Source organism: Bauldia litoralis (assembly GCF_900104485.1).
Taxonomy (GTDB): Bacteria; Pseudomonadota; Alphaproteobacteria; order Rhizobiales; family Kaistiaceae; genus Bauldia; species Bauldia litoralis.
In genome coordinates, this window is sequence record NZ_FMXQ01000005.1 from 230,687 (window position 1) to 288,357 (window position 57,671).

48 protein-coding genes (2 of these 48 running past the window's edge) are annotated in these 57,671 nt (G+C 67.4%); 17 read left to right on the forward strand and 31 right to left on the reverse strand.

What is annotated here, in order from left to right; genetic code table 11:
• The 3 genes from treS to BLT60_RS13490 form a co-directional block, all read right to left on the reverse strand.
• Nucleotides 1-3,119: the 5' portion of a maltose alpha-D-glucosyltransferase gene (treS, locus tag BLT60_RS13480; RefSeq protein ID WP_244521257.1), read on the reverse strand. The gene continues 241 nt to the left of window position 1, outside the view; only the first 3,119 of its 3,360 coding nucleotides appear in the window; the start codon lies at nucleotides 3,117-3,119; the stop codon falls past the left edge of the window.
• A complete protein-coding gene (locus tag BLT60_RS13485; protein ID WP_090876981.1) occupies nucleotides 3,116-5,095 on the reverse strand; it encodes an alpha-1,4-glucan--maltose-1-phosphate maltosyltransferase in 1,980 nt (659 codons plus the stop codon). The genes treS and BLT60_RS13485 overlap by 4 nt, the downstream gene beginning before the upstream one ends.
• 219 nt (nucleotides 5,096-5,314) lie before the next feature.
• Nucleotides 5,315-6,217: a hypothetical protein gene (locus BLT60_RS13490; RefSeq protein ID WP_139167833.1), complete on the reverse strand. Its 903-nt coding sequence runs from the start codon at nucleotides 6,215-6,217 to the stop codon at nucleotides 5,315-5,317.
• Between the two features lie 114 nt (nucleotides 6,218-6,331).
• Here BLT60_RS13490 and BLT60_RS13495 point away from each other — a divergent pair, with 114 nt between their 5' ends.
• The 7 genes from BLT60_RS13495 (at nucleotide 6,332) to BLT60_RS13525 (ending at nucleotide 13,174) form a co-directional block, all read left to right on the forward strand.
• Nucleotides 6,332-6,712, forward strand: coding sequence for a hypothetical protein (locus tag BLT60_RS13495; RefSeq protein ID WP_090876983.1), 381 nt, complete (start codon nucleotides 6,332-6,334; stop codon nucleotides 6,710-6,712).
• 155 nt (nucleotides 6,713-6,867) lie between these two features.
• The gene (locus BLT60_RS13500; RefSeq protein ID WP_244521258.1) at nucleotides 6,868-7,899 is read left to right on the forward strand and encodes an ABC transporter substrate-binding protein; all 1,032 of its coding nucleotides are present in this window, start codon (nucleotides 6,868-6,870) and stop codon (nucleotides 7,897-7,899) included.
• A gap of 315 nt (nucleotides 7,900-8,214) precedes the next feature.
• Nucleotides 8,215-8,997, forward strand: a complete 783-nt coding sequence (locus BLT60_RS13505; protein ID WP_090876984.1) for an ABC transporter ATP-binding protein — start codon at nucleotides 8,215-8,217, stop codon at nucleotides 8,995-8,997.
• Nucleotides 8,997-9,770 (forward strand): ABC transporter permease, encoded by a 774-nt coding sequence (locus BLT60_RS13510; RefSeq protein ID WP_090876985.1) that lies wholly within the window; start codon nucleotides 8,997-8,999, stop codon nucleotides 9,768-9,770. The genes BLT60_RS13505 and BLT60_RS13510 overlap by 1 nt, the downstream gene beginning before the upstream one ends.
• Nucleotides 9,771-9,816: 46 nt before the next feature.
• On the forward strand, nucleotides 9,817-10,341 hold the full coding sequence (locus tag BLT60_RS13515; protein ID WP_090876986.1) for a hypothetical protein: 525 nt from the start codon (nucleotides 9,817-9,819) through the stop codon (nucleotides 10,339-10,341).
• Between the two features lie 112 nt (nucleotides 10,342-10,453).
• Complete coding sequence (locus BLT60_RS13520) at nucleotides 10,454-12,118, forward strand: thiamine pyrophosphate-binding protein (protein WP_090876987.1); 1,665 nt, start codon at nucleotides 10,454-10,456, stop codon at nucleotides 12,116-12,118.
• 57 nt (nucleotides 12,119-12,175) lie between these two features.
• A complete protein-coding gene (locus BLT60_RS13525) occupies nucleotides 12,176-13,174 on the forward strand; it encodes a nucleoside hydrolase (RefSeq protein ID WP_090876988.1) in 999 nt (332 codons plus the stop codon).
• On the opposite strand, the gene BLT60_RS13530 is transcribed toward BLT60_RS13525, so the two are convergent.
• The 7 genes from BLT60_RS13530 to BLT60_RS13560 all read right to left on the reverse strand — a co-directional run bounded on the left by BLT60_RS13530 (nucleotide 13,150) and on the right by BLT60_RS13560 (nucleotide 20,438).
• On the reverse strand, nucleotides 13,150-15,324 hold the full coding sequence (locus BLT60_RS13530) for a hypothetical protein (RefSeq protein WP_090876989.1): 2,175 nt from the start codon (nucleotides 15,322-15,324) through the stop codon (nucleotides 13,150-13,152). The genes BLT60_RS13525 and BLT60_RS13530 overlap by 25 nt on opposite strands.
• Nucleotides 15,325-15,343: 19 nt before the next feature.
• Entirely contained in the window at nucleotides 15,344-16,051 is a 708-nt protein-coding gene (locus tag BLT60_RS13535; protein WP_090876990.1) for a nitroreductase family protein, read from the reverse strand.
• A gap of 19 nt (nucleotides 16,052-16,070) precedes the next feature.
• Nucleotides 16,071-17,387 (reverse strand): YcaO-like family protein, encoded by a 1,317-nt coding sequence (locus tag BLT60_RS13540; protein WP_090876991.1) that lies wholly within the window; start codon nucleotides 17,385-17,387, stop codon nucleotides 16,071-16,073.
• Nucleotides 17,387-18,487, reverse strand: a complete 1,101-nt coding sequence (locus BLT60_RS13545; protein WP_090876992.1) for a TOMM precursor leader peptide-binding protein — start codon at nucleotides 18,485-18,487, stop codon at nucleotides 17,387-17,389. Before BLT60_RS13545 ends, BLT60_RS13540 begins: the two co-directional genes overlap by 1 nt.
• A 115-nt stretch (nucleotides 18,488-18,602) precedes the next feature.
• Complete coding sequence (locus BLT60_RS13550; RefSeq protein ID WP_090876993.1) at nucleotides 18,603-19,175, reverse strand: hemerythrin domain-containing protein; 573 nt, start codon at nucleotides 19,173-19,175, stop codon at nucleotides 18,603-18,605.
• Entirely contained in the window at nucleotides 19,172-19,963 is a 792-nt protein-coding gene (locus BLT60_RS13555) for a glycosyltransferase family 2 protein (RefSeq protein ID WP_090876994.1), read from the reverse strand. The genes BLT60_RS13550 and BLT60_RS13555 overlap by 4 nt, the downstream gene beginning before the upstream one ends.
• A 160-nt stretch (nucleotides 19,964-20,123) precedes the next feature.
• Nucleotides 20,124-20,438 (reverse strand): c-type cytochrome, encoded by a 315-nt coding sequence (locus tag BLT60_RS13560; protein WP_090876995.1) that lies wholly within the window; start codon nucleotides 20,436-20,438, stop codon nucleotides 20,124-20,126.
• A 143-nt stretch (nucleotides 20,439-20,581) separates the two neighbouring features.
• Between BLT60_RS13560 and BLT60_RS13565 the strand changes: the two genes are divergently transcribed.
• The gene (locus BLT60_RS13565; protein WP_090876996.1) at nucleotides 20,582-21,778 is read left to right on the forward strand and encodes a mandelate racemase/muconate lactonizing enzyme family protein; all 1,197 of its coding nucleotides are present in this window, start codon (nucleotides 20,582-20,584) and stop codon (nucleotides 21,776-21,778) included.
• On the opposite strand, the gene BLT60_RS13570 is transcribed toward BLT60_RS13565, so the two are convergent.
• Nucleotides 21,742-22,593: an IclR family transcriptional regulator gene (locus tag BLT60_RS13570; RefSeq protein ID WP_090876997.1), complete on the reverse strand. Its 852-nt coding sequence runs from the start codon at nucleotides 22,591-22,593 to the stop codon at nucleotides 21,742-21,744. The genes BLT60_RS13565 and BLT60_RS13570 overlap by 37 nt on opposite strands.
• A gap of 397 nt (nucleotides 22,594-22,990) precedes the next feature.
• Between BLT60_RS13570 and BLT60_RS13575 the strand changes: the two genes are divergently transcribed.
• On the forward strand, nucleotides 22,991-24,061 hold the full coding sequence (locus tag BLT60_RS13575; protein ID WP_090876998.1) for an ABC transporter ATP-binding protein: 1,071 nt from the start codon (nucleotides 22,991-22,993) through the stop codon (nucleotides 24,059-24,061).
• A 222-nt stretch (nucleotides 24,062-24,283) separates the two neighbouring features.
• Here the strand turns inward: BLT60_RS13575 and BLT60_RS13580 are convergent, their stop codons facing one another.
• From BLT60_RS13580 to BLT60_RS13635, 12 genes are all read right to left on the reverse strand, one after another.
• Nucleotides 24,284-25,732, reverse strand: a complete 1,449-nt coding sequence (locus BLT60_RS13580) for an NAD-dependent succinate-semialdehyde dehydrogenase (protein ID WP_090876999.1) — start codon at nucleotides 25,730-25,732, stop codon at nucleotides 24,284-24,286.
• A 73-nt stretch (nucleotides 25,733-25,805) separates the two neighbouring features.
• Complete coding sequence (gene phnN / locus BLT60_RS13585) at nucleotides 25,806-26,387, reverse strand: phosphonate metabolism protein/1,5-bisphosphokinase (PRPP-forming) PhnN (RefSeq protein WP_244521259.1); 582 nt, start codon at nucleotides 26,385-26,387, stop codon at nucleotides 25,806-25,808.
• Nucleotides 26,377-27,516 (reverse strand): alpha-D-ribose 1-methylphosphonate 5-triphosphate diphosphatase, encoded by a 1,140-nt coding sequence (locus BLT60_RS13590; RefSeq protein WP_090877001.1) that lies wholly within the window; start codon nucleotides 27,514-27,516, stop codon nucleotides 26,377-26,379. The genes phnN and BLT60_RS13590 overlap by 11 nt, the downstream gene beginning before the upstream one ends.
• Nucleotides 27,513-28,223 (reverse strand): DUF1045 domain-containing protein, encoded by a 711-nt coding sequence (locus BLT60_RS13595; RefSeq protein WP_090877002.1) that lies wholly within the window; start codon nucleotides 28,221-28,223, stop codon nucleotides 27,513-27,515. Before BLT60_RS13595 ends, BLT60_RS13590 begins: the two co-directional genes overlap by 4 nt.
• Nucleotides 28,224-28,333: 110 nt before the next feature.
• Nucleotides 28,334-29,212, reverse strand: coding sequence for an SMP-30/gluconolactonase/LRE family protein (locus BLT60_RS13600; protein ID WP_090877003.1), 879 nt, complete (start codon nucleotides 29,210-29,212; stop codon nucleotides 28,334-28,336).
• Between the two features lie 35 nt (nucleotides 29,213-29,247).
• Complete coding sequence (locus tag BLT60_RS13605) at nucleotides 29,248-30,120, reverse strand: SMP-30/gluconolactonase/LRE family protein (protein WP_244521260.1); 873 nt, start codon at nucleotides 30,118-30,120, stop codon at nucleotides 29,248-29,250.
• A 12-nt stretch (nucleotides 30,121-30,132) separates the two neighbouring features.
• The gene (kce, locus tag BLT60_RS13610) at nucleotides 30,133-31,065 is read right to left on the reverse strand and encodes a 3,5-dioxohexanoate:acetyl-CoA acetone transferase (protein ID WP_090877004.1); all 933 of its coding nucleotides are present in this window, start codon (nucleotides 31,063-31,065) and stop codon (nucleotides 30,133-30,135) included.
• 14 nt (nucleotides 31,066-31,079) lie between these two features.
• The gene (locus BLT60_RS13615) at nucleotides 31,080-32,027 is read right to left on the reverse strand and encodes a 3-hydroxyacyl-CoA dehydrogenase (RefSeq protein WP_090877005.1); all 948 of its coding nucleotides are present in this window, start codon (nucleotides 32,025-32,027) and stop codon (nucleotides 31,080-31,082) included.
• Nucleotides 32,028-32,828 carry an SDR family oxidoreductase gene (locus tag BLT60_RS13620; RefSeq protein ID WP_090877006.1) on the reverse strand — a complete coding sequence of 267 codons (801 nt, stop codon included), beginning with the start codon at nucleotides 32,826-32,828 and terminating at the stop codon, nucleotides 32,028-32,030.
• A 17-nt stretch (nucleotides 32,829-32,845) separates the two neighbouring features.
• A complete protein-coding gene (locus tag BLT60_RS13625) occupies nucleotides 32,846-34,933 on the reverse strand; it encodes an ABC transporter permease (protein WP_090877007.1) in 2,088 nt (695 codons plus the stop codon).
• Nucleotides 34,930-36,471 carry a sugar ABC transporter ATP-binding protein gene (locus BLT60_RS13630; protein ID WP_090877008.1) on the reverse strand — a complete coding sequence of 514 codons (1,542 nt, stop codon included), beginning with the start codon at nucleotides 36,469-36,471 and terminating at the stop codon, nucleotides 34,930-34,932. Before BLT60_RS13630 ends, BLT60_RS13625 begins: the two co-directional genes overlap by 4 nt.
• Nucleotides 36,472-36,582: 111 nt before the next feature.
• Entirely contained in the window at nucleotides 36,583-37,641 is a 1,059-nt protein-coding gene (locus tag BLT60_RS13635) for a sugar ABC transporter substrate-binding protein (RefSeq protein ID WP_342028598.1), read from the reverse strand.
• Nucleotides 37,642-37,869: 228 nt separating this feature from the next.
• Between BLT60_RS13635 and BLT60_RS13640 the strand changes: the two genes are divergently transcribed.
• The 3 genes from BLT60_RS13640 to tdh all read left to right on the forward strand — a co-directional run bounded on the left by BLT60_RS13640 (nucleotide 37,870) and on the right by tdh (nucleotide 40,936).
• Entirely contained in the window at nucleotides 37,870-38,547 is a 678-nt protein-coding gene (locus BLT60_RS13640; RefSeq protein WP_090877010.1) for a GntR family transcriptional regulator, read from the forward strand.
• A gap of 152 nt (nucleotides 38,548-38,699) precedes the next feature.
• On the forward strand, nucleotides 38,700-39,902 hold the full coding sequence (locus tag BLT60_RS13645; protein ID WP_090877180.1) for a glycine C-acetyltransferase: 1,203 nt from the start codon (nucleotides 38,700-38,702) through the stop codon (nucleotides 39,900-39,902).
• Nucleotides 39,903-39,913: 11 nt separating this feature from the next.
• On the forward strand, nucleotides 39,914-40,936 hold the full coding sequence (gene tdh, locus BLT60_RS13650) for an L-threonine 3-dehydrogenase (RefSeq protein WP_090877011.1): 1,023 nt from the start codon (nucleotides 39,914-39,916) through the stop codon (nucleotides 40,934-40,936).
• A gap of 218 nt (nucleotides 40,937-41,154) precedes the next feature.
• On the opposite strand, the gene BLT60_RS13655 is transcribed toward tdh, so the two are convergent.
• The 3 genes from BLT60_RS13655 to kduD form a co-directional block, all read right to left on the reverse strand.
• Complete coding sequence (locus BLT60_RS13655; protein ID WP_139167834.1) at nucleotides 41,155-45,441, reverse strand: translocation/assembly module TamB domain-containing protein; 4,287 nt, start codon at nucleotides 45,439-45,441, stop codon at nucleotides 41,155-41,157.
• Nucleotides 45,442-45,475: 34 nt separating this feature from the next.
• Nucleotides 45,476-47,314 (reverse strand): autotransporter assembly complex protein TamA, encoded by a 1,839-nt coding sequence (locus tag BLT60_RS13660; protein ID WP_090877013.1) that lies wholly within the window; start codon nucleotides 47,312-47,314, stop codon nucleotides 45,476-45,478.
• A gap of 313 nt (nucleotides 47,315-47,627) precedes the next feature.
• Complete coding sequence (kduD, locus tag BLT60_RS13665) at nucleotides 47,628-48,392, reverse strand: 2-dehydro-3-deoxy-D-gluconate 5-dehydrogenase KduD (protein WP_090877014.1); 765 nt, start codon at nucleotides 48,390-48,392, stop codon at nucleotides 47,628-47,630.
• A gap of 212 nt (nucleotides 48,393-48,604) precedes the next feature.
• Between kduD and atzF the strand changes: the two genes are divergently transcribed.
• Nucleotides 48,605-50,398 (forward strand): allophanate hydrolase, encoded by a 1,794-nt coding sequence (gene atzF, locus BLT60_RS13670; RefSeq protein ID WP_090877015.1) that lies wholly within the window; start codon nucleotides 48,605-48,607, stop codon nucleotides 50,396-50,398.
• Here the strand turns inward: atzF and BLT60_RS13675 are convergent.
• Entirely contained in the window at nucleotides 50,395-51,300 is a 906-nt protein-coding gene (locus BLT60_RS13675; RefSeq protein ID WP_090877016.1) for a LysR family transcriptional regulator, read from the reverse strand. The two genes, atzF and BLT60_RS13675, sit on opposite strands and share 4 nt — an antisense overlap.
• 104 nt (nucleotides 51,301-51,404) lie before the next feature.
• Here BLT60_RS13675 and ilvD point away from each other — a divergent pair, with 104 nt between their 5' ends.
• Nucleotides 51,405-53,078: a dihydroxy-acid dehydratase gene (ilvD, locus tag BLT60_RS13680; protein ID WP_090877017.1), complete on the forward strand. Its 1,674-nt coding sequence runs from the start codon at nucleotides 51,405-51,407 to the stop codon at nucleotides 53,076-53,078.
• Nucleotides 53,079-53,147: 69 nt separating this feature from the next.
• Here ilvD and BLT60_RS13685 read toward each other — a convergent pair whose 3' ends face one another.
• On the reverse strand, nucleotides 53,148-53,960 hold the full coding sequence (locus tag BLT60_RS13685; protein WP_090877018.1) for an oxidoreductase: 813 nt from the start codon (nucleotides 53,958-53,960) through the stop codon (nucleotides 53,148-53,150).
• 104 nt (nucleotides 53,961-54,064) lie between these two features.
• Between BLT60_RS13685 and BLT60_RS13690 the strand changes: the two genes are divergently transcribed.
• On the forward strand, nucleotides 54,065-54,745 hold the full coding sequence (locus tag BLT60_RS13690; protein ID WP_175478428.1) for a TetR/AcrR family transcriptional regulator: 681 nt from the start codon (nucleotides 54,065-54,067) through the stop codon (nucleotides 54,743-54,745).
• Between the two features lie 27 nt (nucleotides 54,746-54,772).
• Here BLT60_RS13690 and BLT60_RS13695 read toward each other — a convergent pair whose 3' ends face one another.
• Nucleotides 54,773-55,153 carry a DUF6481 family protein gene (locus BLT60_RS13695; RefSeq protein ID WP_090877020.1) on the reverse strand — a complete coding sequence of 127 codons (381 nt, stop codon included), beginning with the start codon at nucleotides 55,151-55,153 and terminating at the stop codon, nucleotides 54,773-54,775.
• Between the two features lie 298 nt (nucleotides 55,154-55,451).
• Complete coding sequence (locus BLT60_RS13700) at nucleotides 55,452-55,778, reverse strand: DUF1330 domain-containing protein (protein WP_090877021.1); 327 nt, start codon at nucleotides 55,776-55,778, stop codon at nucleotides 55,452-55,454.
• Between the two features lie 183 nt (nucleotides 55,779-55,961).
• On the opposite strand from BLT60_RS13700, the gene BLT60_RS13705 reads away from it, so the two are divergent.
• On the forward strand, nucleotides 55,962-56,660 hold the full coding sequence (locus BLT60_RS13705) for a winged helix-turn-helix transcriptional regulator (protein ID WP_090877022.1): 699 nt from the start codon (nucleotides 55,962-55,964) through the stop codon (nucleotides 56,658-56,660).
• Nucleotides 56,661-56,668: 8 nt separating this feature from the next.
• Here the strand turns inward: BLT60_RS13705 and hpxZ are convergent, their stop codons facing one another.
• Entirely contained in the window at nucleotides 56,669-57,055 is a 387-nt protein-coding gene (hpxZ, locus tag BLT60_RS13710; RefSeq protein ID WP_090877182.1) for an oxalurate catabolism protein HpxZ, read from the reverse strand.
• Nucleotides 57,056-57,122: 67 nt separating this feature from the next.
• On the opposite strand from hpxZ, the gene BLT60_RS13715 reads away from it, so the two are divergent.
• Nucleotides 57,123-57,671, forward strand: partial view of an amidohydrolase gene (locus BLT60_RS13715; protein ID WP_090877023.1) — the 5' portion only. It continues 1,011 nt past the right edge of the window; 549 of the gene's 1,560 nt are visible here — the first part of the coding sequence; the start codon lies at nucleotides 57,123-57,125; its stop codon lies beyond the right edge, outside the window.

Consider the following 57,671-nt stretch of genomic DNA (forward strand, 5'->3'; position numbering starts at 1 on the left):
GCGCGGCGGCGGATGCCCTCGTCGTGACGGCCGGTCCGGGTCCGGACGTGGTCGATGGCCGAGGAAGCGGCATAGTCGAAGGACCGCAGCATGCCGGCGACATCGCGCAGCGGCGACGTCTTCTGCCGCCGTTCGGCGACGCCGCGCCGGGGCTCGCCCTCGAAGTCGATGATCATCACATCGTCCTCGACGACCAGCACCTGGCCGAGATGGTAGTCGCCATGGATGCGGGTCTTGAGCCCGTCAAACGGCAGGCCGAGCAGCGCGTCGCGAACCTCCGCGATGCGGCTGACGATGGTCTTGCGCGCCCGCAGCAGGGACGCCGCTTCGTCGCGATCGGCTTCGTCAAGGGTCCTCGCCGCCCTGGACACGGCCTGGATCGCCCGCGTCGCCTCGGTGGTCGCGGCCTTGGCCCAGCGGTTGATATCGGCCGGCTTGATCGGCTCGGCGCGGAAGGCGCGATGATCGGTCGGGGCGCAGAAGGCCGCGTGAAGCTCGGCCGTACGGCGGCCCAGGGTCTTGGCGAGATCGAGGGGGTGATGGAAGGGAAGCTCCGGCGCCATCGACGTCGAGGCTTCGCCCTCCTCCCGCGGCATCAGGGCGAATTCCTCGAGGTCGCGATGCAGCGCGCTCATCGTGACGCCCCAGGCGTCGCCCTGGTTGCGGACGAAGGCGAAGACCGAGGCAAGGGTGATCGGCTCGCCGTCGGTGGGCGCGAATTCGGCCGAGCCGAGGAAGGCCGGCGTGTTGGCATAGCCGGCGACCTCGGTCAGGAAGCGGCCGATCTCGATCTCCGGCTGCTCGCCGTCGCGCAGGCGCCGGTAGACCTTGAGGATCGCCTCGTCGCCGACGATGAAGGAGACGTTGCTCTGTTCGACGCCCGCCGTGCGCCATTCGCCATCGCCGGCAAGCTTGCGAAGGTCGTCGGTGGCGATGAAGCGCAGTTCGCCGGCGTCGATCGCCACCTCACCGCCGCCACGGATCGCGGTCAGCAGGTCGCGGTGGAAGCGCTCGTCGAAGGCGCCATCGATCAGCGCGCCGAGATTGGGGCCGGAGCGGACCTTGGCCAGCGTGTAGGAGAGCTTCGGCGCGCCGAAATGAAGGTTCGCCTCGCCCCACAATACGCTGAGCGGCATGAAGTAGGTCTGTTGCTCATCGCTGCTGGAATCCGGCTGGAGGAGCACGAGTTCGTTCTGGTCGCCAGGGATGCTGCCGAGGGGCGTGACCCTGACCCGCTTGACCGTCGCGCCCTTGTCGGTGAACCAGCGCTGGCGCGACAGGAAGTCCGGCAGCGCGTCGCGTTCGAGCTGGCCGAGTTCGCGACCCTCGACCGCCTTCTTAAGGCTGCCGCCCGGGGCGGTGAGCGTGATGAATTCGGGCAGCGGATCGGGCGCCTGGACGTGCCAGCGCGGCGCGTCGGCCTCGTCGGCGAGCAGGAACCAGAAGAAGCCATAGGCCGGCAGAGTCAGCATGTAGTTGAGGTCGCCGGCCGGCGGGAAGGCGGCGCCGCCGGTCAGTTCGACCGGCACGGCACCCTTGTAGGCAGCGAGATCGAGCTCGACCGCCTGGGCCTGACGCGACAGGTTGGCGACGCAGAGAATCCGCTCGCCATCGAACTCGCGGACGTAGGCGAGGATCTTGCGGTTGCTCGGATAAAGGATCGTCAGCGTGCCGCGGCCGAAGGCGCGATGCTGCTTGCGGACGGCGATCAGCCGCCGCATCCAGTTGAGCAGCGAGGCGGCCTCGTTCTGCTGCGCCTCGACGTTGACCGCCTCGAAACCGTAGACCGGGTCCATGATCGGCGGCAGGTAGAGCTGCTGCGGGTTGGCGCGGGAGAAGCCGCCGTTGCGGTCGCCCGACCATTGCATCGGCGTGCGCACGCCGTCGCGGTCGCCGAGGAAGTAGTTGTCGCCCATGCCGAGCTCGTCGCCGTAATAGATGACCGGCGTTCCGGGCATCGAAAGGAGCAGCGCGTTCATCAGCTCGATCTTGCGCCGGTCGTTGTCGAGGAGCGGCGCGAGTCGGCGGCGGATGCCGAGATTGATGCGGGCGCGGGAATCGCGGGCATAGGTGCGCCACAGGTAGTCGCGCTCCTCGGCCGTCACCATCTCCAGCGTCAGCTCGTCGTGATTGCGCAGGAAGATCGCCCATTGGCAGGACTCCGGAATCTCCGGGGTCTGGCGGATGATGTCGGTGATCGGATGGCGGTCTTCCTGGGCCAGCGCCATGTACATGCGCGGCATCAGCGGGAAGTGGAAGCCCATGTGGCACTCGTCGCCCTCGCCGAAATAGGGGCGGGTATCCTCCGGCCACTGGTTGGCCTCGGCCAGCAGCATGCGGTCGGTATAATGGGCGTCCATTTCCGCCCGGATCTCCTTCAGGACGTCATGGGTCTCCGGCAGGTTCTCGTTGTTGGTGCCGTCGCGCTCGACGAGATAGGGGATGGCGTCGAGGCGCAGGCCGTCGACGCCCATGTCGAGCCAGTAATGCATCAGCCGCTTGACCTCGGCCAGGACCTTCGGATTGTCGAAGTTCAGGTCGGGCTGGTGGGAATAGAAGCGATGCCAGAAGAAGGCCTGGGCCTCGGGGTCCCAGGTCCAGTTCGACTTCTCGGTATCGATGAAGATGATCCGGGTGCCCTGGTAGAGCTCGTCCGTGTCGCTCCAGACATAGAAGTCCCGCGCCGCCGAGCCGGGCTTGGACTTCCGCGCCTTCTGGAACCAGGGGTGCTGGTCGGAAGTGTGGTTGATGACCAGCTCGGTGACCACCCGGATACCCCGGCGATGCGCCTCGGCGACGAAGCGGCGGAAATCCTTCATCGTGCCGTAGTTGGGGTTGATCGAGCGGTAGTCGGCGATGTCGTAGCCGTCGTCGCGCAAGGGCGACGGGTAGAAGGGAAGGATCCAGATGACGTCGACGCCGAGGCTCTCGACATAATCGAGGCGCTGCATCAGGCCGCCGAAATCGCCGATGCCATCGCCGTTGGAATCGAAGAAGGCCTTGATGTGCAGCTGGTAGATGACGGCGTCCTTGTACCAGTCCGGCTCGGTCCGATCGATCTTGCCGTCGATGCGCTTGTGAGCCGCCGCCTCGCGCCTGGTCATGATGCCGTCGGTCATGTGGCGGCTCCCGCGAAGGGCAGCAGGCGCCAGATCAGGTAGGGGAATTGCTGCGGGTCAAGCCACATGTGCTGGTCTTTTCCATGCCAGACGAAACGCTCGCCGGTTACGAGATTCTCGCCGTCGATCGACGCTTCGTTGGGCAGGCCGAATTCCCAAAGCGGGACCTCGAAACTGGCGCCCTGGCCGTTATGGGGATCGAGGTTGACGGCGAAGAGCAGGTAGTCGTCCCGCGCCGGCGTCGATCTGGCGAAATAAAGGATGTTGTCGTTCCAGGCGTTATGGAAGGTGAGGTTGGTGAAGTCCTGCATCGCCGGATGGTTCCGGCGCAGCCTGTTCATCAACGCGATATCGGCCCGAATGTTTCCCGGACGGTCCCAGTCCCACGCCTTGATCTCGTATTTCTCGGAATCGAGATATTCCTCCTTGCCAGGGACCGGCCGTCCCTCGCAAAGCTCGAAGCCGCTGTAGACGCCGTAATTGCCGCCGAGGCCGGCAGCCAGGACCTGGCGGACACGGAAGCCGGGGCGACCGCTGGTCTGGAGGTAATAGGGGTTGATGTCGGGCGTGTTGACGAAGAAATTCGGCCGCATGTAGTCGCGGCATTCGGTGGTCGTCAGCTCGGTCAGATATTCCGTCAGCTCGGCCTTGGTGTTGCGCCAGGTGAAGTAGGAATAGGACTGGGTGAAGCCGACCTTGGCGAGGCGCTTCATCACCTTCGGACGGGTGAAGGCTTCGGCCAGGAAGATGATGTCGGGATGCTTGTCCTGGACGTCGCGGATCATCCATTCCCAGAACGGAAACGGCTTGGTGTGCGGGTTGTCGACCCGGAAGATCCTGACGCCGCGCTCCGCCCAGAACAGGACGATATCGCGCAGCGCGTACCAGACGCCCGGAAAGGCGTCGCGGTAGAAGTGGACGTTGACGATGTCCTGATACTTCTTGGGCGGGTTCTCGGCGTATTTGATCGTGCCGTCCGGACGCCAGTCGAACCAGTCCGCATGTTCCCTGATCCACGGGTGGTCGGGGGAGCACTGGATGGCGAAGTCGAGGGCGACCTCCAGCCCGTGGTCGCGGGCGGCGTCAATCAGCCGGGCGAAATCGTCGAAGCTTCCAAGCTCGGGATGGATGGCGTCGTGGCCGCCCTCCTCCGAGCCGATGGCATAGGGGCTGCCGGGGTCGTCCGCGGTCGGCGTCAGGGTGTTGTTGCGGCCCTTGCGAAAGGCGGTGCCGATCGGGTGGATCGGCGGGAAATAGAGAACATCGAAGCCGAGTTCGCGGACATAGGGCAGCTTGGCGATGACATCGTCGAAGGTGCCATGGCGCTCGGCATCGTCGGACATCGAGCGCGGGAAGATCTCGTACCAGGCGCTGAAGGCAGCGGCCTTGCGGTCGACGGTCAACGGCAACTCGCGGACGTGGCGCGAGAGATTGGTGCGGATGCCGGCGCTGCGCATCAGGTCGGCGGTCTCCGCCGACAACAGAAGTTCGAGGCGATCGGCTTCCGCATCGCTGGCATTGACCTCGGCGACCAGCGCCTTCAGCCGCTTGCGATCGGCGGGCGTGGCGCGATCGCTCTCCCTGGCTGCGGTGGCGACCAGGTCGCGCCCCTCGGTCAGTTCGAGGCCGATCTCGACGCCGGCGGCGTGTTTCTTGGTGATCTCGTCGCGCCAGTTGGCGAAGAGGTCGCGCCAGGCGATGACCGTGTAGACGTAGCGGGCATTGTCCTCGACGACGGTGACGCCGCGCCAGCGGTCATTACCGAGCGCCGCCATCGGCACCTCGCGCCAGTCTGCCTCGTCTGCACGGCGGATCAGAAAAGCGGCGTCGATCGTGTCATGGCCGTCGCAGAAGATGTCGGCCTCGACGGTGAAGGGCCAGCCGGCAACTGCCTTGGCGGGGAAGCGGCCGGCCTCGATTTCCGGCGAAACGCCTTCAATAACAACACGATTGGGGTCGACATCCGGTGCGGCCATAACCGGCTTTGCACGTCGCGGGCGCTTGACGGCGGAGGCGGTATCGCCTGCCTTTTTTCCACTGCGTCTTGCCGTGGGAGATATGCCCATACGCCCCATGCTCGCTGAATCCGGAGGTGTGTTCAAGGTTGATGAGATCAGGTCAACGCCTGGCGCACGGCGATGTTCCCGAAAAATGGCGGAACCGTGTTCAATCCGTATCGCTCGCCCAGCCTGACGTCAGGGCAGATAGTGGGTCCGCTCGAGGAAGAGCTTCAGGCGCTCGGGGAAGGTCAGCGTCGCCCGGCTGAGCTTCGGGCAATCGTCGATCGCCTTGTCGACGAGGCAGACCTCCTCGCCCCGGTCGGCGGCGAAATTCCAGTTGTCGCTCAACTGCTTCCAGGCGTCGTCGCCCTCGCCGGCGCGGATCTTGGCGGCGACCCAGCCGGCGAGGAAGCCCGGCGATTTCCATTGCTCGTCCGGCTCGATCCCCTCCTCGAGCTGTTCGAGCCATTCGCGGTGGTTGGCGAGATAGCGCTGGTCGGCCGACGCGTCGTAGGCCTTGCCGCCGCGCACGGTGACGATCAGCAGCGGCGCAGCGCTGCAGGCATAGCAATCGAATTCGTAGAGAAAGCGATTGTCATAGGTAACGATCTCGGCCACCCCGTCACCATTGGCGTCGCGAAGGTAGCCGCCGTCTCCGTCGAATTCGCCGATCGGCACGGCGACCCAGCGACCGTCGGCCTCCGCCGCGACGATGGTCTGGGTGCAGCAATGGGCGCCGCCGGAATAGCTGGTGAAGAGGATCTCCGGGCCGTCGTTTTCCGGGTCTATCTCGGCGATGCTCGCCTCGGTCGCCGGGAAGTCGAAGCCGGCGGCGACGCCGACGATCTCCAGCACGGGGGCGCCGTCGACCGTCACGGTCAGGACCGGGCTGTCGAAATCCGGATCAATGCGCGGCCGGCGCTCCATGACGATGGTAGCCGTCAGCGAACCGACCGTGACCGAGGCGGTGTCCGACCCATCGGCGAATTCCGTCGTCGGATATTCGGGATCGACTGGCTGGGCGCAGGCGGCCGAAGCGGCGACGGCCGCCAGGAAGAGACCGGGCACGCACCTGACAAGCGTCGTAATGACGGGCAATTCCTACCTCCCTCGGCAAATCGCACTCTAGGCCGGCGCGGCTCCTCCGGGAAACCCCGGAATGGCAAGGCGGCGGCGGTCTGCTAGTCTTGCCGGCAATCGATTGGAGGAACCATGACCGACACCTATTCGCTCAAGACCATCCGCCTGAACCTCGCCCGCACCAAGGAGTTTCCCGAGGGCAGCGACCGGCATGGCTATCGCTTCACCGCGCCGCTCGACGCCGAGGGCCATCTCAATGCCGAAGGCTGGAAGAAGCACCGGGACGTCTGCCGCGTGGTGCGGTTCTGGGCCGGCGAAGAGGACGATATCGGTCATCTTGTGCACCGACCCGGTGGCTCGTGGGGCTTCACCTATGACATCGACGGCGACGAGGGCGACGAATCCGGCTTCAAGCTGTCGAGCCACACGTTCGTGCCGGGCGAATACCTGTCGATCCGCGACGACGACGGTGAATTGCACACCTTCATCGTGGTGACAGTGCAGGACATCTGACCCGCGAGCGGGCTGTCTGTCGGTCGACCTGCCTATTTTCCGGGCAGAATCGACCGACATCGCGATGACGCCGGTTTTGCGCACCGGCACGAGACTTGCGACCGCCTCTCCAGCGGCGCCCTTCGGGACGCCAGTGCAAACGGAGAGATCATCGCATGTCCATCCTTCATTCCACCCGATCCTCGCACCGCCTGATGCTGCTGGCCGCCGCGGCGATCGGCTTCGCCGCGCCGGCGCTTGCCCAGACGCCGATCAAGTTTTCGCTCGACTGGAAGATCGAGGGGCCCGCCGCGCCGTTCCTGATCGCCAAGGAGAAGGGCTACTTCCAGGACGAGGGCCTGGACGTCACCATCGACACCGGCTCCGGCTCGGTCGAGCCGATCAACCGCGTCGCCTCTGGCGCCTATGACATGGGCTTCGGCGACATCAACTCGGTAATCAAGTTCAACGACCAGAATCCGGACACGGCGCTGAAGTCGGTCTACATGGTCTACAACAAGCCGGCCTTCGCCATCGTCGGCCGCAAGAGCCTCGGCGTCAGCGAACCGAAGGATCTCGAAGGCAAGAAGCTCGGCGCGCCGGCGCCCGACGGCGCCTATGCGCAATGGCCGATCTTCGTCGCGGCAAACGACATCGACGCCGACAAGGTGACGATCGAGAATGTCGGCTTCCCGGTCCGCGAGCCGATGCTGGCCTCGGAGCAGGTCGACGCGATCACCGGCTTCTCCTTCTCATCCTTCATTAACCTCAAGGCCAACGGCGTCCCGGTCGACGACATCGCGGTCATGCTGATGGCCGACTATGGCGTCGACCTCTACGGCAACACGATCATCGTCTCGCCGTCCTTCGCCGAAGAGAATCCCGAGGCGGTGAAAGGCTTCCTCAAGGCACTGAACAAGGCGATCAAGGAGACGATCGCCGATCCGGAAGCTGCGATCGAATACGTCACGGCCGCCAACGCGATCGTCGACAAGGCGACCGAACTGGAGCGGCTGCAGATGGCGCTCGACCAGAATGTCATGACCGACGAGGTCAAGGCCAACGGTCTCGGCGCGGTGGACATGGAGCGGCTCGGCGCGGCGATCGACCAGATCGGCCTGACCTTCGAATATGCCGCCAAGCCGACCGCCGAGGCGACCTTCGACCCGAGCTTCCTGCCGGCGGACGACGAGCGGATGGTGGAATAGCCTTGGCTCCCCAGGGAGAAGACGCGGACGCCTGCCGGGTTCCGCTTCCGCAATTACAACGACGTCTTGCAGGTTTGTATGTCCACGTGGACACGCCCGGAACCCTTCCCCTCTCCCGACGGGAGAGGGCGTTTCTCTTTGCGAGCAGAGTGGCGAGCTTAGAGAAACGGGGTGAGGGGCGTGTCCTTTGAGCTTCGGGTTCGCCCCTCACCCTGCCGGCCTAGACGTCTCGGCCGCTATGCGACCTGCGACGTCAAGGCCGCCAGCCCTCTCCCAATGGGAGAGGGGGCGCCACTCGACGACCGGAAGCCCTCCATGCGCGGCTTCGTGACCTTGGAGGGTGTCCGCCACGCCTATGGCGGGGCGGGAACGCAGTTGGCCGTCGACAACCTGACGCTGGCGATCGAGAAGGGCGAATTCGCCGCGGTGGTCGGGCCGTCGGGGTGCGGCAAGTCGACCCTGATGAAGCTCGCGACCGGGCTGCAATTTCCGCAGAACGGCGTGGTGACGGTCGCCGGGGAGGTCGTCGAGAAGCCGGTGAAAATCGCCGGCATGGCCTTCCAGGCGCCGACGCTGCTGCCGTGGCGGACGACGCTCGACAACGTGCTGCTGCCGCTCGAAATCGTCGAGCCGCACCGCAAACGCATTCGCCGCGACCGGGCCGCCTATCGCGAGCGCGCGGAGGCGCTGCTGGCGCAGGTCGGGCTCGACGGGGCCGGCGACAAGTTTCCCTGGGAGCTGTCCGGCGGCATGCAGATGCGCGCCTCGCTCTGCCGGGCGCTGGTCCACGAGCCGCAACTGCTGATGCTCGACGAACCCTTCGGGGCGCTCGACGCCTTCACCCGCGAGGAGCTGTGGTGCGTGATCCGCGACATCCATGCGGCCAGCGGCGTCACCATCATCCTCGTCACCCACGACCTGCGCGAGGCGGTGTTTCTCGCCGACCGGATCTTCGTCATGTCGGCCCGGCCGGGACATATCCTTGTCGAGAAGCAAATCGACTTTCCGCGTCCCCGCGACCTCGAACTGACCTATGCGGCGCCGTTCCAGGACATGGTGCATGAACTGCGCGGCCACATCGTCGAGGCGCGCAAGTAATGCCGACATCCCTCGCCATCCGCGCCGCGCCCTGGGTCTTCGTCATCGGCATGCTGGTCGTCTGGCAGGCAGCGGTCGCGATCTTCGCCATCCCGCCCTTCGTGCTGCCGCCGCCGACGGCGGTGGCCGGGGCGATCGTCCAGTACTGGAACGCCATCTGGTACGAGTCGCTGTTCACGCTGGGGACGACGATGGCCGGGTTCCTGCTCGCCGTCGGCTTCGGCCTGGCGCTCGGGCTGTTCATCGGCTGGTCGCGGACGATCTATGCCGGGCTCTACCCGCTGATGATCGGCTTCAACGCCGTGCCCAAGGTGGCGGTGGTGCCGATCCTCGTCTTGTGGTTCGGCATCGGCGCGGTTCCGGCGATCATCACCGCCTTCCTGATCTCCTTCTTCCCGATCGTCGTCAATGTCGCGACCGGGCTCGCGACCATCGAGCCGGAACTCGAGGACGTGCTCAAGGCGCTCGGCGCCTCGAAGCTCGACATCATGCGCAAGGTCGGGATTCCGCGCGCCCTGCCGTATTTCTTCGGCTCGCTGAAAATCGCGATCACGCTCGCCTTCGTCGGTTCGGTGATCTCGGAATCGATCGCCTCCAACCACGGGATCGGCAACCTGATGCTGCAGGCACAGTCGCAGTTCAAGGTGCCGCTGATCTTCGCCGGGCTGGTGGTGCTGGCCGTCGAAGGGATCGCGATGTACGCGGTCATGGCCTGGCTGGAGAAGCGGATGACCGGCTGGGCGCACCGCTCGACGGGCTTCGCCTCAAGCTGACACGATCGTATGATCGGGGTCCCGGGATTCGACCAAGCGAGCCGGCATGGCGAAAGGTGAAATCGACAGCGACGGATGGCCGGCAGCACTCCGGCCGGCGATCGCGTCCTATTGGGCGGAGGATGCCGGGCTGTCGCCCGCCGAGGTCGCGGCGGCGGTTCTGGACCGGGCGACCGCCGCCTGCCATGTCGGCGACACCTGGACGGGATGCGGGCTGACGATCACGATCGACTCCGTGGACAACCGGCACGGCAACGCTGCGCTCGTCGCCTTCTCCATCGCGCGCGACGGCGAGCGGCGCACCGGCGCGCTGTCGCTGGTCGCCATGACCGATGGATGGGTCCGGGCCGAGGTGCTGATCGACGGTGCGCGATGGCTCACGGCGCGCGCCGAGCTGGTCTATGAGGAAATCGAGTTCTGGCCGGCCGGCGCCGAGGATCACACCGCGGACGGCGAGGCACCGGGGCGGATCGGCAAGCACGGGACATGGGCGCAGCTCGATCGCGATCGGTGGCCGCAGCTTGCCGGCACAGGCGAGCGCTGGCTGGCGGTCGAGCTCGTCGGTGCCTGAGGGAAGAATGCACGAACCGACGCGGGCGCGGATGCGTTTTGTACGACAACATCGGGCCTGCTAGGCTGATTCCGATGCGCCACCACCCTCTCCCAACCTGACCGGAACCCCGATGACCGCCACCCGCACCGGCGGCCAGATCCTGGCCGATGCCCTGCTCCTGAACGACGTCAGCCGCGCCTTCTGCGTGCCCGGCGAAAGCTACCTGGCGCTGCTCGACGCGCTCTATGATTCGCCGATCAAGGTGACGACCTTTCGCCAGGAAGGCGGGGCGGCGATGGCGGCCGACGCCTGGGGCAAGATGACCGGCCGGCCCGGCATCGTCATGGCGACGCGCGGCCCCGGCGCCACCAACGCCTCGGCGGGCCTGCATGTCGCGCGGCAGGATTCGACGCCGATGATCCTGCTGCTCGGCCAGGTCGCCCGCCACATGCGCGAGCGCGAGGCCTTCCAGGAGATCAACATCAAGGCCTTCTTCGGCGAGGTCGCCAAATGGGTGGCCGAGATCGACCGGGCCGAGCGGATCCCGGAGTTCATCAGCCGCGCCTTCCACGAGGCGACATCCGGCCGGCCGGGGCCGGTGGTGCTCGGCCTGCCGGAGGACATGCTGCGCGATACCGTGGCCGTCGCCGACACCCGGCCCTGGGTCCAGGTCGAGACCTATCCCGGCCTAACGCAGATGGCGCAGCTCCAGAAGATGCTGTGGGCGGCGAAGCGGCCGCTGGTCATTCTCGGCGGCACCCGCTGGAGCGACAACGCGGTCGCCGGCATGCGGCGCTTCGCCGAGCGCTTCGACCTGCCGATCGCCTGCTCCTTCCGCCGGCAGGCGCTGTTCGACAACGACCACCGGAACTATGCCGGCGACTTCGGGCTCGGCTTCAACCCGGCGCTGGCGAAGCAACTGAAAGACGCCGACCTGCTGCTGCTGGTCGGCGGGCGGATGAGCGAGATGCCGTCCGGCGGCTACGGGCATATCGCGATTCCGGAGCCCGACCAGAGACTGGTTCACGTCCATCCGGGGGCGGAGGAACTCGGCCGGGTCTACCATCCGACGCTGGCGATCCACGCCAGTCCCGCCGCCTTCGTCGCAGCGCTCGAAGGTCTTGAGCCGCCGCCGTCCGGCATCGCCTGGGCGGCGCAGACGCGGGCCGCTCGCGAGGCGTTCGAAGGCTGGACGGCACCGGTGACGAATGCCGGGCCGGTGCAGCTCAGCGAGATCATCGCCTGGCTGCGAGAGCGGCTGCCGGACGACGCGACGATTACCAACGGCGCCGGCAACTATTCCGGCTGGCTGCATCGCTTCTTCCGTTATCGCCGGTTCGGCACCCAACTGGCGCCGACCTCCGGCTCGATGGGCTACGGCATGCCGGCGGCGATCGCGGCGAAGCTCGCCCATCCGGAGCGTATCGCAGTCGCCTTCGCCGGCGACGGCTGCTTCCAGATGACCAGCCAGGAATTCGCCACCGCCGTGCAGGAGAAGGCGGCGATCGTCGTGGTGGTGGTCAATAACGGCATCCACGGGACGATCCGGATGCACCAGGAGCGCGACTACCCCAACCGCCACATCGCGACCGACCTCGTCGACCCGGACTTCGCGGCACTCGCCCGCGCCTATGGCGGGCATGGGGAGACGGTTGCGCGCACCGAGGACTTCGCACCGGCCTTCGAGGCCGCTCTCGCGTCTGGCAAACCGTCGATCATCGACCTCAAGTTCGACCCCGAGGCGATCACGCCGAGCCGCACCATGTCGGAGATCCGCGGCAGCGGGAAACGCTGACCGATCCGGCACGAAACATGCGAGGCTCCGCCGGTCCCCGACGGAGCGAAGCAACACATGAAGATCATCTACGACACCGATATTGGCTGGATGAACGACGACTGCATCGCCGCGGTGCTGGCGCTTTCAGCGCCAGACCTGGAGGTGCTCGGCATCACGCCGATCATGGGGAACTACGACCTGTCGCACGAGGTCGCCTGCGCGCTCCGCCTGCTCGAGGTCCTCGGCCGGGAGAGCGTGCCGGTCTGTCCGGGCTTCGACCGGCCGCTGCTGCATGAGCGCGGTCGCTACGCCGACGCGATGTGGGGGGAATGGGCAACCTTCCCGGAGACGATCGACCTGCCGGCCGGGCTGCCGTCGCTGACCGCCGATCCGCGCCACGCCAGCGACTTCATCATCGAGAGCGTGCGCGCCCATCCCGGCGAGGTGACAATTCTCGCCGTCGGGCCGCTGACCAATCTCGCCGTAGCCATCCGCAAGGCGCCCGACATCGTCGGCAAAATCCGCCAGGCGGTGATCATGGGCGGCGGCATCGGCCTGTTTCCCGGCGGCTGGGGCAACAGCACGCCGCTGTCGGAGTTCAACTTCTGGGTCGACCCCGAGGCGGCGCGGATCGTGCTGCGCTCGAACCTGCCAACGGTGCTGGTGCCGATCAACGTCTGCCGCAAGACGCATCTGCCGAAACGCTTCGTCGAGGCGATCGCCCACTCGACGACCGCGAAGCCGGGCGTCGCCGAGCTGTTCCGGACCTGGACGTTGCCGCTCTTCGAGTCGCTGGTGCGGGAGAACCACCTTGCCTACGGCCTCTACGACTCCTGCGTCATCGGCTATGCGCTGCGGCCGGACCTGTTCAAGACGACCGAACTCTCCGTCGACGTGGTGACGCTACCCGGACCGCAATACGGGATGAGCATCGCCTACCAGCCCGGCGAACGCATCGTCGACGACGAGAATATCCGCTTCCCGATCGAGGACGCGCCTTCACCGATCACCGTTGTTCACGATGTCGATTTCGACGGGCTGGTGGAACTCTACCTGGAAACCGTGGGCGCCTGAGGCGCTGCCGCCACAGCGGTCCCGACATCAAGGCGCACGACGCCCAGCAATTCAAGGTCGCGATACAGGCCCTCGGTCTCGGTGACCGTCTTGCCGTGGACCACCCGCAGCGGACCGAACGACATCGCCGGTTCGTCGCGCAGTCGCCGCACGAGCTCGGCCCGCCCCCCCTCGACCGTCACGTCCGGGCGATGACGGCCGAAGCGACAGACCGCCTTCCCGTCCGAGCCGTCGACCACGCTCAGGGTTGGCGCGAGACGCGGGACGATGCCGGTGACGTGCTTCATCCGCGACTCGGGATCGAGGGATATCGTCTCCGTGCCGAAGACGAGTTCGGGCAGCCGCAAGCGCAGGGCGACCGACAGCGCCTCGTCGCGGGTGGCGGGGATGTCGACGCCGGCGTTGTCCTCGACGAGAAAAACGCCCCGCGCGAGACCGGGCAAGGCCGGGCAGAGCGTCGCCAGCGCGGCCTCGACAAGGCGGACCAGGCGGACGCGAGGCCGGACGTAGACCGGCGTCGCATCGTCCGACGCGCTCCAGCCGATCACCGCGCCGGGGCCACCGACAAGGCGCTGCGGAGGCGCGACGGCCGACGCGGCGCGAATGGCGGGATACTCGCCGCCGACGCTGGCAGTGAGACCGGGCCAGGCCGCGGTCATGCGATCGGCAAGCGCTTCGCTGATATCAATGTCGAGCCGGGCGCGCACGGTATCGGCGCCGGCACCGAACAGCAGGTCGACGATGCCGGGCGGCGCGGCTTCGGGCGGGACGAAGGCAAGCCAGGCCAGCGCCGCCCGTAGCCAGGCGCCCTGCGCCGCGGGCGCGGTCGACTCGGCCTCGGCGGTGGCGCGCAGGATATTCATCTCGACGATCTCGCCAAGGCTCCTGAGGCCGTGGGTGGTGGCGAAGGCGCGGTCAAGCGCGGCGCGCCGCCGGTCACGGTCGCCCTGCGCCTCGTGGATGCGGGCGAGGGTCATGGCGTTGCGGTGAACCAGCCGCCGGTCGGCATCCGACAGGCGGTCGAGCGCCTCGCGCACCGTCTCGGCAAGCGTCAGCGCGCGGCCGGCCGCGTCCGTCGCCAGCACCGCGGCATGGGTGTCGAGCAGGAGGAGGTCGTCGGCCGCGAGCGGTTCGCCGCCGGCCAACCTGTCGGCCAGCGGGCCAAGATAGCCATCGAGGTCCGCCGTCCCCCCGGCGGCCAGGGCGGCGCGGAGCTTCAACCGGGCAAGGCATTCGCGATCGGGCTCCGGCGCGCGCCGCGACGGCGGCGGCATCGCCAGCATGTCGTCAAACCGGCCGAGCCGCAGGCGTACTTCCTGGCGGCGGATATCGGCAGTGGCCCGCTCTTCGGGGTTGCGTGCGACCTGGCGCGCCCGTTCGGCGAGATCGGCGGCGATATCGAGGGCGCCGGCCGTCTCCAACCGGCGGCTCAGGTCGCGAAGCCGCGCGCCGTCGGCGAAATGGGCCGTACAGTGGCACTCGGCGAAGGCCGCGAAGCCCTCGTCCGCCGCTTCAATCGGGGCCATCGGGTCGATTTCGGGGGCAGTGGCGCGCGGATCGTCGTCGCGCCATGCCGGCGGAATGAGGAACCGGTCGGCGCCAACCGCGACAAGGCCGGTGTCGTCGATCGGGATCGCCCCGACCAGCGAGCGCGGCAGCAGGCCCGGAAAGAAGCGGAGCAGGCGCTCCTGCTCCGCCGTCAGCGGCAGCAATCGTTCGCCGGGGGCGGGCGCGACGACGCCGGCGCGCCGCTCGAACAGCGACCGGCCGATGACCGTGGTCACCGGCTCGTCGCCGACAATCGCCAGCGAGATCGACCGGCGCTTGAGAAAGAGGAAAAGCCACTCGTTGTCGCGTCGGAGCGGCAGGCCGAAGCGCGGCGTCAGGATGGCGACGATACCGTTCTGGGGCAGGGCGGCGGACAGAAGGCCGGCGACAGCGTAAGCGTGAAAGACCGTCGCCTCGCCGACCGCGCCAGCGTCGATCTCGTCCAGCGGCGACGCAGGCATCATCGGCGCGTCGGGCAGCGCCACGCCAAGCGCGGCGGCGAGTTGGGTCGCGGCCTCCCACGGGCGCCATGCGCCAAGCGTCAGGTCGATGGCGGGATACGCTGCCGGGCCGGCAGTGGCGCGCGGTTCATCGTCTGACACCGATCGCCTCCCCCATCTTCTAGTCTCCGGCGGCCGTTCCGATGGCCACCATGCAAAGCACGCTTTGCGACAGGCCATCGAGCGCCAGGAGAGCGTCGATCTCGCGGTCGTAATAGCCGGCAACCGTGCGGCACCAGAGACCGGACGCCCCGACGGCCTGATCGAAGCCCGCGGCCTGACGGCCAGTGGCGAAGACGGCGTTGCGATAGCCGCGCTCGCCATGAGCAAGCGTCGCCGCCGCCAGATTTCCGACCAGCAGGACGACAGCCTGCGCCCGTTTGACCAGCGCCGGCTCCGTAGTGGCCGCCGCGAGCGGCCCGCCGAATGTCTCGCGGCCCCGAAGATGAAGGGTCCGCCCGGCGCGGTCGTGGCGGTAGAGGCCGGCCGGCAGGGCCTCGACCGCGTTGGCATAGAGCCAGGTTTCGATCGGATCGTCGTTCGGCCTTGCGGCGGCGGCGAGGAGTGCGGCGAGCGACGCCAGCGCCATGGTGCCGTCGCCGGCACAAGCGGCATCGACCGTGCCTTCGCCGGGCAGCATGACTAGCGATCCGCCGGCCTGGAGGGCGAAGGCCTGGCCGACCAGCGGCTGCTCGACAGCCCCGGGCGACGCCGGGCGGCGATCGTCGCGGACGATGTCATGGCGGCGGCCGCGCTTGGCGTTCTCGTGATAGGTCGCCCAGGCGGTTTCCGGCAGCGTGTCGCTTGCTTCATCGAACCAGGCGGACATGGGCGGCTCCGTTCCGTCCTCAGAAAAAGGGGTGCGGGGCGGCATTGCCGCCGCCGGTTTCGCTGATGCCGCGATGGCCGAGTTTCTGGGGCGCATCGTAGAGGCGGCGGGCGCCGAGGGGACGCAGGTGGTGCCCGGCAAAGAGCGGCAAGTAGCCAGGGACGATCGTCCGGACGACGTTCAGTCCAAGCGCGCCGATGTCGATGCCGGTAAGGTTGGCGGCATAGACCCGGTAGCCGGTCGCCATGACCCGGCCGATCGCGGCCTCGAGGTCGCCGTCGACCGAGCCGGTCGTAGCATTCTCGTGGTCGTCGAGATCGCAGGCCTCGTCCGAGGCGAGGCTCGCCGCGACGAGCGGGCGGTTGTCGTGATCGGCGGCGAAGGCGGCGTGGTCGGCCGGGGTCACCACGTCTTCCCAATCGCCGGTCGCCTCCGGGGGCGGCAGGGTCGCCATGATCCCGACCGCGAGCCGCCGGTTCGCGGCCAGCCGGCAGAGCGCGGCGGCCACGGCATCGGCCGGATCGAGCCTTGCGGCGACCGCGAAGACATGGGCCGGGCGATCGCGGGCATCCGAAGCGACGACCGCGACGAAGGCGGGAATGCGATTGTCGGTGGTGACGTCGAGGATCGTCACCGGGTCACCGGCGCTGCGGAAGCGATCGACCATGTCGCGGAGGCGCTGCGGCAGAGTCTCGATCCGCAGACGCGGCGACTGGATGCCGGCTTGCCAGAAGAGCGCCGCAGCGTCGCGGGCGACGACATCGCAGAGCCCGGACAAGGCTGCGGCGGCCACGCCCTCGCCGCATGCCAGCCCGCCGGGGTCGCTGCACACGATCGGCTGGTCGCCGGCGGTGCGGGCATAGGCGAAGGGGAACCACACCATGGCGGCAGGCGCATGGACCGTCTCGCCGGTGGCGAGGTCGACGGCGCCGGTCCACTTGACCGGTGTCGTCTCGCGGAAGGGGACATAGGGATAGCCCGGGCGGGCATACTGGGCTTCGGAGAAGAGCGCGAAATCGGCTGGCGCGATGCAAGGAAAGGCGGCGGCGACGGCGGTATCGACCGGCAGGCCATCGCTCCGGTACGTCGCCGCACAATACCGCGAGATGCCGGCACCGAGCGCGGCAAGGACGGCCGCGGGACGATCGACTGCAGCGACCTCGACACTTCGCGGGGTGGCCACGCCGCCCAGCGTGGCGACATCGCAGAGGCGGGCCCGCAGGTGGACATAGCGCGGCGCGTCGGGCGCCTCGGCGATCCGGTCGAGCGCCGAGACGATCCCGACGCCCGGGTCGAAGACCCCTTCATATCCCGCCGGAAGGGTCTCGATCTGCATCACTCGACCTTCGGACCGGCGTCTTCCGACGTCGCATCCTGCCGCGAGGCCTCCGCCTGCACCGGCGCTTCCGGCAGGCGAGCGGTGGCGCAGACCGGGCAGCGCGGCACCTTGAGGATGGTGCGGGTGCGCAAGGAGGGCGTCATCAGGTCGGCCTCGACAAGCCGGCCCGCCGCGCCGCCGGGCAGGGTCTTGCCGAAATGCTTGAGCAGTTCGATCGCGCCGATATCAGCGGCGGCCCGCGCCATCGGCTGGAGATAGCCGGAGACCGTCCCGCCGAAGAAGGCATGGCCCCGGCCGGCGCGGCCGCCATCCGGATCGGCGGCGACCGAATCGCGCCGCAGGGACAGGCATTCGTAACACGGCCCCTCGCCGGGGACGACCATCGGGCCGAGATGCGCGACCTCATCCTCCAGAACAATGGGATAGAACTGGATATCGGCGACGACGCAGGCGCGATTCCAGTCGCGCATCAGCGACAGCCCGCCGACATCGCTGCAGGCGATGTGGCAGTCGACCCGGCGGTCGCGGGCCTGCCAGTCGGCGAAGGCCACCGGCCTGACCGACATGGCGCCGGCGATCTCCGGGCGCAGCGCGGCATCGTCGTCGAAGAAATCGAGATTGCGCAACGCCGGGTGATCGACCAGCGTCAGGAAGCGGAAGCCGCAGCTCCGCAGGTTGCCAAGCAGCGGCAGCGAGACGTGGTTGATGCCGAAGATCGCGAGGCTGACGCGTTCGAGATTGGCAACCGTGGCGGCGGCGGTGGTGCCATGGTTCCAGTAAAAGACATCGTCGCGGCGCTCGCCGCGCCCGGTCTCCGGTCCGACAACCAGCAACCGCGCGCCGCGCAGATGCGCGACAAGGTCGGCCAGCGTCTCGCGATCGGCGGGATCAACGTCGACCGACAGGTCCTCGAGGTTGATTCCCCGGCCCTCAGCCGACCGCGCAACCAGAAGATCGAGAAGTTCCGCGGCTTTGGCGCCGGGAATCCTGAGCCGCGTCCTGCCGCGCCGGACAATGACGCCGCCGTCGCACGGCACCGCCTGCAGGTCGAGGAGGCGATACCGCGCCTGATCCACCCCTGGAATGCCATCGTCCATGTCGACACACCCCGCCGGCGCAACCAAAACGCCGATTGTCGTGTATCTTCTATGACATGGAGGCAGGGAAGCGGCAATCGCGGAGGGCGCAGGCCGCCGCGCGGTTGTCGCGCGGTCAGATGCCGAGAGGCCCCTCGCCGCGATCGAGGATCAGGGGAATGATCAGGTCCTCCTCATCGTCGAGATGGTGGATCAGCTTGGCGAGCAGGCGTTCGCTGTCCGTGTCGTGCTGCTCGGCCGCCCGCATCACCGCGTCGCGATCCTTGTCGAACGTGCCGACCAGCGCATTGGCGGAGTCGAAGGCGGCAATCATCGCGGCGTGGATGCTCTCGTGATCGCTTTCGAGCACCTCGAAGCCTTGCGCGAGCCGCGGCTCGGCGGCGGCGAAGAGCGGGAAGAACTGGTAGTCCTCGATCGAATGATGACCTTCGAGCCCGCCTAGGAACTGGCTGAGGCGGCGGGGATAACGGGCGCGATAGTCGGCGGCCTCGATCCGGCCCTCGCGGAAGCCCTCGCCGAGGTCCTTCAGCTCGCCGCCGAGGGCACGGAACTGGTCGTGGATATGGAGCCAGAACCGCGCCATGTCGCCGAGATTGACGTGGTCCTGCCAGACTTCGCGGGGATAGGTGTCGAGCAGGATTCGCAGGTCGTCCGGCCAGCCTTTGCGTGTATCGAGGTCAAGCGTCATTTCTTCATGCGTTTTCTCGCCGCGACGGGCTCAGGCCGAACATTGTCGTTCTCCGGTCGAAGATCGCGGTGGGTCCTGGTGACCGGCCGCCCGCCAAAATTCACGGCGAAATAGTTGGCGGCATAGCGCAATCCGGTACGGACAAAGCCTTCTCCCGCGACGCGACGTCCCGAGGAATACATCGGCAGGGCGAAGGTCCACTTGAGGCGGCCGGCCTTGCTGATCCGACGCGCAATGTCGGTATCCTCGCCGTAGAATTCAATGGAGGTGTCGAAGCCGCCGATCTTTTCCATGGCCGAACGGCGAACGATGAAATTGCCACCCTGGAGCATGCCGCCGACGCCGAGGACATACTTGTCGAGGACATACATGCAGTAGGTGGCGCCGTACCAGGTCCGGGTCAGCGCACGCTGGCGCATGGGCAGGTCGTCGTAGATGAAGGGTCCGCTGAGGGCGACCATCCGCTCATCCTTGCCGAATTCGGTCAGGACCGTATCGATCCAGCCGGGGGTCAGCGCGCAATCGGCGTCGACATTGGCGATCAGTTCGCCATCGGTCGCGACGTAGCCGGCCTGGCGCGCCTTCACCAGCCCCTTCACCGGCTCGTCGACCACCCTGACGCCGGGAAAGGCGCGGGCGATCTCGGCGGTGCGATCGGTGCTGGCGTTGTTCACGACGACAACGTCGCTGTCATAGTCGCCCCTGGCAAGTTCACGCAGGATCGACTCGAGGCAGCGGCCGATCAGCGCTTCCTCGTTATAGGCGGGGACGACAAATGCGATTTTCATGCGGCTGCTCGCGCTTTCCGATTGGGAAAAAAGAAACGGCGAATCGTTAGCCGCGCGAGCCTATCCGGCGCAGATCGCAGGTTTGTGACTGTTATTGCAGACGATTCCGGGCCGGCATCCGCCCGGTCCCTTGCGGTCGCGGAGCAACCGGCGCGGGCCGCTATTCGAGGGTCTTCAGATAGGCGAGGACGTCCTCGATCTGGTCGGGCTCGAGCTGGAATTGCGGCATCGACGGATGCCCGGTGACGATGCCCTCGGCAAGCGCCTCCTGGAGATCGTCGACGGGATAAAATTCGTGAAGGGTGCGGAACGGCGGCGCGATGGCCAGCGGGCTTTCGCCGAATTTTCCGACCGCATGGCACAGGGCGCAGTTGGTCGAGACGAAGGTGAAACCGCGCTGCTCGTCCGGATCGAGAGCCGATGCCGCCCCCGCTCCGAGGATCAGGGCCACCGCCGCCATGGTCAACCGAATCATATGCGCCTCCGCTGCTATCCAGTGTCGATCCAAGCAGCCATCGTCTCCCGGGGCGTTGATCTGGCGCAAGGCCCCGACGTGGCGCGGGTGGCGCCAGTCCTGTAGGAATGGCGCGCAAACGACGCGTCGTCCGGGGGGACTCCATGAAGATCGTCGACCTGAAATGCGCCCTGATCGGCCTCAACCCGATCGTGCGGATCGTCACCGACGAAGGGATCAGCGGCTATGGCGCGGTCGAGACGTGGAAGCCGTATATCACCCCGTATGTGCTGGCGCTGCGCGACGCGCTTATCGGCAGCGACCCGACCGTGGTCGAACGCTGCATGCTGCGGATCCGGCCGCGCGGCGCCTTCAAGCCCTATGGCGCGGCGGTGAGCGCGATCGAGCATGCGCTGTGGGACGTTGCCGGCAAGGCAGCGGGGCTGCCGGTCCACAAGCTGCTCGGCGGCAAGGTCCGCGACCGGGTCCGCGTCTATAACGGCGCGGTCCGATTTCCGCTCAAGGGGCAGGAGCCGGAGCACTACGCCGAGAATATGGAACAGATGAAGGCGGCCAGCGAAGGCTTCACCATCATCAAGCAGGGCGTCGCCTTCCATAGCGAGCAGAAGCGGGTGCCGGGATTCTCCTATGGCGATATCTCGCCGGTCCACGAGCATGGCGGCCCCACCGACCGGGCGCTGCTGACCGAGCGTGGCCTCAACCACGTCATCGCCTGTGTCGAAGCGATGAAGGACGTGGTGGGCGACGAGATCGGCCTCGCCCTCGACTGCGGGCCGGGCTGGACGGTGCCCGACGCGATCCGCTTCGCCCGGGCGGTCGAGCCGCTCAACCTGATGTGGCTGGAAGACCTGATCACCGGCGACTACACGGCCTTCGTCAACGCCGACCTTTATCGCGAGGTCACCCGCGCGACCTCGACGCCGATCCATACCGGCGAGCAGATCTATCTGCGGCAGAATTTCAAGCAACTGATCGAGAGCCACGCGGTCAACATCGTCGGTCCCGACCCTTGCGATGTCGGCGGTATCGCCGAGCTCAAATGGATCGCCGAATATGCCGACCTGCACGGCATCCTGATGGCACCGCACGGCACCGCCAACGGCGTGCTGGGGCTGGCCGCGCTCGTCCAGGTCTCGGCGACGCTGCCGCAGAACTTCATCGCCTTCGAGTATCCGGTCGGCGATCCGGCATGGTGGTACGACATCGTCGAGGGCCTGCCCGATCCGCTCGTCACCGACGGGATGATCGAGGTCTGGGACCGGCCGGGGATGGGCATCGACCTGATCCCCGAAGCGGCGAAACGCTACCTGCGCGAGGAAGACGCCGCCTTCTTCGACTGAGCCACCAAGGGCTTGTCAGTCTCGTTGGGCACCGTCGGAGGGGCCGGCAGGTCGTTGGCAATGCCCCTCGCCCCGGCGATGACCGCAGCCCGGATTGCCTCGCCATGGGCGGCCGGCCCGCCTTGCAGGAAGGGAACGCTGAGCGCGGCAATCACCTTGCCTGCCCGGTCGCGAATCGGCGCCGCATAGGCGCCGACGTTCGGCGCATACTCACCGCGATCCTCCGCCCAGCCACGCCGCCTGATCCGGGCGAGCTCGCCAAGGAGGCGCTTGCGGTCGACCAGCGTACGCTCGGTGTAGCGAAACAGGTTGTCGCCGACCCGCCGCGTCAACTCCTGCTTCGGCAGGTGTGCGACGAGCAACTTGCTGGCGGCGCCGGCATGCAGCGGCTGGCGCTGGCCGGGGGCGACCGTCAACGCATATTCGCGCGTTCCCTGCATGGCAGCGACGACCAGGACGCCATCGTCGTCGAGCACCGAGATCTTGCTGCCCTCGCCGGTCCTGGCGGCGATCCGTTCGAGATGCGGGACGGACAAGGCGGCGAGATCATAGTCCTGCGCGTCGGCAAGGGTCTGCGACGCGAGCGCCAGCAGGCGGGGGCCGAGCCGGTAGATGCCGTCGGCGTTGCGGCGCACGATGTTGTGGAGCTGGAGGGTATTGAGGATCCGGTAGACCGTGGTGCGAGGCAGGCCGAGCCGATCGACGATATCCCGGATGCTGGCGCCGCCGGTGCGCTTTTCCAGAATCGACAGAACCTCCATCATCCTGTCGATGACAGGGATGCGGTGCCGGCTGGTGATCTCGGGCGTCGTCATCGAGGGGCGGTGCTCCGCGCCGTTGCGATACAAGCCTCCTAGTATCGTCCAGAATCGACCATGTTAAGTTCACATTTGAAAAAGACATGGCCGGAAGTCCGGCCGTGGGCGCCGGTCGCCGGCCACGGCGGGAGCCGTCCGAAACAGATGGCCAGCGAGCACGCGGCAACCGCCCCGCGGCACCCGGCGACAGAGCAAGCGCCGACCCGGCGGCCGTCATACTTGCCTACCCCGCGCAAATGGGCATTATCCCCTTCCTACCCACGGTTCTGGCGGTATTCGCCTCGATTGACGGGGGCGGAAGGTGTATACATCCGGCAGGTCTCCTTCCGTGGGGCCAGCAAGGATCGATTTGGAGCGAACGGAGCGCCGACGCGCCCGTAAGGAGTGAAAACCAATGGCCGAAGTCTCGGTACGCGACGTTCACAAAGCCTTCGGCACGGTCGAGGTCATCCACGGCGTCAGCGTCGATATCGCGGACGGTGAATTCGTCGTGCTGGTCGGCCCGTCGGGCTGCGGAAAGTCGACGCTGCTGCGGATGATCGCCGGCCTCGAGGAAATCACCGGCGGCGAGATCGGCATCGGCGGCCGGGTGGTCAACGACCTCCGCCCCAAGGATCGCGACATCGCAATGGTGTTCCAGAATTATGCGCTCTACCCGCATATGACGGTCGCCAAGAACATGGGCTTCTCGCTCAAGCTGCGCCGCGAGAGCAAGCAGGTGATCGACGAGAAGGTGCAGCGCGCCGCGTCGATCCTTGGCCTCGAGGACCTGCTCGAGCGCCTGCCAAAGCAGCTTTCCGGTGGCCAGCGCCAGCGCGTGGCGATGGGCCGGGCGATCGTCCGCGACCCGCAGGTCTTCCTGTTCGACGAGCCGCTGTCCAACCTCGACGCCAAGCTGCGCGTGCAGATGCGCACCGAGATCAAGGAACTGCACCAGCGGCTGAAGACAACGACCATCTACGTCACCCATGACCAGATCGAAGCCATGACCATGGCCGACAAGATCGTCGTGCTGCGCGATGGCGTGGTCGAGCAGATCGGCTCGCCGCTCGAACTCTACGACACCCCGGCCAACCTGTTCGTCGCCAGCTTCATCGGCTCGCCGTCGATGAACATCATCGAAGGCCAGATCCGCGCCGACGCCAACGGATCGACCTTCGTCACCGACGATGGCGACGAGTTGCCCTCGCCCGCCCTGCCCGCTTCGTCCAGCGGACGGCCGACTTCCTTCGGCGTGCGGCCCGAGCACCTGGTGCTCGCCGACAAGGGCTTCCCGGCCAGGGTCACCGTGGTGGAACCGACCGGCTCCGAGACGCAGGTCTACATGAAGCTCGGCGGCCACGACCTGGTCGGCGTCTTCCGCGAGCGGATCCGGGTCCAGCCCGGCGAGACGCTCCACCTCACCGCCGACCCGGCGCTGATCCACCTCTTCGACCGGGAGACCGGCGCCCGCCTGGTTCAGTAGCGGCGGGCGGTCCCCCGCCTGTGGTGCAGTCGTTCTGTCGTGCGTCCTTCGAGGCCCGGCTACGCCGGGCACCTCAGGATGGCGGGGGCAGCTTGCTGCGCGGGCATGGGCTGCACGGCCCTGATGGGCGATCTGGATTCCGCACAACCAAGGCCATCCTGAGGTGCTCCGCGTAAGCGGAGCCTCGAAGGACGCAATCCCCTCAGTTGGCCGGAACCCGGCTCAATCCGATGGCAGCAGTCGGTGGCGGATGAACTTGGGATCGAGGTAGTCCTTGATGCCGATCGATCCGCCCTCGCGGCCGTAGCCGGACTCCTTGATGCCGCCGAAGGGCGTTTCGGCGCCGGCGAGCAGCATCTCGTTGATGCCGACCATGCCTGACTCCAGACGCTCGGCGGTGCGCTGGGCGCGATCGGCGTCGTTGGAGAAGACGTAGGCGGCAAGCCCGAAGGGCAGCGCGTTGGCGCGCTCGATCACCTCGTCCTCGTCCTTGAAGGTGGTCAGCGGGGCGATCGGCGCGAAGGGCTCCTCGACCATGATGCGGGCATCGTCCGGCACGTCGGCGATGACGGTGGGCTCGATGAAATGTCCCTTGTTGAGATGCGCCGGCCGGCGACCGCCATGAAGCAGGCGCCCGCCCTTGTCGATGGCGTCCTGCGCCATCTCCAGCGCCGCATCGACGGCGCTGCCGCGGATCATCGGGCCCATGGTGACGCCATCCTTGCGGCCGTCGCCGACGACCAGCGAGCGGGCGAAATCGACGAAGGCATCCTCGAAGGGCTGCTTGAGGCTCTCATGGACGTAGAAACGGGTCGGCGAGATGCAGACCTGGGCCGAATTGCGGAACTTGGCCATTGCCGACGCCTTCGCGCTGGCGACCGGGTCGGCATCGCGGTGGATGACGACCGGCGCATGGCCGCCGAGCTCCATCGATGCGCGCTTGATGCCTTCGGCGCACTGGGCCAGCACCTTCTTGCCGACGGCGACAGAACCGGTCAGCGACACCTTGCGGATGACCGGCGAGGCGATCAGTTCGGCGGCGAGCTTCGAGGACGGGCCGGTGATGACGGTGACGGCGCCCGGCGGGATGCCGGCATCGACCAGCGCCTCGACGATCTTGAAGCAGGATCCCGGCGCCTCGGACGCCGGACGGGCGACGATCGAACAGCCGGCGGCGAGCGCGGCGGCGATCTTGCGCGACGGCAGCAGGGCCGGGAAATTCCACGCCGACAGCGACAGACAGACGCCGACCGGCTGGTAGATCACCGAGAGGCGCTGCTCGGGGACGCGGGCCGGGATGATCTGGCCATAGACCCGCTTGGCTTCCTCGGCGAACCATTCGAACTGATCGGCGGTGCCGAGGGTTTCGCCACGCGCTTCCGCCATCGGCTTGCCGGTCTCGGCGCACATCACCGCGGCGATGTCCTCGACCCGCTCGCGGATCAGGTCGGCGGCGCGGCGCATGATCTTCGCCCGGTCCCAGGCGGCCATCGCCTTCCAGGTCGCGAAGCCGCGCGCGGCACTCGCGAGGACATCGGCGACATCGGCGGAGTCGCCCAGCGGCACCTCACCGATCTTCTCCTCGGTGGCTGGCGAATGGACCGCCATGGTCTTGCCCGAGCGGGCGGGCCGCCACTCGTTGTCGATGAGGATGCCGAATTTCTCGAACATGGCGGTTCCTTCCCCTTAAGCGATTATTCTTGGCCTCCGGAGGTAGCCCGACCAGCCCGTCGCCGCAAGCGCCTCAGGCGCCGCCGCGGTTCAGCGCATCGATCAGGGCGTCGCCGCTCCGCTCGATCGGGCCGGCATTGTTCAGGACCAGGACGTCATCGCCTTCGACCGTGTAGATGCCGCGCCGTTCGAGCCGGAACTGGATGCGCTCCGGCGACTCGCGACCGCGGCGGGCGAGACGATCCGCCAGCACCTCGACCGGGGCCGTGACCGAGGCGACCAGCACCGGCGGAAAGCGACGGCGCGCCTCGTCGATGACCGAGCGCGAGACATTGACGACGACCGAGCGCCCGGCGGCGAGATCGTCGGCGATCGACGCCGGGATGCCGTAGCCAAGGCCGTGGGCCCGCCAGTGGAGGGCGAAGGCGCCTTCCGAGACCATGCGATGGAAGTCGTCCTCCGACACCGTGGCGTGATCCTCGGTCTCGCCCGATTCCTCGCGGGTGATGACGCGTCGGGGGAAGACGACGCGGCCGGACGCGGCAAGACGGTCGCGGCAATAGCCGATCACCGAATCCTTGCCGGCGCCGCTTGGCCCGACGACGAGAACCAGCAGTCCGTTGCGAGGCGGGGCCGCGTTCGGCTCAGGCGACACGGCGACCCTGCCGCCAGACGGCGCGGACCACGGGATGATCGCCATCGACACGGACCTGGACGAGATCGGCCCGCCGGCCCGCCTCGATCGCGCCGCGATCGGTGAAGCCGGCCGCCTCGGCCGGATTGCGGGAGACCAGCGCCACCGCCGCCGGCAGCGTGACGTCGTCGACCGTCTCGGCCATGACGAAGATCGAATGAAGCAGGCTGAAGGGGAAATAGTCGGACGACAGCACGTCGAGCATCCCGGCCCTGGCGAGATCGCCAGCGGCGATGTTGCCGGAATGGGAGCCGCCGCGGACGATGTTGGGGGCGCCCATCAGCACCTTGAGGCCGGCCGCGCGGGAGGCAGCCGCGGCTTCCATGGTGGTCGGGAATTCGGCCAGCGCGACGCCATAGTCGGCCGCCTCGGCGACATGGGCCTCGGTGGCGTCGTCGTGGCTGGCAAGCACGATGCCTTTCTCCCGGCACATCCCGGCGATCGCCTTGCGGTGGACGTCGGAGAGATCACCGGCGCGGGCCTGGCGGCTGGCGACGAAGCGCTCGAACTCGGAGTCCGACATGCCGGTCTTGCCCTGGTAGTAGGTGCGGTAGGTGTCCATGCTGGTGAACTGGCGCTGGCCGGGGGTGTGGTCCATCAGCGAGGCGAGCCGGACCAGCGGCTCGTCGGCGAACATGGCGAAGCCTTCCAGCACGTCCGGGGCGCAGACCTCGCAGCGCAGGTGGATGTAGTGGTCGGCGCGCAGGCTGCCGCGCTCCTGGCCGGAGGCGATGGCATCGCCGAGGATCTTCATGTCCTCGGCCGTCAGTTGCGAATCCTCGTCCATGCCGATGCGCAGCGCGTCGAGCACCGTGGTGATGCCGGAGGAGGCGATCTGGGCATCATGGGCATGGGCGGCGGCCGACGGGTTCCACCGCACCTTGGGGCGCGGCGCGTAATGGCCCTCGATATGGTCGGTATGCAGTTCGACGAGGCCCGGCAGCAGCCAATCGCCTTCGAGATCGATGCCTGCGACGCCGATTCCGGCATCGGCGATTTCCGCGATCATGCCGTCGCGGACGACGACGTCGCCGTCGTGGATCGTTTCGGGCAGAACCACCCGGCCATTCCTAAAGATCGTCTCGGTCATACCTGTTCCACGCTATGCGCCAGCGGCGGGAGGGCCTGCTGGCAATCGACAACAAAATCGGACGGCGGCGACGGCTCGCGAAACAGCGACAGGGCGTCGATGGCAAGCGGCTGGTCGATAAAGGAGGCGAAGCGCTGGCGCAACACCGTGGCCATGGCGGCGCGTCGCTCGGGCGGGACGCGGCCGGTCAGGGTCATGTGAAACTGGAAGTCGCTGAAGACGTAGGGATAGCCCCAGTCGGCGAGATTGGCGCGCTGGCTTTCGCTCAGCGCGTCCGGCCGGCGGCGGGCGATCTCCGCCTCGGAGGCCGGCGCGCGGAAGGGCTCGAAGGCGCGGACGACATCGGCGGCCAGCGCGTCGACCTCGCCGGTCTCGCCGCCGATGGTCAGGGCGAAGAAGGAGCCGAGGGCGGTGAGTTCCAGAGCCGGAATGCGAATCGCCGGCCGTCCGGCGCAGAACCCGGCGAGCGCCTCGCGGACGTCGTCGGCCATATGGCCTTCGGCGATGCGGAAGGGCGGCTTGAGGGTGGCGTGAAAGCCGTAGCGGCGCGGGTCGGCGGTCAGCGCGTCGATTTCCGCCGTTTCGAAGCCGGCTACAGGCGCGCGCTCACGCGATTCGCCGGTAAAGGCGTCGCGGCCCAGCCAGTCGGCGGCAGCGATGGAGAGCGGATGATCCCGGGGGGGCGTGAAGAAGACGGCAAGGCGCATGGCAGCCTCTTATCATGAGACTGCGAAGATGTGACGACAGTCGCCTTGTCGCAAGGACGGCCCGGCCAACCGGGCGCGCCAGCAACCCGGATGGCCGGACCGGGCTCCGGTCAGGCGCCGAAGCGCGGCTCCGGAATGCCCTTGATGCCCAGATCGTGGATGGCGAAGAGGCTGCCGCGCTGCACGCCGTCGTCGGGGAAGCGCGGCAGCGGCGGCTTGGCCATCGAGGTGACGTAGAGGATGTCGAGATTCGGGCCGCCGAAGTTGACGCTGGTCACCTTCTTCACCGGCATGTCGATGACCCGGTCGACCGTGCCGTCCGGCGCGTAGCGGTAGAGCTTGGCGACGTAGACGCCGGCGCTCCACACATACCCCTCGCTGTCCACGGTCGCGCCATCGGCGGCGCCGCCTTGTGACGTGTCGACCTTGGTGAAGGTCCGGCGGTTCGACACCGTGCCGGTGTCGAGGTCGTAGTCATAGGCCCAGATCTCGCCGGACCATGAGTCGGCGAAATAGAAGATCTTGCCGTCAGGGCTCCAGCATGGGCCGTTGGAGACGATGATGCCGTCGTCGATCTTGTGGACCGACATGTCCGGGTCGAGGCGGTAGAGCGCCCCGTTCGGTCCGGACTCCTGGGTGTCCATCGAGCCGGCGATGAAGCGGCCGCGCTTGTCGACCTTGCCGTCGTTGAGACGGTTGGCGTCCTTGCCGGCCTCGGGATCGTGGATCAGTTCGACATCACCGGTCTTGAAGTCGAGGGTGTGGAAACCGTTTTCGAGGGAGCAGATGGCGCCGTTGCCGTCCTTGCGGATGGCGATCGAGCCGATCTTGCCGGGCACGTCCCAGGCGCGGACCTCGCGGCCGTCATGGGTGCAGCGGAAAACCCGGCCGTCGAAGGAATCGATCCAGTAGAAGCGCTGCTGCTCCACATCCCACAGGGGGCCCTCGCCCAGGGTCGTCTTGACGTCGACCAGAACCTCGATCCGCATTGTCGTTTCTCCCTCCGGAAATCTTTTCGGTGTGTTCAGCCGGCGAAGCGCGGCTCGGGCAGGCCGCGCACGCCCAGCCCGTGGATGGCGAAGAGGCAGCCCGCCTCGCGCTCGCGGTGATACTCATTGCCCATCGGCCGGGCCATCGACGTGACATAGACGATGTCGAGATCGGGGCCGCCGAAGATCATGCTGGTGGTCGACTGCACCGGCAGGCCGACGATGCGATCGACAACGCCCTCGGGATCGAAGCGGATAAGCCGGCCGGAATAGACCTCGACGCTCCAGACATAGCCTTCCGCGTCGACGGTGGCGCCATCGGGATAGCCGCGCAGCTTGTCGAAAGTGGTGAAGATGCGCCGCGAGCGGACGTCGCCGGTGTCGGTGTCGTAGTCATAGGCGTAGATGACGTTGCGCGACGTGTCGGCGAAATAGAAGGTCTTGCCGTCGGGGCTCCAGCAGGGACCGTTGGAGCAGATGATGTCGGTGTCGAGGGTGTGCAGCGACAGGTCGGGGTCGAGGCGGAAGAGCTTGCCGACGCCGTCGCGCTCCTCGTAGTCCATCGAGCCGGCGACGAAGCGGCCCTGTCGGTCGACCTTGCCGTCGTTGAGGCGCGGGCGGAGTTCGCCGGGCTGGGTCTCGTTGATCCGGGTCACTTCGCCCGAGGCGAAATCGAGGAAATGGAAGCCGCTGCGCAGCGACACGACAGCGCCGCCCTCTTTTCGCAACGCCATCGAGCCGATCGGCTCCGGCACACTCCAGTGCTTCACGTCGCGGCCTTGGGCATCGCAGGAGTGGACGGCGGGACCGTAGGAGTCGATCCAGTAGAGCCGCTGCTCCTCGACATCCCAGAGCGGACCTTCGCCAAGACGGTCCTTGTCCTCGATCAGGACTTCGATCTTCAGCATAAGTGCCTCCCCCTAGAACGCGACCTTGTCGCCGCCCTTGAGGCTCAGGATGGCGCGGGCTTCGTCGGGGGTGGCGACCTGCATGCCGAGGCCTTCGATCAGCTTGCGGGCGAGCTTGACCTGATCGGCGTTCGACGTGGCGAGCTTGCCCTTGCCGGCCCACAGGCTGTCCTCGAGGCCGACGCGGATGTTGCCGCCAAGCGCCGCGGCCTGGGCGGCGACGCGCAGTTGCGCGGCGCCGGCGCCGAGCACCGACCAGCGGTACTGGTCGCCGAACAACCGGTCGGCGGTCCGCTTCATGTGGGCAACGTCTTCCGGGTGGCTTCCGATGCCGCCGAGCAGGCCGAAGACCGACTGGACGAAGAAGGGCGGCTTGACCAGGCCGCGCTCGGCGAAGTGGTTCAGGTTGTAGAGATGGGAGATGTCGTAGCACTCGAATTCGAAGCGCGTATCGTTGTCGTAGCAGGTCTCGAGGATGTACTGGATATCCTTGAAACTGTTACGGAAAACGAGATCGCGCGTCGCTTCGAGATGGGTCTTCTCCCAGTCGAACTTGAACTCCTTGTACTTGTCGAGGAGGTGGTAGAGGCCGAAGTTCATCGAGCCCATGTTGAGCGAAGCGACTTCCGGCTTGAACTGCGCGGCGGGCAGGACCCGCTCCTCGACCCGCATGTAAGGGCTGCCGCCGGTGGTGATGTTGATCGCCGCGTTGGTGCCCTGCTTGATGCGCGGCAGAAACTTGGCGAAGGCCTCCGGCGTCTGGTCGGGCTGGCCGGTCTCGGGGTTGCGGGCGTGGAGGTGGAGGATCGCGGCGCCCGCCTCGGCCGCGGCGATCGCCTCATGGGTGATCTGGTCCGGGGTAATCGGCAGATGCGGCGACATCGTCGGCGTATGAATCGCACCCGTCACGGCGCATGTGATGATGACCTTGCCATCGACTGCCATTCTTCTGCTCCTGGTTACTCGACTATGTCTTTTGCGGCGCGGCGCTTGTGGGCGGCGAGCGCCATCAGCCGCCGGTCGCGCCATGCCTGGTGCCTCACCAGGTCGGACTCGGGCAGCTTCTCGCGACGGTCGCGCTCGATGACGTCCATCACCGGGCCGGCCCAGTCGACGCGGCGCTGCATCTGCTTGAAGAGGTTCTCGTAGAGCCCCTGATACTTGATCGCGTAATCGCGGACGCCGCCCGGCGCGTTGAGGTCGATGGTCTCGAACGGTCCCATGAAGGACCAGCGCAAGGCCAGCCCGTCGCGGATGCCGATATCGACATCTTCTATGGACGCATAGCCATCGGCGACGAGGCGGAACGCCTCCTCGAGCAGCGCGCCCTGCATGCGATTCATGATGAAGCCGTCGAGTTCGCGCTTCATCATGATCGGCGACTGGCCGCAGGCGACCAGAAGCGTGCGGACCCGCTCCAGCACCTCCGGCGACGTCCAGGGCGCCGGCACCACCTCGGCGGCGGGAATGAGGTAGGGCGGATTGATCGGGTGGATGACGAGGCAGCGGCTGCAGCCGGCGAGTTCCTCAGTGAATGCGGACGGCAGGATGGCGGAAGACGACGAGGCGATGACCGCGTCGGCCGGCGTGGCGGCATCGAGCCGGGCGAAGATGTCCTTCTTCATCTCCAGCCGTTCGGGCGTGTTCTCCTGGACGTGGGAGACGCCGTCGAGCGCCGCGTCGAAATCGTCCTCGACCCGGATCGCGGCGATCATCGCCTCGGGGTCGCGGCCCATCAGGAGGTCGTTGGTCTTCAGGTCCGGCAGGACGCCGCGGATGAAGTCGATGGCGCGATGCGGGGCCTGCTTGTCGTTGTCCCACAGCGCGATGTCATGGCCGGCGCGGGCGAAGGTGATCGCCCATGCCCGGCCGATGAAACCGGAGCCGATGATCGCAATTTTCGCCATCTACAGGGCCTCCACATTGGCATCGACGCCGAGCGACTGGCCGGAAACGTTGGCGCCGGCATTCGACAGCAGGAAGGCGATCATCGCCCCGACGTCGTCGGGGCTGACCATGCGCCGCAGCGAGACATTCGACAGGTATTGCGTTTCCATCTCCTCGTAGGAAACGCCGACCTGCGCGGCGCGGTCGCGGATGACGCCGGTCATTCGCGGCCCTTCCACGATTCCGGGCAGGATGGCGTTTACCCGGATGTTGTCGGGGCCGAGTTCCTTGGCGAGGCTCTGGGTGAAGCCGATGACGCCCCATTTGGCCGATGAGTAAGGCGTGCGGAACGCATAGCCGTAGCGACCGGCGGCCGAGGACATGTTGACCACCGAACCGCCGCCGGCGCTCTTCAGCATCGGCACGGCGCGGCGGGCGCAGAGGAACTGGCCGGTCAGGCAGACGTCGATGGTGCGCCGCCAGTCGGCCGGATCGATGGCATCGACGCCACCGGTCGGGCCGGCGATGCCGGCATTGTTGATCAGCGCGTCGAGCCCTCCGAGCTTTTCGGCCGCGGCGTCGAACATCCGGTCGACGTCGCCCTCGTCCGAGACATCGGCCTTGATCCGGCCGGCGTCTGGAAACTCCTCGCCAAAGGCAGCCAGCGCGTCGTCGGCGACGTCGCAAATGAAAAGGCTTGCGCCGTGGGCCGCCAGCCGCCTGGCGATCGCCAGACCAATGCCGCCGGCACCCGCGGTGATCAGGACGCGCTGGCCGGCGATCCCCGCCGCCAGATCGTTGCTTGCCGCCTGTTCAGCCATGTCTTCCCATCCTCATGTCAACTCAACTCACGCCGGTCGCGAAGCGCGATCACCGCTCCGAGAACGACGACGCCATAGATGATCGCCCGCGTGGCGTAGGGCAGCGTCGTGCCGGCCAGCAAGGTTTGCAGGGCGGTCAACAGCAGGACGCCACCGAGCATGCCGAGATAGTGGCCGCGACCGCCGGTAATCAGCGCGCCACCGACAACCACGACGGCGATCGATGGCAGGAGGTAATCGTCGCCCATGCCGAGGCTGGCCTGGCCCGAGAAGCCGGTGAGCAGGATGCCGACCAACGCGGCACAGACGGCCGACAGGACGTAGACGCCGACCAGCGTGCGGCCGACCGCGATGCCCGACAACTGCGCGACGCGGAGGCCGTTGCCGATGCCATAGACCCGCCGGCCGAAGGAGGTGCGCGACAGGAAGATCACCGAGAAGATGACGAAGAGGACCATGAAATAGACGACCGGCGTGATGCCTAGGACCTTGGCGGTCATGAACCAGCGCAGCAGCGGCGAAGAGAAGCCGGCCGGCGTGCCGCCGGAATAGATCAACGCCGCGCCCTGCAGCATGCCATTGGTGGCCAGCGTCACGACGATCGGCGACAGGCCGAGCCAGACGATGCCGAGGCCATTGACCAGGCCGATCCCGACAGCGACGAGCAGCACGACGGGCAGCGCATAGACCAGCGCCGCATCCGAGCCCTGGACCATGCCGGCGAGCAGGATGCCGCAGAAGCCGATGGTCCATGGCACCGAAAGGTCGAGGCCGCCGGTGAGGATGACGGTCCCCTGCCCCAGCGCCAGGATGGCAAGGAAGCTCGACAGGACAACGATCGAGTTCCAGTAGGTCCAGTTGAGGATGGCGTTGCCGAGCCAGACCTGGGTGACGATGATGACCAGCACCAGCGCGGCATAAGCCGGCAGCGCAAAGCGCAGCGTCTCGCCGTGGCGGCTCCAGAGCGACGGCATCGCCTGGGTTCGCGACTCGGGCCGCGCGACATCGGTCATCGCCAGCCGCCGGTCGCCACCGCCGATCTGCGACGGAAGCGTCCCGGCCCGCCAGGCGCCGAAGCGGGTCCAAGCGCCGCGGATCTGGTGGGCCAGGGTGGAACCCCGGGAGATCGAGCCGGCGAGAACCGCAAGCAGCAGGATCAGACCTTCGGCGATCGTCGAGTAATAGGCCGAGACGTTGAGCACCAGCAGGATATTGACGACGATCATCAGGATATAGGCGCCGAAGATCGAGCCGATCGGACCGCCACGACCACCGCCGAGGCGGGTGCCGCCGACCACGACCGCGGCGAAGATCGACAGGAGCAGCGGGTTGCCGACCAGCGGATCGCCCGAGCCGGTCTGGGCGCTGATGAAGACGCCGCCGAGGCCGTAGAAGCCGCCAGCGACGACATAGACGGCGAAGCGGGTCCAGTCGACGCGCAGGCCGGCGGCCGCCGCCGCATTCGGATCGCTGCCGACGGCATAAAGGGCGGTGCCGAAACGGGTTCGCTTCAGCCACATCCAGAACAGGCCGACGGCGAAGAGCAGCGCAATCGGCATCGGGATCCAGCCGGGCACCAGGTCGCCGAGATAGAAGCCGCCAAGCGACGGCGAGACGAAGCCGCCGGGCTTGTCGAGGATGAGCAGCGTGATGCCCTGGATGATGAACATCGTCGACAACGTGACGACGATCGGCTGGAGGCGGACGAAGGCGATGAAGAAGCCGTTGAAAGCGCCTACCAGCATCCCGACGCCGATGCCGACGGCGGTCCACAACACGATGGACGCCTCGAAATCGGTCGGGTCCATGGTGGTGGCCAGCACGACATTGACCAGCGAAAGCACCGCGCCCGCCGACAGGTCGAAGCCGCCGGAGAGGATGACGATGGTCTGGCCGACGGCGGCCAGCGCCAGGGTCGCGCCGCCGCTCGACAGGAAGCTGATGTCGAAATAGCTGAGCGGGCCGGCGCTGATCAGGTCGACGACCAGCAGCAGGGCGGCGAAGACGACGATGGCGGTCGCCAGCCCGCGGAAGCGATCGAGGCGCAGGTCGAGGCCGCGCCGCCTGGCGGCCGGTTCGGGTGTATGAGTCGCCGGGGTGCTCATGCCACCGCTTCCGTCGCCGCGGTGTCGGCGCCGAGCGCCGCCCGCATGATGTTGTGCTCGGACTGTTCGTCGCCCTCGAGTTCGGCGACGACCTCGCCGGCATAGAGGACCATTACCCGGTCGCAGAGGTGGACGAGTTCGGGAATCTCGGTCGAGTGGAAAAGGACGCTGCCGCCGAGTTCGGCGAAGGCGCGCATCAGGACATAGAGCTCGTGCTTGGTGCCGACGTCGATGCCTCGGGTCGGGTCGAAGAGCAGGAGGATGCGGCTCTCGGCGAAGAGCCACTTGGCCAGCGCGATCTTCTGCTGGTTGCCGCCGGAGAAGGAGCCGACACGGGTCCACAGCGCACGATGATCGACCTCGACGCGATCGAAGACGCGCTCGACCGATTCCGTCTCGCGCGTCGTGTCGATGAGGCCGCCACGGGCGTAGCGCTGGATGACGGGAAGCGAGGCGTTATGCAGGCCGGTCAGCTTGAGGAACAGCGCCTCGGTCTTGCGGTCTTCCGGCAGCAGGCCGATGGCGATGTTCGGGCGGATGGCGTCACGCGGCGAGGCGATGGTCACCGGCCGGCCGTCGACCCGAAGGCCGCCCTGGGCGATCTCGGTCATGCCGAAGGAGGCGAGGAAGAGATCGAGCTGGCCCATGCCCTGCAGCCCGGCAATGCCGAGGATTTCGCCCTTGTGGAGCGCGAAGCTGGCATTGCGCAGCTTGGCGCCGGCGGCGAGGTTATCGACGGCGAAGACCTCCTCCGCCTCGCTCGGGCGCTTCTCCGGACGGGCCGGGAAGGTCTGGGCGATGGAGCGGCCGATGATCATCTCGATGATCTCGGCGTCGGTGAAATCGGCAACGGTGCCGGTCGAGATGTGGCGGCCGTTCCTGAGAATCGTCAGGTGATCGCAGAAGGCCCGGACCTCGCGCATGCGGTGCGAAATGAAGACGACGGTGACGCCATCGGCCTTGAGGCCGGCGATGACCTCGCCAAGCCAGTCGACATCGCGGCCGGCGAGCGTCGAGGTCGGCTCGTCGAGAAGCAGGATGCGCGGCTTGCGATAGATGGCGCGGGCGATCTCGATCTTCTGCTGGACCGCAAGGTCAAGCGTGCCGACCTCGTCGCGGAGGTCGACCTGAAAACCCAGCTTGTCGAAATGGGCGCGGATCTCGGCATCGGCGGCGCGCCGACGGATCATCGCGGTCGGCCCGACCGGCGCATAGGGCAAGAGCATGTTGTCGAGGACGGTGAGGTCCCGGACGAGGGTCATTTCCTGGAAGGCGGTCTGGATGCCGAGCGCGTGGGCGCTGCGCGGCGAGCGGAGGCGGCATGGTTTGCCGAAGACCTCGAAGCGGCCGGTGTCGGGCTCGATCAGTCCGGAGAGCAGCTTGACGATGGTCGATTTGCCGGCGCCGTTTTCGCCGAGCAGCGCATGAACGGTCCCGGGCGCAATGGCGAAGCTGACATCGTCAACGGCGACAGTGGCGCCGAACGCCTTGCGCAATCCCTCGACCGCCACCGCCGGGGCGCCGGTAGGCTCCGTCATCGCCCCCTCCCTTCATCGGTCGCCGCGGCGACCGCCTGCAATGGCTGTGGTTTTCTTCGGAAAGGGCACGGGGCAGCCTGGCCGCTCGCCCCGCGCCTTGTTCAGGAAGCCCTAGAGCTCGGGCTGGCCGACGAGCGCGGCGTTGAAGCCGATCTCGGGAGTCGCCTCTGAGAAGATCGAAGCGAACCAGCCGGGATTGGCGACGATCGCCGGGCTGAAGGCGTTGCAGCCGGCCTTCATCTCATCCCAGGTGCCTTCCTTGCAGAGCTGGATCGTCTCGTTGGTGACGAGCGGCAGCGGCAGCACGGTCAGCTTCGGCACGTCCTTGCCTTCCAGCTTCTCGACCGCAAGCTTGAGGGCGAGACCACCGGAATAAGGCGGCGAGGCGTAGGAAATGCGCGGCGCACCGAGCGGTGCATAGGGTCCGGACGCACCCTCGACCTCGGTGCCGACAGGCAGCATCTGGATACGGCCGCCGTTGGCGCCTTCACCGGCACAGGGGATCAGCTCTTCGGGGGTCTTGCCCGCTTCGAGCTGCATGGCATTGGCCGTATAGCAACCGACCTGCATCCACAGACCGTCAATGTCGTCCCAGCTCTGGGTGGCGAGGATCTTGGAGAGTTCGGTCCGGGTGACCGCCTGGCTCCACATGCCAACCGCTTCGGCGACGATGTTGATGTCGGGATTCTCTGCGAAGACTTCCATCGCCGCCGCAGTCCGCTGCGTATCGACCGAAGTACCGGGAACGCCGGTCAGGACAACGATATTGCCCTTGCCGTCGAGCTTCTCGACCAGCCACTCGGCGGTGACCCGGCCGGCTTCTTCCTGGTCGATGTGGATGTTGTAGGCGCATTCCTCGGTGATCTCGGCGTCATAGGCAAAGATCAGCACGCCCTTGTCGCAGGCATTCTTGACGACCTGGTTCAGCGCGGTCGGCGAGATCGGAAAGACGACGATCGCGTCGGCGCCCTGCTGGACCATGGCATTGATCTGCTGGATCTGGCGCTGGGCGTTCGGACCGGCGACCTGGACCTGCAGGTCGACCTTATCGGCCATGCTCTTATGGGCCGCCATCGCCTTGACCATGTTGGCGGCCTCGGCCTGCCAGTCATTGCCGATGTAGCTCATGCTCAGGAAAATCTTGTACTTTTCCTGGGCCTGCGCCGCCATGCCGGTCAACGCCGCCCCCCCGAAGAGAAGGGCCGCCGCGGCTGCGGTGCCAATGATTCGTGATGCTCGTTTCATGCAGTTCCTCCCTGGTATTCCGGTCATGGGGGTTCATGAGCCGATCTATTTTCTTGTGATCATAGATCAAATGTCAAAGATCGTGCAAGATGGGATCGGGGCGTTTATAAGCGGCGCGCCGCAGCGGGCGATCGGGAGGCAGGTGGAGACGAAATGGGGACTGCGGCCGACAAACCGGGCATCCAGGTCGAGCCGTTGACGCGGGATACCCTGCAGCAGCGCGTCTACCATCAGGTCGCCGGCCTGATCCTCGATGGGGGGATTGCACCGGGACAACTCGTCACCATCCAGAGCCTGGCGGACTCCTTCGGCGTCAGCACGATGCCTGTGCGCGAGGCGATGAAGCGGCTCACCGCCGAGAAGGCGCTGACCGTAGTCTCCGGCCGATCGATGGGCATCCCGCCGCTCACCCTCGAGCGGCTGGATGACCTGAGAAAGGTGCGGCTGGAACTCGAGGGTGCGGCGGCCGCCTGGGCGGCAACGCGTTTCGACAAGGCGTCGCTCGCCGGGCTGGAAGTCGACCTCGACAGGATGGACCGGGCGATCGCGGCAAGCGACGCCAAGGCATTCCTCCAGGCCAACCGCTCGTTTCATTTCGGCGCCTACCGGGCGTCGAAGTCGCCGACGCTGGTCTCTCTGATCGAGATCGTCTGGCTGCAGATCAGCCCCTATTTCAACCTGCTGCGCGGCTCGGGCAACTATGTCGCGGCAAACGCCAACCACCGCAGCATGGCCGAGGCGCTGAAACGCGGCGATGCCGATGCCGCCCGCGCCGCGATCGCCGGCGACATCAACGGCGCCTACGAGGTGCTGGCGAAACTGCTCGACTGACCGACGCCTTTCGTCCGTTTGGTGACTGACGCCCTCTCCTGCGGCCGTTATCGTGGGGCGACGAGAATCACGATCGGGCGCTTCGCGGCCGCCGATTTTCCGCGATCCGCCGGACTCCTTCCGACATTCCAACCGGGAACCTTCGCCCGATGATGCAGGACGCCTTTATCGAGAAGCTCGAAACGACGCTGGCCGAGTTGAAGGCTGGCGGCCTTTTCAAGACCGAGCGGCTGATCGCCGGGCCGCAGGGCGGCCATGTCGATGTCGCGTTGAATGGCGAGAAACGCCCCTTCGTCAATCTCTGCGCCAACAACTATCTTGGCCTTGCCAACCATCCCGAGATCGTCGCGGCGGCCAAGGCTGCAATGGACGATTTCGGCTTCGGCATGGCCTCGGTGCGCTTCATCTGCGGGACGCAGACGCTGCATCGCGACCTTGAGCAACGAGTCGCCCAATACCTGCGGACGGACGACGCGATCCTCTTCGCCGCCTGCTTCGACGCCAATGGCGGGCTGTTCGAGCCGCTGCTCGGCGAGGACGACGCCATCGTCTCCGACGCGCTGAACCACGCCTCGATCATCGACGGCATCCGGCTGTGCAAGGCGAAGCGCTACCGCTTCGCCAACGGCGACATGGACGAACTGGACGACAGACTGAAGCAGGCGCGCAGCGACGGCGCGCGGACGATCCTGATCGCCACCGACGGCGTTTTCTCGATGGACGGCCATGTCGCGAAACTCGGCGCGATCTGCGATCTCGCCGAGCGCCACGGCGCGATGGTGATGATCGACGACTGCCATGCGACGGGCCACCTCGGCGACGGCGGCCGCGGCACACCGGCGCTGACCGGGGTCGAGGATCGCGTCGACATCATCTCCGGCACCTTCGGCAAGACGCTGGGCGGCGGCATCGGCGGCTTCATCGCCGCGCGCCAGCCGGTCATCGACCTCTATCGCCAGAAGGCGCGGCCCTATCTCTTCTCCAACAGCCTGCCGCCGCCGACCGTCGCCGGGGCGCTGAAGGCGATCGACATCGCCGAAAAGGCGGACGACCGCCGGGCCTTGCTGGCCAGCCACGCCAGCCGATTTCGCGCGGCGCTCACCGATGCCGGTTTCGACCTGATCGCCGGCGACACGCCGATCGTGCCGGTGATGGTCGGCGACGCGGAACGGGCGCAGCAGATGGCGAGCGCCCTCGGCGCGCGCGGCGTCTATGTCGCCGGCTTCTTCTATCCCGTCGTGCCGATGGGCAAGGCGCGGATCCGCACCCAGATGTCGGCGGCCCTGACCGACGCCGACATAACCTTCGCGGCCGACGCCTTCATCGACGCCGGCAAGCAACTCGGACTCATCTGAACGGACCGACCATGCGCGCACTCGTCAAGCAGAAAGCCGAACCGGGGCTCTGGCTCAGCGACGAACCGAAGCCGGAGATCGGGCCGAAGGACGTGCTGATCCGGGTCCGCCGTACCGGGGTCTGCGGCACCGACCTGCACATCTACAACTGGGACGACTGGGCGAGCAAAACGGTGCCCGTGCCGATGATCGTCGGCCACGAATATGCCGGCGAGGTCGTCGAGACCGGGGCGGCGGTGGATACGGTCAAGGTCGGCCAGCGGGTCTCCGGCGAGGGCCACGTGATCGGCATGCACAGCCGCGCCGCCCGGGCCGGGCGCTTCCACCTCGACCCCGAGACGCAAGGGGTCGGCGTCAATATTCCCGGCGCCTTCGCCGAATATGTCCGGATCCCGGCCTTCAACGTCGTCGCCCTGCCCGACGACATCGACGACGAGATCGGCGCGGTGCTCGATCCGCTCGGCAACGCGGTGCATACGGCGCTCTCCTTCGACATGGTCGGCGAGGACGTGCTGATCACCGGCGCCGGGCCAATCGGCATCATGAGCGCCGCCGTCGCCCGCCATGTCGGCGCCCGGCACATCGTCATCACCGACATCAACCCGACCCGGCTGAAACTCGCCGCCGAGGTGACCAGCGTCGTGCCGGTCAACACGGCGGAAGAGGACCTTCACGACGTGATGGCGAAGCTCGGCATGCGCGAGGGCTTCGACGTCGGGCTGGAGATGAGCGGCATCCCGGCCGCCCTCGACCAAATGCTCGACCACATGGTGGTCGGCGGGCGGATCGCCATCCTCGGCATCCCGTCCAAGCCAGCGCCGCTCGACCTCAACAAGATCATCTTCCGCCAGTTCACCGTCAAAGGCATCTACGGCCGCGAAATGTTCGAGACCTGGCACAAGATGCTGGCGATGCTGCAGAGCGGGCTCGACATCCGCAAGGTGATCACCCATCGGCTGCCGGCGGCGGAGTTCGAGACCGCCTTCCAGGTCATGCGCGCCGGCGAATGCGGCAAGGTGGTGCTGGAGTGGTAAGGCGTTCGAGGTGGCCGTCGTGTAGCCTTCGGGTCTCGTCCGGGGTGTCCTTCGGGGGTGCGTCCTTCGAGGCTCCGCTTTGCGGAGCACCTCAGGATGGCGGGGTCATTGTGCCGAGGACGCGAACGTCTGCACGTCGTGACCGAGGAACCACCCCGCCATCCTGAGGTGCCCGTCGTCAGACGGGCCTCGAAGGACGCACGACCTACTGCCCGCTCCTAGTATTCGTATTCGTAGTTCAGGCCGACCGAGCCCGACCCGTCGTCGCCGGCGGAGCCGCGCGCCTTGAGATTGCGGGTGATGTCGAGGTCGATGGTAACTCGGCCGGCGCCGCCGGTATCCTGCTCGACCCCGAGGCGGATGTTGTCGTTGATCCGCTTGCCGATGCCGACCGTCGTGCCGCCGGACTCGTTCTGGCGGACGTCGAGATCGTCGAGCCCGGTCATCTGGCGCACCCGGGTGAACAGGCCGTCGCCGCGGGCGAAGGCACCGGAGAACTGGCCGATCGCATCGACAAGTTGTGCCGCCTGGAAGGCGGTGAGACCGCTGACATTCCGGTCGAACAGGATCTGCGAGATGATCTCCTCCTCCGGCAATTGCGGGTTGGAGGTGAAGCTGATCACCGGGTCATCGGCCGGGCCGTCGACATTGACGATGGCCGTGACCTGCGAGGTGCGCGTCGAGGCCTCGAAGTCGAGAACCGGGACAAGATCGCCGGTGAAGGTCAGCCGGCCGCGGGTGAACTCGAAGCGCCGGCCAAGGACCTCGATACGGCCACGGGCCATTTCGAAGCCGCCGACGGTGACGGGATTGCCGATATCGCCGGTGACGGTGAGCGAGCCGCCGAGACTGGCATCGAGCCCGAAGCCGCGGACGATGATCGCCGTGCGGTTGGTGCTGGCGACCGTGATGTTCAGATTGAGGCCGCCGCTGGCCGAGCCGCCGCTGGAAGCGCTGGGCGCCGCCGGCCTGACCGGCGGGACAAAGCCGGGGGCGACATTGACATGCCGGACGTCGAGGGCCGCGCCGCCGCCGAAGCGGTCGGGCAGGAGGATGTCGGCGCGCGAGATATCGACGCGTCCGCCGACCGTGCCTGTGGTCATCAGCGGCCCGGTCAACGTCAGCGCGGCGGTGAAGGCGGCGTCGACCATCGTCCCGTCATTGTAGCGCCCGTTCTGCACGCCGATGGTCAGGTTGGCGGGAAGCCCGGCATCCGGGTTGATCGCGATCGATCCGCCGACGGTGATCTGGCCACCCTGGGCAAGCCGACCGGTGACGCCATTGATCGTCGCGGTCTGGCCGTTGAGGTTGATGCGGCCACCGATATCGGTGACGCCGAACCGCGTCTGGGAATCGATGATTGTGGCGTTCGACAGCGCAACAGTCCCCGATATCGACGTGGCGCTCGCCACCTTGAGATCGAGCGTGGCGGTGCCGCCGAGGTCGAGTTCGCGGTCGGTGAAGAGCCCGACGAGTTCGAGAGGCGCGGTGCCGGTCACGGTGATGTCCGGATCGCCGCCGGTGAACGGCACCCGGCCATTGGCCTGGAGCGTCGCCCCGGCGCCGGTCACCCGCGCGGCGATGGTGGTCGCGGCAGTGGTGGCTTCACCGCTGGCGGTAATGGCGAGGCCCGGCAGGCCGGCGGACTCGGTCTGCGCGACGGCGAAACCCGACAGTTCGGCCCGCCAGGCGATCGCCGGCGCCGCCGTGGTGCCGGTCACCCTGGCCGAGCCGGTGATGGTTCCCCGTGCGCCGAGGCCGGGCGAGAACTGGTTGGCGATCGCCGCCGAGACACCCTCGATGGTGACATCGAGGCCGAGAGCCGGCGTCACCGGGCCGGCGATCGATACACGGCCGCCGCCAAGCGCGAGCCGCACGCTCTCGATACGCGTCTCGTCGCCGAGGCTGACCCGGGCCGGGCCGTCGATCTCGACGGGGAAACCGAAGGCTGTGCCGGACAGCCGGCTGACTTCAAGCGTCTGGCCCACGGCCTCGGTGGTCAGGCTGCCTGCGCCGTCGAGCCCGATTTCGGGGCCGCTGGCCTTGACGGCGAAGCGCGTCGTCGGGCCATCGACCTCGGCTGTCGCCTGGGCGCTGTCGATCCGGACGGACCCGGCGCTGATCCCAGCCGCGTCGATCGACCCGGCGATCTGCGGCGTGCCCAGCGCATCGTCGATGCGGACCGTGCCATCGGCCTTGTCGGCGACGAGCGTCGCGACAGCGATGTCGCGCGCGTTGAAGACGACATCGACGGCCTGGCGGCCGTCATCCGGCTGGAAGCGGATGCTGGCCTCGGCCGAGCCGGTCGCCTCGACAAGGGCAAGCGCGGCCAGGGTCGCGAGATTGGGCGCTTCGACCGACAGCGAGCCGGACAGCAGCCCGCCCTCCGCCTGCTCGATCGCGCCGGTGATCCGGTTCTCGGCGATGGCGAGATCGACGGCGGGAAAGGCGAATCGACCGGCCTCGATGTCGACCATCGCCTCGGCCGTGCCCTGCAGGGGCCGGCCGGCGAAGGATCCGCCAAGGGTCAGCATGCCGCGCCATCCGGTGTCGACCGGCTCGCCCTGGACGCGGACCGTGGCATCGGCGACGGGCTGGCCGACCAGTTCGCCATCGGCGACGGCGACCGTCGCGTCGAAGGTCGGCCGGTCGAGCGAGCCGGCGATCTCGCCGGTCACCGTGGCGGCGCCGCGCGACTGTTCGGCTATCAGGGCGAGATCGGCGATATCGCCCGAGAAACGACCGTCGATGGCCGATCCATCGAGCGAGACGTTGCCGGCAAGGGTCACGGCGGCGCCGTCGACCGACAGGTCCTCGATGGACAGCCGCCCCGTGGGATCGTCGGCAAAGGTCAGGGCGAAGCGCGTTTGTCCGGTCAGCAGCGGGGCGATCGCCGGTTCGCCGGGATCGAGGTCCGTTGCGGTTCCCTCGATCGCCAGCCGCATGCCCTCGGCACCGAAGAAGCGGCCGTTCAGGGTCGCCGCGAGGGCGCCGGAGAGATCGCGACCGACCAGCGCGCCGATCGGCGCCAGGTCGCCGAAGCGCGCCCGCAATTCGCCGGTGGCTTCGTCCGGCGCGACATCGCCGGCAAACAGCGCCCGGCCGCCAAGCGCCGAGAGGTCGACATCGACCCTGGCCGCGGTCGCCGGCACGTCGAGTGTCCCGTCCGCGGTCACCAGCAGGGGCTCGGCCTCGGTCGCCGTCAGGCGGGTGGTGCCGAGGTCGATCGCATCGGCCTCGACGCGAAGGGCAAAGGGCAGGCTCTCGTCGGCCAGCGGATCGTCGCCTTCCGCCTCGACGGCGAGCGACAGGCCGATGCCCGGGATGGCGATGCCATTGACCGCGAGGCCGGCGATGCGGCCGATCAGGTCGAGGCGATGGGCGGACTCGGCCGGCTTGATCTCGCCGGACAGCGACAGGGAGTCGATGCGTAGCGGCGCGTCGCCACCGACTGGCAGCGACAGCGGGCCGCCGGCCGGATTGGCGGCATCGACCCTGAGCGTCATGGCGGTATCCGCGCCACCCAGGACGCCGGAGGCGCTTGCCTGAACCGCGCCGGTGGAAACCTGGCCATCATGAATGACGATGCGCGGCAGGCTGGCCCCCGCAACGCTGCTCCATTCGAGGTCGACAGCGACATCGATGGTGCCGGCGAGGAGATCGGCGAAACCGGCCGGCACGAACTCCCCGAGGTCGCCATCGCCGTTGACGACAAGGCGCTGGGCATCGCCGGCCGCGGCAAGGCCGACCTTGCCAGCGAACCGCGCCGCGCCGTCCGAGGTCAGCGACACCGCGCCGGTCAGGCCGCTTTCGGACAGGGATGTCTGGGCGACAAGGCGGTATCCGGGCCCGGCTTCGCGGCCGAGCAGGCCGACGAGAATGCCGTCCGCCGCTTCGTCCAGCGTGACGTCGAGGGCGATCGGCGCCGAGCCGTCGGCGCGGGCAACCGATGCCGCGATGGTGCCGGCGCCGCCATCGATGCGGTCGGCATTGAGCTGCGCCTCGATACCGCCATCGCTGCGCAGGGCAAAGTTGCCGGCGACGGCAAGTGCCGCGGGCTGGCCGACAAGGCCCGCGCCGAGTTCCAGCCGGGCGATCTCGAGCCGGTCGACGGCGAGCGGAAACAGCCCCCCACCGCCTTCCGTGTCGGCGGCCGGCGGCAGCACCGGCTGGCGCATGACGGCGATCCGTTCAGCCGTGACGGAATCGAGATCGATGCGCCCGGAAAACAGCGCCCCGACATTGAGATCGATCGCCAGGCCGTCGACTTCTGCGAAGGTCCCCTGGGTATCGGCAACAACGACGCCATCGGCGCCAAAGGCGAAAGGCGGCCAGCCGGAAAGCGAGCCGATCGACAGCGTCAGGCCGTCGCCGGACACCGCGCGCTCAATGAAACCGGCCAGCATCGACCGCCCCGGCGGCGTGGCGAGCAGCACCAGCACCAGGCCGAAAAGCACGACCAGGCCGAGAAGGGCCATCCCTGCATAACGAAGCGCGCGCCGCATTCCGAGTTGCTGTTTCCTTATTGCGTCCGGCCGGTCAGAAGGCCTGACCCAAGCCTACATAGAGCGCAATTGAGGGGTCATCACGGCGGGGATCGAGCGGAACAGCCAGATCGACCCTGAGCGGCCCGACCGGGGTCAGGTAGCGGATGCCGCCGCCGACGCCGACCTTGAGATTGGTGACATCGGGCACGATGTCGCGATAGGCGTTGCCCGCATCGACGAAGGCGACGACGCCGAAGGAATCCGAGATGCGGTAGCGCACCTCGCCGGAGACGGCGAAATTGCTCCGGCCGCCGACCGGGTCGCCGTCCTTGTTGCGCGGTCCGATATTCTCGTAGCCATAGCCGCGTACCGATCCGGCGCCACCGGCGTAGAGCCGCCGGCTCGCGGCGACATTGCGTTTGTTCTCGACGGTCAGCACGCCGGCCTGGACGCGCCCGGCGAGAATGAAGCGTCTCTCGGCGTCGATGGCCTGGTAGATCGAGATGTCTTCCTTGAAGGTGGCGAAGACCTCGTCGTGGAGGAAGTCGTAGGCCGGGGCCGCCTCGAGATGGACGTTGAAGCCGCGAGTCGGATCGAGCCGGTTGTCGCGCGTGTCCCAGTCGACGGCACCAGTCAGGGTCGCGATCAGGTAGTCCTTGTTAGGCACCGCCTCATCGATCTGGGTGTTCTCGAGTTCCAGCAGAACCGAGCCGGACACCGTGTCGGTGAAGACGCGCGAAAGCCCGCCCTCGATCTCCTGCGTCGTCGCCCGATAGGCGTCGGTGGTGTCGCGGAAAGCTTCGGCGCGCAGCGTGAAGTCGGTCATCGGATCGAAGACGGCGGGTTTCTTGAATTTGGCGGCCAGGCGATAGTCCGGTTCGTTGAAGGCGGAATCGAACAGCCGCGAGATCTCCGCCGACAGCCGGAGCGACTCGGCGCCGCCCCAAAGGTTGCGATCAGCCCAGTAGATCTCGGCCCCGGCGCCCTCGGTGTTGGAATAATTGACGCCGGCGCCGATGACGTGGCGCTTGCGTTCGGAGACGATGATCTCGACCGGAATGGTGCCATCCGGGTCGAGGTGGTCGGCCGGAACGATGCGGACGCTCTCGAAGACGCCAAGATCGCGCAGGCGCTGTTCCGCCCGCCGGGTGGTCCTCGGCGAGTAGAGCGTGCCGGGGTCGATGCCGGCCCGCCCCTCGATGAGGGTCGGCTTGACCCGATCGGTACCGCTGACGGTGACCCGGCCGAAATCGGCGATGGGGCCGGGATCGACGGTAATGGTGACGTCGAGCGTCCGGTTGCCGTGGTCGGCGACGACATCGCTGCCGGAAATCGCAGCGAGCGGATAACCCTCGTCCCGCCACCCCCCGACGATCCTGTCCTCGGCGCTGATGATGCGGCCCGACTCGGCGATCTCGCCGGGGGCGATGCGCAGGTCCTCGATCGTCATGTCCGGGGGCAGCGGATTGGCCCGGACGGTGCCGAAGACGAACTGCGGCCCGGCGGTGATGACGACCCTGACCGGAACCGGCTGCGGGCCGATCGGATCGAAGGGGCTCCAGCTGTCGAGCGGACGGCCGCCGATCGTGATGGCGACCTCGCCGGCATAACGGGCGTTCTGGTAGAGGACGGCGGTGAGGCTGCCGATATCCTGACGCGCCCGGGCGAGAAGCCCGACCGCCCCCGATGTCGGCGTTTCGCGGCGGTTATAGAGCGACGAGGCGTTGCGCAGCGTCCGGTCGAAACGGCGATTGCTGCCGACGACCTCGATATCGACGGTGTAGGTGACGGGATCGGGAACGACTTCCTCGACCTTGTCGCGTCTGGTGAAGGGCCAGATGGCAAAGGCAGGGGTAGCGGCGCTCTCCGCGAGGAGTGCGACGGCCAGCACAGCAGCGAGGCGTCCGGGACTCCGAAGACGCAATACAACCCATCCCCATCACTGAAGCACCGCGACAGGCGGCGCCCCGGCCCACCGGACCTTCATTTCCCCGCGAGTTTAGCAGTCCATCCCTGAATCGCGAGTTTACCGCCCGGCACCCGTCCCACGCCGTCCTTCATGAAGGAAAATCAACGCCAAGGCACGCGGTTTTGCCGGATTCGGGCGGATTCCCACGACCGATCACATCGGTAACGCGCTGCGGAATGCAAAAGATCCACGGACCGCCTCTACAACCCTTGATTGTCCAACCTGATTCTGCTGCTCAACGCGCCGTCCAGCCACCGTCGACCGTCACCACAGAGCCAGTGACATAGGTGCTTGCCGGCGCGGCGAGGAAAAGCATGGCGGTCGCCAGTTCGTCGGAATTTCCGAAGCGGCCCAACGGAATCCGCTCGATCAGTTGCCGCATGCGGTCGGGGTCGTTGCGCAGCGCCTCGGTGTTGTCGGTGTCCATGTAGCCGGGGGCGATGGCGTTGACGGTGACGCCGTGGGGGGCGAGATCGTTGGCCAGCAGGCGGGTCAGGCCGACGATTCCGTGCTTGCTGGCGGTGTAGGACGGCACCCGGACACCCCCCTGGAACGACAGAATCGAGGCGATATTGACGATGCGTCCCGCGATGCCGCCGTCGATCATGTGGCGCGCAACGGCTTTCGAGAGGAAGAAGGCGCTCTTGAGATTCACCTGCATCACGTCGTCCCAGTCCGATTCCGGGAAATCGAGGATATCGGCGCGACGGACGATGCCGGCATTGTTGACCAGGATGTCGATGTGGCCGTGCGCGGCGACCGCTTTGGCGACCAGCGCCTCGAAATCCTGGGAATCCGACAGGTCCGCCGTTATTTCGGCGAAGGCACGGCCCCGCGCCGTCACGCCGGCGCCGGTTTCATCCATGGCATTGGGGCCGAGGCCGATGATATCGGCGCCGGCGTCGGCCAGTGTCAGGGCCAGCGCCTGGCCGAGGCCCCGCCGGGCGCCGGTGACAAGGGCGACCTTGCCGGTGAGGTCGAAGAGATTGGTGATTGTCATGGGCTGGTTCTTAGCAGGCCGGGTCGCGGTTTTCTCCCCCGGGAAGCGGCATTCGTTGCAGGGTGTTGCTGCCGCGCTATTGCGCACGCCCAATTTTGTTGCAATTTGAGATCAGGAGGGCGGTCCTGAGTCGATCCGGGGCTTGAAAACCCTGCGGATGGCCCGGTATTTGCTCGCCGGAGACCCATTGTAGCAGAAGCGGACACGTCCTCTTGTCGATATCCCATGACGCTGAAATCTCCCGGTTGCTGACCGACTATCGCCACGGCAACAAGCCGACCGACACCATCGAAGCGGCCTTTGACGCGATCGAGGCGACGGACGACCCGGGCATCTTCATTTCGCTCGTCGATCGCGACGACGCACTGGCCCAGGCGCGCGAGCTCGGCGGGCGGATCGACCCGACCAAGCCGCTCTACGGCGTGCCCTTCGCGGTGAAGGACAATATCGACGTCGCCGGGCTGCCGACCACCGCCGCCTGCCCCGACTATGCCTATACGCCGACGGCATCGGCCCCGGCCGTCGACCGGCTGGTCGAGGCAGGCGCGATCCTGATCGGCAAGACCAATCTCGACCAGTTCGCCACCGGGCTGGTCGGCACGCGGACGCCCTATCCGGTGCCGCGCAACGCGCTCGACCCGTCGCTGGTCCCCGGCGGCTCGTCGTCCGGCTCGGCCGTTGCGGTGGCGCGGGGGCTCGTCTCCTTCGCGCTCGGCACCGACACGGCGGGCTCCGGCCGGGTTCCGGCGGCGCTCAACAACATCGTCGGCCTGAAGCCAAGCTGCGGGGCTCTGTCGACCCGCGGCGTCGTGCCGGCCTGCCGGTCGCTCGACTGCATCTCGATTTTCGCCGGCACGGTCGCCGACGCGTGGTCGGCCTTCTCGGTCGCCGCCGGCTATGACAAGGGCGATCCGTGGTCCCGCCCCCTGCCGCTCGGACGACCGACCCTGCCGCCGTCGGTGCGCATCGGCGTTCCCGACGACAAGAGCCGCGTCTTCGGCAGCGACACGGCGGCGGCGGCTTTCGACGCCGCGGTCGACCTTTTTCCGGACGTCGGACCAGCGCATCGTGCCGTCGACCTGACCCCTTTCTTCGCCACCGCCGCGCTCCTCTACGAAGGCGCCTGGGTGGCCGAGCGCTACCAGGCGATCCGCGACTTCATCGAGGGGCGGCCTGAATCCCTGCATCCCGTTACCCGGCAGATCATCGAGGGCGCGACGTCGCTCTCGGCGGCCGACGCCTTTGCCGGCATCTACCGGCTGGCGGAACTGAAGCGGGCGACAGCCGGCATCTGGAACGACATCGACGTGCTGGTCGTCCCCTCCATCCCCGACGTGTGCACGCTGGCCGACATCGAGGCCGATCCGATCGGGGCCAATGCGCGGCTCGGCACCTATACCAATTTCGTCAACCTGCTCGATCTCTGCGCGCTGGCGGTGCCCGGCCCGTTCCGCGGCGACGGGCTGCCCTCCGGCGTGACGCTGATCGCGCCGGCGGGACGGGACGGTCTGCTCGCCGCCGTCGGCGCGGCGCTGCATGGCGCAGCCGGGGTGCGGATCGGCGCCAATGGCTTCAAGATCCCGGCGGTCGCGGCCCAACCGGCCGAGGCGCCGCTGGCCAGCGTCGAGGTCGCCGTGGTCGGCGCCCACCTGTCGGGCATGGCGCTCAACCACCAACTGACGTCGCGCGGCGGGGTGTTCGTCCGCAAGGCCGAGACGGAGCCGACCTATCGCCTGTTCGCGCTGCCCGGCGGGCCGCCGCCCCGTCCCGGCCTGATGCGGACCAACCAGATCGGCAACGCGATCGAGACCGAGGTATGGGCGCTGTCGCGCGAGGCCTTCGGCGATTTCGTCACCACCATCCCCTCGCCGCTCGGCATCGGCACGCTCAATCTCGGTGACGGAACCACGGTGAAGGGTTTCCTCTGCGAAGCGGCGGCCATCGACGGCGCCCGGGACATCTCGAGCTTCGGCGGCTGGCGCGCCTATATCGCCTCGCTGGGCTAAGCAGCCGGCTCCCCGGCGAGCGCGATGAAGCGGCGCAGCGTCGGCGCCGAACTGTCGGTGCGCCAGGCCAGCCCGGTTTCCATGACCGGCGGCTTTTCGGCCAGCGGCAGGTAGGCGACGCCCGGCCGGGCGAGGCCGCGCATCGACTCCGGCACCAGGGCGATACCGATCGCCGCCGAGACAAGGCCGATGATCGTCTGCATCTGCACCGCCTCCTGGACGATCGTCGGCGTGCTGCCCGCCCCGACGTAATAGCCGGTGATCAGGTCGTGCAGCGCCGGGGCGCTCTGGCGGGGAAACAGGACCAGCCCCTCGTTGCGGATCTGGCTGAAGCGGAGCTTGCCCTTCGACGGCCTGATCCGGCCACTCGCCATCCATGATTCAGGCACGACGGCTACCAGCTTCTCGCGATGGAGCGGCAGGTAGCCGAGCTGCGGCGGGGTGATCGGCTGCGGCGCGGCAACCAGCAGCCCGGCATCGACATCGCCATCGAGCAGCCAGTCGATCTGGATGTCGCTGGTCGCCTCGCGCAGCGACACCTCGACCTGCGGGAACTGCGCCTTGAAGCGGCTGATCAGCGGCGGCATGACGCTGTAGGTGGCGGTGCTGACAAAGGCGAGGCGCAACGCGCCGACCTCGCCGCGCGACAGGCGCAACGCGATGTCCGGCAGGTCGGCCGCCTCGGCCAGCAGCTTTCGGACATAGGGCAGCCATTCGGCGCCGACCGCGGTCAGCGCGACGCTGCGGCGGGTGCGGGCGAAGAGCCGGACGCCGAGCGTCGCCTCCAGCGCCTGGATGCTCTGGCTGAGCGGCGGCTGGGTCATGTTGAGCTTCTCGGCGGCGCGGCCGAAATGCAGCGTCTCGGCGACGGCGACAAAATGGCGAAGCTGGCGGAGGTCCATGCGATTAATATATTCTGCGACCCAATAGAGTGTAAAATATATATTTTACAGTCGTTTCAGAAGGCTTTACGGATGCTCCAAACGCAGGATCAGGGAGCCGCGCCATGCCAAACAACGAACGCTCGAGCCACATCACCGAGGGCGTCGCCCGCTCGCCCAACCGGGCGATGTATTACGCCATGGGCTACAAGGACACCGACTTCGCCAAGCCGATGATCGGCATTGCCAACGGCCACTCGACGATCACGCCATGCAACGCCGGCCTGCAGCCGCTGGCGGATGCGGCGGTCGCCGCGGTCAAAGACGCCGGCGGCAACCCGCAGATCTTCGGCACGCCGACGATCTCCGACGGCATGTCGATGGGCACCGAGGGGATGAAATACTCCCTCGTCTCGCGCGAGGTCATCGCCGACTGCGTCGAGACCTGCGTCCAGGGCCAGTGGATGGACGGCGTCCTGGTCATCGGCGGCTGCGACAAGAACATGCCGGGCGGCATGATGGGCATCGCCCGGGCCAATGTCCCGGCGGTCTATGTCTATGGCGGCACGATCAAGCCCGGCCGCTGGAAGGGCAAGGACCTGTCCATCGTCTCGGCCTTCGAGGCGGTCGGCTCCTACTCGGCCGGCAACATGAGCAAGGAAGATTTCGACGGCATCGAGCGCCATGCCTGCCCGTCGAGCGGCTCGTGCGGCGGGATGTTTACCGCCAACACGATGAGCTCCTCCTTCGAGGCGCTCGGCATGTCGCTGTTCTATTCCTCGAACATGGCCAACCCGGACCAGGAGAAGATCGACTCCGCCGCCGAGTCGGCCCGCGTCCTGGTCGAGGCGGTGAAGAAGGGCCTTAAGCCGCGCGACATCATCACCCGCAAGTCGATCGAGAATGCCGTCTACCTGATCATGGCGACCGGCGGCTCGACCAACGCCATCCTCCATTACCTCGCCATCGCCCATGCGGCGGAAGTCGACTGGACGCTCGACGACTTCGAGCGGATCCGGCTCAAGGCGCCGGTGCTCTGCGACCTCAAGCCGTCGGGCAAATACATGGCGGTCGACCTGCACAAGGCCGGCGGCGTGCCGCAGGTGCTGAAGCTGCTGCTCGACGCCGGGCTGCTGCACGGCGACTGCATGACGGTGACCGGGCGGACGATGGCCGAGGAACTCGCCGATGTGCCCGCCAAGCCGCGCGACGACCAGGACGTCATCCACACGATCGACAACGCGCTCTACAAGGAAGGCCACCTTGCCATCCTGCGCGGCAACCTCGCCGAAGGCGGCGCGGTCGCCAAGATCACCGGTCTCAAGAGCACGACCATCACCGGCCCGGCCCGCGTCTTCGACGACGAGCAGTCGGCGATGGATGCGATCATGACCGACAAGATCAAGGCCGGCGACGTTCTCGTCCTGCGCTATCTCGGACCGAAGGGCGGTCCGGGCATGCCGGAGATGCTGGCGCCGACCTCGGCGATCATCGGCCGCGGCCTCGGCGACGCCGTCGCGCTGATCACGGACGGGCGGTTCTCCGGCGGCACATGGGGCATGGTGGTCGGCCATGTCACTCCGGAGGCCTATGTCGGCGGCACCATCGCACTGATCGAGGAAGGCGACACGATCACCGTCGACGCGCACAAGCAGCTTCTGCAGCTCAATGTCGACGACGCCGAGATCCAGCGCCGCCGCGAGGCCTGGCGCCAGCCGGCGCCGCGCTACACCCGCGGCGTGCTGGCCAAGTTCGCGGCGCTCGCCACCTCCGCTGACAAGGGCGCGGTGAGCGGCTGAACGAAAACAACGCGACTGGCCCGAGCGGGCCAGTCGCGCGATGCTGTCGGGACCGTCGTCCGTCGTCGCCTAGCCGGCGAAGCGGGCGACCAGCTTGTCGAAGAGACGATCGGGCAGAGCCCGGCGCAGGAAGACCAGCAGGCGGCCATATTGCCCGGCGCGGTAGCGGGTCTTCGGCCGCGGCGCGGCGACTGCCCGGGCAATGACATCGGCGATCACCGACGGCTTAGACCCCTGGCCCGGCGCCGCCGTCCTGGCAATGCCGGCCGCCATCTCGGCATAGGGGCCGTCACCGGACGCCGCCCGCACCTGCTCGCCCAGAATCTCGTTGAAGCCGGTATCGATGGCGCCCGGGGCGACGATCACCACGTCGATGCCGAAGGGTGCGGTCTCCAGCCGCAAGCAATCCGAGAAGCCTTCCACCGCATGCTTGGTGGCGTGGTACCAGGCGCCGAGCGGCGTGTAGATCACCGCGCCCATCGACGAGATGTTGATGATGGTCCCGGACTTCTGCGCCCGCATTCCGGGCAGGACCAGCTGCGTCATCCGGGCGAGGCCGAAGAGGTTGACCTCGAACTGCCGCCGCGCGTCGTCGATCGGGACATCCTCGACGGCGCCATAGACCGCATAGCCGGCGTTGTTGACCAGGACGTCGATCCGACCTTCCCGGGCCAGTATCTCATCGACGGCGGCAGTCATCGACGCCTCGTCGGCGACGTCGAGCGACAGGACGTGGCCACCGGCGGCGGCGATCGACGCCATCGGCTCGGTGCGGCGGGCTGCGCCATAGACGGTATGCCCGGCCTCGACCAGCTTGAGCGCTGCCGCCAGGCCGATGCCCGACGAGGCGCCGGTGACCAGGATAACCTTGCTCTCATTCATCGACCGTCCCTCATTTCGGTTGCGAAGCCGCCACCGGACCTTTTATAAATGACTGTTGGTCACTTATTTAATGACCGCTGGTCATTTGTCAAAGGAAATCGCTGGTGACGTCGAAGACCCAGGTCGCGAAGCCGAGGCGAGCGCGCACCGCGGACCAGAAGCAGGACCGCCGTGCGGCGATCCTCGCTGCCGCCATCGCCTGCACGCGCGAGTCCGGCTTTGACGGCGTGACGATGAGCGGGCTGGCGAAACGGGCCGGCCTCGCCAAGGGCACGCTCTACCTCTATTTCGAAACGCGCGAAGAGGTCTTCCTGGCGCTTTATCTTGAGGCGCTGGGGGCCTGGGCGGCGCGCATCGCGGAGGCGCTCGCCCCCGGCATCGACGACGAGGCGGCGGTCGAGGCCCTCACCCGCGTGGCGCGGGACGACCGGCTCTTCGTCGAACTGGCGTCGCGGCTGGCGAGCGTCATCGAGCAAAATGTGCCGCTCGATACGCTGATCGAGGCCAAGCGCAATTCGCTGCCAATCTACATGGGCCTGGCGGGGACGCTGGAGGACCGTCTCGGCTTCGCCCCGGGCGACGGCCTGCGTTTCGGGTCGGCGATGGTGGCGCAACTCCTCGGCGCGGCACAGATCGACACCGGCGACCTGGCGACAAGGGACGCGCTGCCGGAGGACATCCGCGGCATCGTGGCGGTATCGCGGTTCGAGACGGTGTTCGCCGACGGGTTGCGGCTGCTGCTGGCCGGGATGCGACGGCGGCCCCGGCCGGATGCCGGAGCCTGACACGCAACCTGGCGCAGGACGCTGCCTCTACTTGCGGCGCTTCTTGCGCGCGGCGTAGCGGGCGTCGCGGGCGGCCTTCTGCTCGGCGAGCAGGGCGACCGCGGCATCGGCCTCGGCGCGCTTCCTGATCGCTTCCTGCTCGGCCTCTTCCTTGGCCAGACGCTCGGCCTCCTCGGCGCGGCGCTTCTCTTCCGCCGCCAGCCGTTCGGCCTCGACGCGCTTTTCTTCCTCGCGGGCCGCGGCGCGCTCTTCGCGTGCCTTGGCAGCCGCGGCGCGCTCTGCCTTGCGCGCTATGACGGCGGGGTCGTCGTCGCCGGGCCGGGAGCGAAAGCGCTCCAGCATCTCCTGCTTGGCTTTCTGTGCGGTAGCACGCCTTTCGGCGACATCATTATCCTTGAAACGGGGCATTGATCGCTCGGTTGGTCCTTGAAGGACGGTGGTGATGGGGTGGCGCCGACTCCTTGCGGCGCCGGACGGGTAGCACCGGCGCGGCCAAAATGCCAGCCGGAGTCGCCCGATCGGCCGACTTGCGGCGTCGAACCGCACCGATTCCGGTCGCTACGGCTTCAGGAGCGCCACGCCGCCGGGTTGCCCTTCGTAAACCCCTGGGTCCCAGAAGACCAGTTCCCGGGGGGAATGAGGTCCCCGGGACCGGAGGCCCCGATGAAAGGAACGGGGCGCCAACGCCCCGCCGGCCTCAGACGCCTCACGCCTTCGGCAGGTACGGGATGGTCCCCGCCAGATCGGTATCGTCGATGACATGGAACCGGCTGACACTGCCGGCCTGGCGCGCCTTTGCATAGGGCGCGTAGTCGGGATCGGCGGCGAACTCGTCCAGAGCCTTGCGCGTCGGAAACTGCAGGAGCGCCACGAGACTGGTATCGAGCGCGTCGCCTTCGACGGTGGCAACGTTGCCGCTGCGCGAAAGATACTTGCCGCCATGGCGATGGACGATCTCGTGGACCTTGGTGGCGTATTCGGGCACCCATGCTTCATCGGTGACCTTGATATCGGCGATCAGGAAGACGCTCATGGTCGGTTTCCTCGCTGTCCGGCGCATTGCCGGCGGGCCTCTGTTTCATGACCGATGAAGCTTCGCCGGGCGGTGCGCTGCCGCGCCAGTCCTGAAACTGAATCCGGGCGATACACTATCTGGACTGGAGCGGTCGACTGACACTGGTAGGGTCAGGCTCCTCAGCGAGGGAAGGCAAAGACAATGAGCCGGTCCGGATACAAGCAGTTCTGCCCCGTCGCCATGGCTTCGGAGGTCTTGTGCACGCGTTGGACACTTGTCCTCCTGCGCGAAATGATCGCCGGCTCGACCCGCTTCAACGACCTGCGGCGCGGCGTCCCGAAAATGTCGCCGACGCTGCTGTCGCAAAGGCTGAAGGAACTCGAGCAGGCCGGCATCGTCGAACGACGCCCCGTGCGCTCCGAGAAAGGCATCTTCGAATACAGCCTGACGCCGTCCGGCCAGGATCTGCGATCGGTGATCGAGGCCGTTGGGTTCTGGGGGCAAAAATGGGTCGAGTCGACCTTGTCCCTCAAGAATCTCGACCCGTCGCTGCTGATGTGGGACATGCGACGGAACCTCAATCCCGATCCGCTTCCCGATTCACGGTGCGTGATACAGTTTCTGTATTCGGACCTTCCGGCATCGAAGCGGAACTGGTGGCTGGTCGTCGAACCGGACGGCGAAGTCGATCTGTGCTGGGCCGATCCGGGATTCGATACGAACCTCTACGTCACGACGGACCTGCGCACGATGACCGCGATCTGGATGGGCCTCGACACCGTCCAGAAGGCGCGGCGTGACGACCGGATGACCCTCGTTGGCGACAAGCATCTCGCCAGGACGATGCAGGCCTGGCTCGGCCTCAGTCCATTCGCCACGCAGGAGAAGCTGGTCGCCTGAACTCCGGCCTATCCCGGATCATCAATGACGCTGACATGGGCGGCGGCGACGCGCCATCCGTCCGGCGTCCTGACCCAGGTCTGCATCTGGCGACCGACCTTGCCGCTCGCCGCGTCGCGGCGAAACAGGGTCGCGGCGACCGCCATGTCGGTTCCATAGGTGGTGATCACCGTCTTTTCGAGCGTCCGGGCCAGTCCGGCGGACGGGCGGCCAGCGCGGAAGGCGGCGATCTCGCCATAGCCGTAGAGGTTTTCGGTGACGCCGTAGCGGATCGTCGTCGGCGCATCGAGGAAAAGCCGTTCGAGCACCGCCACGTCGTTGCCGACCAGCGCCCGCTCGTATTCGGCAAACGCCGCTTCGACCTCGGCCTTTACTTCGGGGATATCGATCTCCACGTCCTGCTCCTTATCTGGTCCGGCATGGCCCTTGCTCGGCAAGCTGGCAAAGTGCCGGAGGAAAGCGATGCCCATCCTGATCAAGGACGCCTATCTCGTGCCGGGGGCCGGCCGGCCGCATCTGCCGCGCGCCGACATCCTGGTCGAAGGGGACCGGATTGCCGCGATTGGCCGGGACTTGCCCGCCGGCGACGCCGAAACCATCGACGCATCCGACCGCATCGTGCTGCCGGGTTTCGTCAACGCCCACACCCATTCCAACGAGAGTTTCGAGCAGGGCTTCTACGACGCACTGCCTCTGGAAGTGTGGCTGCTGCACAAGTATCCGCCTTTCGCGATCAAACCGCTGCCGGAGCGGGTCCACTATCTCCGCACCATGCTGCTCGCCATCGAAAGCGTGCGGTCTGGCGTCACGACCGTGCAGGACGACCTGATCAATCGCCTCGGCGAGACGGAAATCTTCGACGGCGCCGCGGCGGCCTATCGCGACATCGGGCTTCGCGCCGCGATCACCACCTCGATGAGCGACCGCGACATGATCGAGCCCCTGCCCTGGGTCGATGAGATGCTGGCGCCTTCGCTTCGCGACGAGCTCGCCACCATCAAGGCGAAGCCA

Coding starts and splice junctions, on each gene's coding strand:
- BLT60_RS13485 (WP_090876981.1), bottom strand. CDS start 5,095: ATGGCCGCACCGGATGTCGACCCCAATCGTGTTGTTATTGAAGGCGTT.
- BLT60_RS13495 (WP_090876983.1), top strand. CDS start 6,332: ATGACCGACACCTATTCGCTCAAGACCATCCGCCTGAACCTCGCCCGC.
- BLT60_RS13500 (WP_244521258.1), top strand. CDS start 6,868: ATGTCCATCCTTCATTCCACCCGATCCTCGCACCGCCTGATGCTGCTG.
- BLT60_RS13505 (WP_090876984.1), top strand. CDS start 8,215: ATGCGCGGCTTCGTGACCTTGGAGGGTGTCCGCCACGCCTATGGCGGG.
- BLT60_RS13510 (WP_090876985.1), top strand. CDS start 8,997: ATGCCGACATCCCTCGCCATCCGCGCCGCGCCCTGGGTCTTCGTCATC.
- BLT60_RS13515 (WP_090876986.1), top strand. CDS start 9,817: ATGGCGAAAGGTGAAATCGACAGCGACGGATGGCCGGCAGCACTCCGG.
- BLT60_RS13520 (WP_090876987.1), top strand. CDS start 10,454: ATGACCGCCACCCGCACCGGCGGCCAGATCCTGGCCGATGCCCTGCTC.
- BLT60_RS13525 (WP_090876988.1), top strand. CDS start 12,176: ATGAAGATCATCTACGACACCGATATTGGCTGGATGAACGACGACTGC.
- BLT60_RS13535 (WP_090876990.1), bottom strand. CDS start 16,051: ATGTCCGCCTGGTTCGATGAAGCAAGCGACACGCTGCCGGAAACCGCC.
- BLT60_RS13540 (WP_090876991.1), bottom strand. CDS start 17,387: ATGCAGATCGAGACCCTTCCGGCGGGATATGAAGGGGTCTTCGACCCG.
- BLT60_RS13545 (WP_090876992.1), bottom strand. CDS start 18,487: ATGGACGATGGCATTCCAGGGGTGGATCAGGCGCGGTATCGCCTCCTC.
- BLT60_RS13550 (WP_090876993.1), bottom strand. CDS start 19,175: ATGACGCTTGACCTCGATACACGCAAAGGCTGGCCGGACGACCTGCGA.
- BLT60_RS13555 (WP_090876994.1), bottom strand. CDS start 19,963: ATGAAAATCGCATTTGTCGTCCCCGCCTATAACGAGGAAGCGCTGATC.
- BLT60_RS13560 (WP_090876995.1), bottom strand. CDS start 20,438: ATGATTCGGTTGACCATGGCGGCGGTGGCCCTGATCCTCGGAGCGGGG.
- BLT60_RS13565 (WP_090876996.1), top strand. CDS start 20,582: ATGAAGATCGTCGACCTGAAATGCGCCCTGATCGGCCTCAACCCGATC.
- BLT60_RS13570 (WP_090876997.1), bottom strand. CDS start 22,593: ATGACGACGCCCGAGATCACCAGCCGGCACCGCATCCCTGTCATCGAC.
- BLT60_RS13575 (WP_090876998.1), top strand. CDS start 22,991: ATGGCCGAAGTCTCGGTACGCGACGTTCACAAAGCCTTCGGCACGGTC.
- BLT60_RS13580 (WP_090876999.1), bottom strand. CDS start 25,732: ATGTTCGAGAAATTCGGCATCCTCATCGACAACGAGTGGCGGCCCGCC.
- BLT60_RS13590 (WP_090877001.1), bottom strand. CDS start 27,516: ATGACCGAGACGATCTTTAGGAATGGCCGGGTGGTTCTGCCCGAAACG.
- BLT60_RS13595 (WP_090877002.1), bottom strand. CDS start 28,223: ATGCGCCTTGCCGTCTTCTTCACGCCCCCCCGGGATCATCCGCTCTCC.
- BLT60_RS13600 (WP_090877003.1), bottom strand. CDS start 29,212: ATGCGGATCGAGGTTCTGGTCGACGTCAAGACGACCCTGGGCGAGGGC.
- BLT60_RS13605 (WP_244521260.1), bottom strand. CDS start 30,120: ATGCTGAAGATCGAAGTCCTGATCGAGGACAAGGACCGTCTTGGCGAA.
- kce (WP_090877004.1), bottom strand. CDS start 31,065: ATGGCAGTCGATGGCAAGGTCATCATCACATGCGCCGTGACGGGTGCG.
- BLT60_RS13615 (WP_090877005.1), bottom strand. CDS start 32,027: ATGGCGAAAATTGCGATCATCGGCTCCGGTTTCATCGGCCGGGCATGG.
- BLT60_RS13620 (WP_090877006.1), bottom strand. CDS start 32,828: ATGGCTGAACAGGCGGCAAGCAACGATCTGGCGGCGGGGATCGCCGGC.
- BLT60_RS13625 (WP_090877007.1), bottom strand. CDS start 34,933: ATGAGCACCCCGGCGACTCATACACCCGAACCGGCCGCCAGGCGGCGC.
- BLT60_RS13630 (WP_090877008.1), bottom strand. CDS start 36,471: ATGACGGAGCCTACCGGCGCCCCGGCGGTGGCGGTCGAGGGATTGCGC.
- BLT60_RS13635 (WP_342028598.1), bottom strand. CDS start 37,641: ATGGCGGCGCAGGCCCAGGAAAAGTACAAGATTTTCCTGAGCATGAGC.
- BLT60_RS13640 (WP_090877010.1), top strand. CDS start 37,870: ATGGGGACTGCGGCCGACAAACCGGGCATCCAGGTCGAGCCGTTGACG.
- BLT60_RS13645 (WP_090877180.1), top strand. CDS start 38,700: ATGCAGGACGCCTTTATCGAGAAGCTCGAAACGACGCTGGCCGAGTTG.
- tdh (WP_090877011.1), top strand. CDS start 39,914: ATGCGCGCACTCGTCAAGCAGAAAGCCGAACCGGGGCTCTGGCTCAGC.
- BLT60_RS13655 (WP_139167834.1), bottom strand. CDS start 45,441: ATGCGGCGCGCGCTTCGTTATGCAGGGATGGCCCTTCTCGGCCTGGTC.
- kduD (WP_090877014.1), bottom strand. CDS start 48,392: ATGACAATCACCAATCTCTTCGACCTCACCGGCAAGGTCGCCCTTGTC.
- BLT60_RS13675 (WP_090877016.1), bottom strand. CDS start 51,300: ATGGACCTCCGCCAGCTTCGCCATTTTGTCGCCGTCGCCGAGACGCTG.
- ilvD (WP_090877017.1), top strand. CDS start 51,405: ATGCCAAACAACGAACGCTCGAGCCACATCACCGAGGGCGTCGCCCGC.
- BLT60_RS13685 (WP_090877018.1), bottom strand. CDS start 53,960: ATGAATGAGAGCAAGGTTATCCTGGTCACCGGCGCCTCGTCGGGCATC.
- BLT60_RS13695 (WP_090877020.1), bottom strand. CDS start 55,153: ATGCCCCGTTTCAAGGATAATGATGTCGCCGAAAGGCGTGCTACCGCA.
- BLT60_RS13700 (WP_090877021.1), bottom strand. CDS start 55,778: ATGAGCGTCTTCCTGATCGCCGATATCAAGGTCACCGATGAAGCATGG.
- BLT60_RS13705 (WP_090877022.1), top strand. CDS start 55,962: ATGAGCCGGTCCGGATACAAGCAGTTCTGCCCCGTCGCCATGGCTTCG.